Annotated in this window: 41 protein-coding genes and 2 tRNA genes (1 of these 43 running past the window's edge); 28 read left to right on the forward strand and 15 right to left on the reverse strand. The window is 74.0% G+C overall.

The features are described from left to right. The first annotated feature begins 196 nt into the window (after positions 1 to 196). The 5 genes from pelF (at position 197) to moeZ (ending at position 6,698) form a co-directional block, all read left to right on the forward strand. Positions 197 to 1,795, forward strand: a complete 1,599-nt coding sequence (pelF, locus tag ACIQUQ_RS00210) for a GT4 family glycosyltransferase PelF (protein WP_403969306.1) — start codon at positions 197 to 199, stop codon at positions 1,793 to 1,795. After that, positions 1,792 to 3,261: a hypothetical protein gene (locus tag ACIQUQ_RS00215; protein ID WP_403969309.1), complete on the forward strand. Its 1,470-nt coding sequence runs from the start codon at positions 1,792 to 1,794 to the stop codon at positions 3,259 to 3,261. The genes pelF and ACIQUQ_RS00215 overlap by 4 nt, the downstream gene beginning before the upstream one ends. A gap of 467 nt (positions 3,262 to 3,728) precedes the next feature. Then, on the forward strand, positions 3,729 to 4,715 hold the full coding sequence (locus ACIQUQ_RS00220; RefSeq protein WP_403969312.1) for an NAD-dependent epimerase/dehydratase: 987 nt from the start codon (positions 3,729 to 3,731) through the stop codon (positions 4,713 to 4,715). Further along, entirely contained in the window at positions 4,703 to 5,455 is a 753-nt protein-coding gene (locus ACIQUQ_RS00225) for a spherulation-specific family 4 protein (RefSeq protein ID WP_403969314.1), read from the forward strand. The genes ACIQUQ_RS00220 and ACIQUQ_RS00225 overlap by 13 nt, the downstream gene beginning before the upstream one ends. A 64-nt stretch (positions 5,456 to 5,519) precedes the next feature. Then, positions 5,520 to 6,698, forward strand: a complete 1,179-nt coding sequence (gene moeZ / locus ACIQUQ_RS00230; protein ID WP_403668601.1) for an adenylyltransferase/sulfurtransferase MoeZ — start codon at positions 5,520 to 5,522, stop codon at positions 6,696 to 6,698. Positions 6,699 to 6,821: 123 nt separating this feature from the next. On the opposite strand, the gene ACIQUQ_RS00235 is transcribed toward moeZ, so the two are convergent. The 7 genes from ACIQUQ_RS00235 to ACIQUQ_RS00265 form a co-directional block, all read right to left on the reverse strand. Further along, positions 6,822 to 8,336, reverse strand: a complete 1,515-nt coding sequence (locus ACIQUQ_RS00235) for an alpha/beta hydrolase (RefSeq protein ID WP_403969317.1) — start codon at positions 8,334 to 8,336, stop codon at positions 6,822 to 6,824. A gap of 153 nt (positions 8,337 to 8,489) precedes the next feature. Then, on the reverse strand, positions 8,490 to 9,869 hold the full coding sequence (gene hemG, locus ACIQUQ_RS00240) for a protoporphyrinogen oxidase (protein ID WP_403969321.1): 1,380 nt from the start codon (positions 9,867 to 9,869) through the stop codon (positions 8,490 to 8,492). 31 nt (positions 9,870 to 9,900) lie between these two features. After that, positions 9,901 to 11,139, reverse strand: a complete 1,239-nt coding sequence (locus ACIQUQ_RS00245; RefSeq protein ID WP_403969324.1) for a TIGR04053 family radical SAM/SPASM domain-containing protein — start codon at positions 11,137 to 11,139, stop codon at positions 9,901 to 9,903. After that, positions 11,136 to 11,864: a respiratory nitrate reductase subunit gamma gene (narI, locus tag ACIQUQ_RS00250; protein WP_403969326.1), complete on the reverse strand. Its 729-nt coding sequence runs from the start codon at positions 11,862 to 11,864 to the stop codon at positions 11,136 to 11,138. Before narI ends, ACIQUQ_RS00245 begins: the two co-directional genes overlap by 4 nt. Further along, a complete protein-coding gene (narJ, locus tag ACIQUQ_RS00255; protein WP_403969329.1) occupies positions 11,861 to 12,556 on the reverse strand; it encodes a nitrate reductase molybdenum cofactor assembly chaperone in 696 nt (231 codons plus the stop codon). The genes narI and narJ overlap by 4 nt, the downstream gene beginning before the upstream one ends. Continuing rightward, complete coding sequence (narH, locus tag ACIQUQ_RS00260; protein WP_403969332.1) at positions 12,556 to 14,073, reverse strand: nitrate reductase subunit beta; 1,518 nt, start codon at positions 14,071 to 14,073, stop codon at positions 12,556 to 12,558. The genes narJ and narH overlap by 1 nt, the downstream gene beginning before the upstream one ends. Before the next feature lie 5 nt (positions 14,074 to 14,078). Next, entirely contained in the window at positions 14,079 to 17,744 is a 3,666-nt protein-coding gene (locus ACIQUQ_RS00265; protein WP_403969335.1) for a nitrate reductase subunit alpha, read from the reverse strand. A 357-nt stretch (positions 17,745 to 18,101) separates the two neighbouring features. Between ACIQUQ_RS00265 and ACIQUQ_RS00270 the strand changes: the two genes are divergently transcribed. Next, positions 18,102 to 18,860, forward strand: coding sequence for a YwiC-like family protein (locus ACIQUQ_RS00270; protein WP_403969338.1), 759 nt, complete (start codon positions 18,102 to 18,104; stop codon positions 18,858 to 18,860). Between the two features lie 615 nt (positions 18,861 to 19,475). Here the strand turns inward: ACIQUQ_RS00270 and ACIQUQ_RS00275 are convergent. Then, positions 19,476 to 22,133 (reverse strand): flippase-like domain-containing protein, encoded by a 2,658-nt coding sequence (locus tag ACIQUQ_RS00275; protein WP_403969341.1) that lies wholly within the window; start codon positions 22,131 to 22,133, stop codon positions 19,476 to 19,478. A 233-nt stretch (positions 22,134 to 22,366) separates the two neighbouring features. Here ACIQUQ_RS00275 and ACIQUQ_RS00280 point away from each other — a divergent pair, with 233 nt between their 5' ends. The 5 genes from ACIQUQ_RS00280 to nudC all read left to right on the forward strand — a co-directional run bounded on the left by ACIQUQ_RS00280 (position 22,367) and on the right by nudC (position 34,897). Next, positions 22,367 to 22,756, forward strand: coding sequence for an MGMT family protein (locus ACIQUQ_RS00280; RefSeq protein WP_403969344.1), 390 nt, complete (start codon positions 22,367 to 22,369; stop codon positions 22,754 to 22,756). Positions 22,757 to 22,923: 167 nt separating this feature from the next. Next, positions 22,924 to 27,468 carry a UvrD-helicase domain-containing protein gene (locus ACIQUQ_RS00285; protein ID WP_403969346.1) on the forward strand — a complete coding sequence of 1,515 codons (4,545 nt, stop codon included), beginning with the start codon at positions 22,924 to 22,926 and terminating at the stop codon, positions 27,466 to 27,468. 563 nt (positions 27,469 to 28,031) lie between these two features. Continuing rightward, positions 28,032 to 32,375: a UvrD-helicase domain-containing protein gene (locus ACIQUQ_RS00290; RefSeq protein ID WP_403969349.1), complete on the forward strand. Its 4,344-nt coding sequence runs from the start codon at positions 28,032 to 28,034 to the stop codon at positions 32,373 to 32,375. A gap of 9 nt (positions 32,376 to 32,384) precedes the next feature. After that, complete coding sequence (locus tag ACIQUQ_RS00295; RefSeq protein WP_403969352.1) at positions 32,385 to 33,812, forward strand: dipeptidase; 1,428 nt, start codon at positions 32,385 to 32,387, stop codon at positions 33,810 to 33,812. A gap of 122 nt (positions 33,813 to 33,934) precedes the next feature. After that, positions 33,935 to 34,897, forward strand: coding sequence for an NAD(+) diphosphatase (nudC, locus tag ACIQUQ_RS00300; protein WP_403969354.1), 963 nt, complete (start codon positions 33,935 to 33,937; stop codon positions 34,895 to 34,897). Positions 34,898 to 34,985: 88 nt separating this feature from the next. Here nudC and ACIQUQ_RS00305 read toward each other — a convergent pair whose 3' ends face one another. Then, positions 34,986 to 35,240, reverse strand: a complete 255-nt coding sequence (locus ACIQUQ_RS00305; protein WP_403969357.1) for a mycoredoxin — start codon at positions 35,238 to 35,240, stop codon at positions 34,986 to 34,988. A 203-nt stretch (positions 35,241 to 35,443) separates the two neighbouring features. Between ACIQUQ_RS00305 and ACIQUQ_RS00310 the strand changes: the two genes are divergently transcribed. The 5 genes from ACIQUQ_RS00310 (at position 35,444) to ACIQUQ_RS00330 (ending at position 39,314) form a co-directional block, all read left to right on the forward strand. After that, positions 35,444 to 37,615 carry an ATP-dependent DNA helicase UvrD2 gene (locus ACIQUQ_RS00310; RefSeq protein ID WP_403969360.1) on the forward strand — a complete coding sequence of 724 codons (2,172 nt, stop codon included), beginning with the start codon at positions 35,444 to 35,446 and terminating at the stop codon, positions 37,613 to 37,615. A 114-nt stretch (positions 37,616 to 37,729) separates the two neighbouring features. Beyond that, positions 37,730 to 38,119 (forward strand): hypothetical protein, encoded by a 390-nt coding sequence (locus tag ACIQUQ_RS00315; RefSeq protein ID WP_403969362.1) that lies wholly within the window; start codon positions 37,730 to 37,732, stop codon positions 38,117 to 38,119. Between the two features lie 177 nt (positions 38,120 to 38,296). Beyond that, a complete protein-coding gene (locus ACIQUQ_RS00320) occupies positions 38,297 to 38,665 on the forward strand; it encodes a WhiB family transcriptional regulator (RefSeq protein ID WP_399945165.1) in 369 nt (122 codons plus the stop codon). Beyond that, complete coding sequence (locus ACIQUQ_RS00325) at positions 38,662 to 38,988, forward strand: hypothetical protein (RefSeq protein ID WP_399945167.1); 327 nt, start codon at positions 38,662 to 38,664, stop codon at positions 38,986 to 38,988. The genes ACIQUQ_RS00320 and ACIQUQ_RS00325 overlap by 4 nt, the downstream gene beginning before the upstream one ends. 119 nt (positions 38,989 to 39,107) lie before the next feature. Further along, complete coding sequence (locus ACIQUQ_RS00330) at positions 39,108 to 39,314, forward strand: hypothetical protein (protein WP_403662618.1); 207 nt, start codon at positions 39,108 to 39,110, stop codon at positions 39,312 to 39,314. A 31-nt stretch (positions 39,315 to 39,345) separates the two neighbouring features. Here the strand turns inward: ACIQUQ_RS00330 and ACIQUQ_RS00335 are convergent, their stop codons facing one another. Together ACIQUQ_RS00335 and ACIQUQ_RS00340 are read right to left on the reverse strand one after the other, a co-directional pair. After that, complete coding sequence (locus ACIQUQ_RS00335; protein WP_403969365.1) at positions 39,346 to 40,689, reverse strand: ABC1 kinase family protein; 1,344 nt, start codon at positions 40,687 to 40,689, stop codon at positions 39,346 to 39,348. Positions 40,690 to 40,730: 41 nt separating this feature from the next. Further along, on the reverse strand, positions 40,731 to 41,873 hold the full coding sequence (locus tag ACIQUQ_RS00340) for a TOMM precursor leader peptide-binding protein (RefSeq protein ID WP_403969368.1): 1,143 nt from the start codon (positions 41,871 to 41,873) through the stop codon (positions 40,731 to 40,733). A 50-nt stretch (positions 41,874 to 41,923) separates the two neighbouring features. On the opposite strand from ACIQUQ_RS00340, the gene ACIQUQ_RS00345 reads away from it, so the two are divergent. The 4 genes from ACIQUQ_RS00345 to ACIQUQ_RS00360 all read left to right on the forward strand — a co-directional run bounded on the left by ACIQUQ_RS00345 (position 41,924) and on the right by ACIQUQ_RS00360 (position 45,889). Beyond that, complete coding sequence (locus ACIQUQ_RS00345) at positions 41,924 to 42,583, forward strand: M48 family metallopeptidase (protein WP_403969371.1); 660 nt, start codon at positions 41,924 to 41,926, stop codon at positions 42,581 to 42,583. Between the two features lie 151 nt (positions 42,584 to 42,734). Further along, positions 42,735 to 44,453: a TerD family protein gene (locus ACIQUQ_RS00350; RefSeq protein WP_403969374.1), complete on the forward strand. Its 1,719-nt coding sequence runs from the start codon at positions 42,735 to 42,737 to the stop codon at positions 44,451 to 44,453. An 8-nt stretch (positions 44,454 to 44,461) separates the two neighbouring features. Continuing rightward, positions 44,462 to 45,139: an AIM24 family protein gene (locus ACIQUQ_RS00355; RefSeq protein ID WP_403969377.1), complete on the forward strand. Its 678-nt coding sequence runs from the start codon at positions 44,462 to 44,464 to the stop codon at positions 45,137 to 45,139. An 18-nt stretch (positions 45,140 to 45,157) separates the two neighbouring features. Further along, positions 45,158 to 45,889 (forward strand): AIM24 family protein, encoded by a 732-nt coding sequence (locus ACIQUQ_RS00360; protein WP_403969379.1) that lies wholly within the window; start codon positions 45,158 to 45,160, stop codon positions 45,887 to 45,889. Positions 45,890 to 45,980: 91 nt separating this feature from the next. Here ACIQUQ_RS00360 and ACIQUQ_RS00365 read toward each other — a convergent pair whose 3' ends face one another. Both ACIQUQ_RS00365 and ACIQUQ_RS00370 read right to left on the reverse strand, forming a co-directional pair. Further along, entirely contained in the window at positions 45,981 to 46,505 is a 525-nt protein-coding gene (locus tag ACIQUQ_RS00365) for an NUDIX hydrolase (RefSeq protein WP_403969381.1), read from the reverse strand. Beyond that, positions 46,502 to 47,902: a zinc-dependent metalloprotease gene (locus ACIQUQ_RS00370; RefSeq protein ID WP_403969384.1), complete on the reverse strand. Its 1,401-nt coding sequence runs from the start codon at positions 47,900 to 47,902 to the stop codon at positions 46,502 to 46,504. The genes ACIQUQ_RS00365 and ACIQUQ_RS00370 overlap by 4 nt, the downstream gene beginning before the upstream one ends. 204 nt (positions 47,903 to 48,106) lie before the next feature. On the opposite strand from ACIQUQ_RS00370, the gene ACIQUQ_RS00375 reads away from it, so the two are divergent. The 4 genes from ACIQUQ_RS00375 to ACIQUQ_RS00390 all read left to right on the forward strand — a co-directional run bounded on the left by ACIQUQ_RS00375 (position 48,107) and on the right by ACIQUQ_RS00390 (position 51,334). Further along, positions 48,107 to 49,228 carry an SDR family oxidoreductase gene (locus ACIQUQ_RS00375; protein ID WP_403662591.1) on the forward strand — a complete coding sequence of 374 codons (1,122 nt, stop codon included), beginning with the start codon at positions 48,107 to 48,109 and terminating at the stop codon, positions 49,226 to 49,228. A gap of 266 nt (positions 49,229 to 49,494) precedes the next feature. Continuing rightward, positions 49,495 to 49,956, forward strand: a complete 462-nt coding sequence (locus tag ACIQUQ_RS00380; protein WP_403969386.1) for a molybdenum cofactor biosynthesis protein MoaE — start codon at positions 49,495 to 49,497, stop codon at positions 49,954 to 49,956. A 91-nt stretch (positions 49,957 to 50,047) separates the two neighbouring features. Then, on the forward strand, positions 50,048 to 50,227 hold the full coding sequence (locus ACIQUQ_RS00385) for a hypothetical protein (protein ID WP_399945196.1): 180 nt from the start codon (positions 50,048 to 50,050) through the stop codon (positions 50,225 to 50,227). A gap of 21 nt (positions 50,228 to 50,248) precedes the next feature. Further along, positions 50,249 to 51,334 carry a PDZ domain-containing protein gene (locus tag ACIQUQ_RS00390; protein WP_403969388.1) on the forward strand — a complete coding sequence of 362 codons (1,086 nt, stop codon included), beginning with the start codon at positions 50,249 to 50,251 and terminating at the stop codon, positions 51,332 to 51,334. Positions 51,335 to 51,359: 25 nt separating this feature from the next. Here ACIQUQ_RS00390 and ACIQUQ_RS00395 read toward each other — a convergent pair whose 3' ends face one another. Then, entirely contained in the window at positions 51,360 to 51,929 is a 570-nt protein-coding gene (locus tag ACIQUQ_RS00395) for a PPA1309 family protein (RefSeq protein WP_403969391.1), read from the reverse strand. A 128-nt stretch (positions 51,930 to 52,057) separates the two neighbouring features. Between ACIQUQ_RS00395 and ACIQUQ_RS00400 the strand changes: the two genes are divergently transcribed. The 4 genes from ACIQUQ_RS00400 to ACIQUQ_RS00415 all read left to right on the forward strand — a co-directional run bounded on the left by ACIQUQ_RS00400 (position 52,058) and on the right by ACIQUQ_RS00415 (position 57,354). Further along, positions 52,058 to 54,913 (forward strand): UPF0182 family protein, encoded by a 2,856-nt coding sequence (locus ACIQUQ_RS00400; RefSeq protein WP_403970507.1) that lies wholly within the window; start codon positions 52,058 to 52,060, stop codon positions 54,911 to 54,913. Positions 54,914 to 54,974: 61 nt separating this feature from the next. After that, positions 54,975 to 55,048: transfer RNA gene (locus tag ACIQUQ_RS00405), tRNA-Met, on the forward strand. A 236-nt stretch (positions 55,049 to 55,284) separates the two neighbouring features. Then, positions 55,285 to 57,234 (forward strand): sel1 repeat family protein, encoded by a 1,950-nt coding sequence (locus ACIQUQ_RS00410; RefSeq protein ID WP_403969394.1) that lies wholly within the window; start codon positions 55,285 to 55,287, stop codon positions 57,232 to 57,234. A 46-nt stretch (positions 57,235 to 57,280) separates the two neighbouring features. Next, positions 57,281 to 57,354: transfer RNA gene (locus tag ACIQUQ_RS00415), tRNA-Met, on the forward strand. A gap of 167 nt (positions 57,355 to 57,521) precedes the next feature. Here ACIQUQ_RS00415 and ACIQUQ_RS00420 read toward each other — a convergent pair. Continuing rightward, positions 57,522 to 57,671 carry the 3' end of a Fur family transcriptional regulator gene (locus ACIQUQ_RS00420; protein WP_399945206.1) on the reverse strand. Its footprint extends 267 nt past the window's final position, so 150 of the gene's 417 nt are visible here — the last part of the coding sequence; its start codon lies beyond the right edge, outside the window; its stop codon occupies positions 57,522 to 57,524.

Below are 57,671 nucleotides of genomic sequence, written 5' to 3' on the forward strand. Positions count from 1 at the left end.
GGGTGCTGGGCGGTGCCCTCCTGAGTGCGACGTGGGGGGCGGTCTGCTTCAATTCACTATACACTCTCGCGTCGCGAGCCTGGGACGCCCTCACCCCCCCCCCCCCCCCGCCACCGGTGCATCCGCTTGAGTTCATCCCGCGGCGGGTCGCCCGACCCAAGGCGGCCGCCTCATACGGGAGATCGGGGGTGCACTCGTGCGGATCGGACTGCTCACGGAGGGTGGTTATCCGTATGCGACGGGTGAGTCGAGACTCTGGTGCGACCGGCTCGTACGCGGACTCCCGCAGCACGAGTTCGAGATCTACGCGCTGAGCCGCAGCGCCGAGCAGGAGCGCGCGGGACGCGTCCCGCTGCCGCCGCACGTCACCCACGTACGCACCGCCCCGCTGTGGGCCCCCGACGACGACGGCCGCAGCCACGGCCGCCGCGAACGCCGCAGGTTCGCCGGGCACTTCAGGGACCTCGTGGCCGGCGTGTGCGCCGGACGCCCGGAACCCTTCGCCCAGGGCCTGTACGGGCTGGCCGAACTCGCCCGCGAGGAGGGCGGCCTGTACGCGGCGCTGCGCTCCGAGACGGCCGTCCGCGCCCTGGAGTCCGCCTGCCGGGCCCCCGGCGCGAACCGCACCCTCCAGACCGCCCAGGTGCCCGACCTCCTCGACTTCACCGACGAGCTGGAGCGGGCGCTGCGCCCGCTGTCCCTCGACTGGTACGAGGACCTCGGCGGCGTCGACGTGTGCCACGCGGCGGCCGGCGGCGTCGCCGCCCTGTCCGGGCTCCTGGCCAAACGCTTCTTCGGCATCCCGCTGCTGGTCACCGAGTACGGCGTCCCGCTGCGCGCGCACTACCTCGACCGCGCCGGGGCGCCGCTGACCGCCGCCGTGCGCGCGCTCCTCGCCGCCTTCCACGGACGGCTGGCCGCCGAGGTCTACCGGACCAGCGACCTGCTCACCCCCGGCAACACGCACGCCAGGCGCTGGCAGGAGCGGTGCGGCGCCGACCGCGCCCGCGTGCGCACCGTGTACCCGGGGATGGAGGCGGACCGATTCGCCGCCGTCGGCGAGGCCGCCGACCAGGGCGACCCGCTCACGCTGGTGTGGGTCGGCCGGGTCGAGCCGGCCAAGGACGTGATCGCGCTGCTGCACGCCTTCGGAGAGGTGCGGAAAGCCGAACCCGAAGCACGGTTGCGGCTGTTCGCGGCCCCCTCGCGCACACCCGAGGCGGTCTCGTACCTCGCGCACTGCCGCGCGCTGGCCGCCCAGCTCTTCCCCGACGAGGCCGCGGACGCGGTGACCGTGGGCGAGAACCCGGTCAGCTTCGAGGAGATCGGCGGACCGGCCGCGCCGCAGCCGGCCGACGCCTACGCCTCGGGGCGGGTGGTGGTGCTGTCCTCGGTGGTCGAGGGCTTCCCGATCAGCCTGGTCGAGGCGATGTTCTGCGGGCGGGCCACCGTGTCCACCGATGCCGGGGCCGTCTGCGAGGTCATCGGAGGCACCGGGCTCGTGGTGCCGCCCCGCAACCCGCGCGCCCTCGCCGACGCCTGTCTGGCGCTGCTGCGGGACCCCGAGCGGGCCGCGCGGCTGGGCGCCGCCGCCCGTGCCCGCGCGCTCGAACTCTTCACGGTGGAGCAGAACGTGGCCGCCTTCCGCGCCCTGTACCTGGAACTGATCTCGCACGCACCGGCCCGCCCGGACGACGGGGAAGTGCCGTTCGGGCTGCCGGCGGAGGCGTGCGTACCGGGCCGGTGGGCCGCCGGCGCGGCCGGCCGCACCCGCACCCCGGAGGCGACGGCATGAGCGGGCAGCGGCCGGAGGCCTACCCGACGAGGGCCGAGGAGATCCTGGCGGCGGGGCGCGACACCCGGCCCGGAATTCCCGTGCAGGACGGTGCGCAGGGCGTCAACGGGCTGGTCAACGGCAGCGTCAACCCGGGGACGGGGACGGGGACGGGGACGGGCGCGGGGGCGCACGCGGGGGCCGGGCCGGTGGGCGGGTCCTCCCGGACGGTGCCGATGGCCGTGCCGGTCCCGCAGGCCGAGCCGGTGACGGTCGCGGTGCCGGTCCCCGAGCCGGTGACGGTCGCGGTGCCGGTCCCCGAGCCGGTGACGCTCGTCGTCCCGGCGCCGCCGGCCGAGCCGGTGACCGTCCCGGTGCCCGTGGCCCGTGCGGCCGCCGGGGGCGAGGGCGGCGCGGCGGGGCCGGGCGCCACGGGCCGTGGCGCCGGCACCGCGGTGCGGCGGCGCGGCGGGGCCGACCCCGTCAAGGTGCTGCTGCACCGCCACCGGGAGCTGTGCGAGCGGGCGGTCGACCCGCTGGAGATCGCCGCGGGCCTGGAGGCCCACGGGGTCACCGACCGCACCGCGGCGCGCTTCCGGCACCGGGACGTGTTCTCGCTGGCCGAAGAGCTGTACGCGCGGGTGCCGCGCGGGGCCGGGCAGGGCCGCCCGGGCACCGGGGGGACCGCCCCGGGGCAGGAGGCGCGGGGCCACGACGGGCCGTCGGCCGCCGACGCGGGCCCGGCGGCCGGGGACCCGGCCGCGCGGACCGCCGGGCGCCGGGCCATCGGGTACGGGCTCTCCCTCCTCCCGGGCGCCCTGGCGGTCGGCACCTGGGTGCAGGCCCGGGGCACCGCGGCCGTCGTGGCCGGCGGGGCCCTCGCCCTGGTCGCCCTGGTGTGCTGCCTGCGGGCCGGGCCGCTGCGCGTCACCGGCCGGACCGGAGCCACCGCCTGGCTCTGGGCCGCCGCACTCACGGCCGGGGTGGCCTGTGCCGACGCGGTGGGTACGGAAGGCGCGCCCCCCGGTGCCGCCGCCGGGACGCTGACCGCCCTCGCGCTCGCCGCCGCACCGGCGACCTGGTGCGCCGGGCTGTTCGCGACCCGGGCCCGGCGCAGACTCGCCGCCAGCCGGCTGCTGGAGGAGTTCGCCGCCGGGGTGCGCCCGCTGCTGCTCGGGGTGTGCGCCGTGTTCGCCGCGGCCCTCGCCGGACTGCTGGCCCTCACCGGAGGTGCGCTCGCCGCCGGCACGGCCCTCGGGGTGCTGCTGTTCCTGGCCCGGCTGCTCGCCGTGCACGGGTCTCCGGCCGCCGCGCGCAACGCCCTCGGTGCCGTGTGCGCCGCGGAGGCGGTACTGCTGGGTGCCGCGGCCCTCGGCCAGCCGGTTCCGTACGCCGCCACGACCGGCCTGCTGGGCGCCGCGCTGCTCGCCCTGCTGGGCCACGTGGCCGCCGCCCTCTCCCGCGCCTCGGCGCACGCCCTCCGCTAGGGGCCGCCGGTGTCCGCCGCGACCTCCGTCCCCCGCCCCGGCCACCGCGCCCCTCCGAGCCGGAGCGCCGGGCGCGCGGACCGCCCCGCCCCGGGGGCCCGACGTACGTACCGGCTCCCCGGGCAGCGGGACGCCGGGCGCCGGGCACCCGTACCGCCCGCGGGCGAGCAGCCGCGTACGGCACCGCACCGGCCCGCCCCTGCCGGCCGCCCGCCACGGCCGAGAGACGGAACGGGCCCGCACCACCCCGCCGGTCCCGGCCGCGCGGTACGCGCAGACGTCCCACGGGGCGGCAGCGGCGGCACGGCACCCCTCGGGGGGCGCGGCCGACGGATCGCCCCGCAGGGAGCGGCGGAGCCGACGCCGCCGCTCCACCCCGCACGAATCCACCGCAACACCCCCGAAGGAGAACGAGAGATGACCCCCCAATCACCCGCCACGCCCCGTCGGCACGCAGGAGGCGCGCGATGAGGGTGCTGCTGATCGGAGCCAACGGATACCTCGGCCGCTACGTGGCCGACCGGCTGCTCGCCGACCCGGCCGTCCAGCTCACCGCGCTCGGCCGCGGAGACGACGCCGACGTGCGGTTCGACCTCGCCACGGGCAGCCCCGGCGCGCTCACCCGGTTCCTCGACGCCGTCCACCCCGGCGTCGTGATCAACTGCGCCGGCACCACGCGCGGCGGCGCCCGCGAGCTGACCCGCCACAACACCGTGGCCGTCGCCACCATCTGCGAGTCGCTGCGCCGCAGCGGCTGCGGCGCCCGGCTCGTCCAGCTCGGCTGCGCCGCCGAGTACGGGCCCAGCCAGCCCGGCTCCTCCACCGCCGAGGACGCCGTCCCCAGACCCGGCGGCCCCTACGGGGTCAGCAAACTCGCCGCCACCGAGCTCGTCCTCGGCTCCGGGCTCGACGCCGTCGTGCTCCGCGTGTTCTCGCCCGTCGGGCCCGGCACGCCCGCCGGGTCGCCCCTGGGCCGCCTCGCCGAGGCCATGCGCCGGGCCATGCAGTCCGGCGACGGCGAGCTGAAGCTCGGGGGCCTCGGGGTCCAGCGCGACTTCGTCGACGTGCGCGACGTGGCCCGCGCCGTCCATGCCGCCTCCCTCTCCGCCGCGCAGGGGGTCGTCAACATCGGCACCGGCCGTGCCGTCCGGCTCCGCGACGCGGCGGCCGTGCTCGCCCGGGTCGCCGGGTACGGCGGCGCGCTGCACGAGATCGACGGGCCCCCGCACGGCCGCCCCATGGGCCTGGCCACCATCGGCGCCCAGCGCTCGGAGTCCTCCGCGGAGCAGCTGTCCGCCGGACCGCCCAGCGGCTCGTTCCCCTACCCGGACGGCTGCGGCGCCTGGCAGCAGGCCGACGTGCGCACCGCCCGCGACCGCCTCGGCTGGCGTCCCCGGATCAACCTGGAGGAGTCGCTGGCCGACATCTGGATGGAGGCCGCGTGTCGCATCTGACGACCCCGGGCGCCCGCCTCGCCGCCACCGGGGCGGGCCGGCTCGGATTCGGCATCCCCGGGTACGCGCACCCGCTCGTCGCCCCCGTGGAGTGGGCCGAGCTCAGCCGGCCCGGCACGCCCCTGCACTGGGCCGTCCTCAACGTCTCGGACGGGCCCGGCAGCCGGCCCGACCCGCACTGCCTGGAGGCCGTGGCCCGCCTCAGGGACGCGGGCGGCACCGTGATCGGCCATCTCGCGATGCGGGACGGGACACGCTCCTTCGGGGAGCTGGTCTCCGATGCCCACGCCTTCCGGGACTGGTACCAGGTCGACGGGTTCTACCTCGGGCGGACCCCCGCCGGCCGGGCCGAGCTGCCCGCCGTGCGCCGGGTCGCGGAGACCCTCCGTACGCTGGGCGAGGGGCTCCGGATCGTCTTCGGGCACGGCACCCACCCGTACGCCGGGTACGCCGAGGCCGCGGACCAGCTGGTCACGTTCTCCGGGCGGTGGGCGGACTACCGCTGGTCACAGGTGGCCGAGTGGACGGCCGAGTACCCGCCCGAGCGGTTCTGCCACCTCGTGCACGGCGTCCCCCGGACCCACCTGGAGGAGGCCATGCGCATCGCGCGCTGGCAGGGAGCCGGCACGATCTGGTTCACCGACCGCTCCGACCGGCACGGCACGGCCGACCCCTGGGCCGCGATGCCCGCGTACTGGGACGAAATCGTCTCGCGTATCGGACAGGGTGTCTCGGAATGAAGAAGGGCGTGGCAGTGTTACGGGGAGAACAACCGTTTCAGACTTACCGATCTACGGAGTCCCCGTGTCGCTGCCACCCCTGGTCGAGCCAGCTGCTGAGCTCACCGTTGACGAGGTCCGTCGGTACTCCCGCCACCTGATCATCCCGGACGTCGGGATGGACGGCCAGAAGCGCCTGAAGAACGCCAAGGTGCTCTGCGTGGGTGCGGGGGGCCTCGGCTCGCCCGCACTCATGTACCTGGCCGCGGCCGGCGTGGGCACGCTGGGCATCGTCGAGTTCGACGAGGTCGACGAGTCGAACCTGCAGCGCCAGATCATCCACAGCCAGGCGGACATCGGCCGTTCCAAGGCCGAATCGGCGCGGGACTCGGTGCTCGGCATCAACCCGTACGTGAACGTGGTCCTTCACGAAGAGCGGCTCGAGGCCGAGAACGTGATGGACATCTTCAGCCAGTACGACCTGATCGTCGACGGCACGGACAATTTCGCCACGCGCTACCTCGTCAACGACGCGTGCGTGCTGCTGAACAAGCCGTACGTCTGGGGCTCCATCTACCGCTTCGACGGCCAGGCCTCGGTGTTCTGGTCCGAGCACGGCCCCTGCTACCGCTGCCTCTACCCGGAGCCCCCGCCGCCGGGCATGGTCCCCTCCTGCGCCGAGGGCGGCGTGCTGGGCGTGCTCTGCGCGTCCATCGGCTCCATCCAGGTCACCGAGGCGATCAAGGTCCTGACCGGCACGGGCGAGCCCCTCGTCGGCCGCCTGATGATCTACGACGCCCTGGAGATGCAGTACCGCCAGGTGAAGGTCCGCAAGGACCCCGACTGCGCGGTCTGCGGCCCGAACGCGACCGTCACCGAGCTCATCGACTACGAGGCCTTCTGCGGCGTCGTGTCCGAGGAGGCCCAGGAGGCGGCGCTCGGCTCCACGATCACTCCGAAGCAGCTCAAGGAGTGGATCGACGCGGACGAGAAGATCGAGATCATCGACGTCCGCGAGCAGAACGAGTACGAGATCGTCTCGATCCCGGGCGCGAAGCTGATCCCCAAGGGCGAGTTCCTGATGGGCAACGCCCTCCAGGACCTGCCGCAGGACCGGAAGATCGTCCTGCACTGCAAGACGGGTGTCCGCAGTGCGGAGGTCCTCGCGGTGCTGAAGTCCGCGGGCTTCGGGGACGCGGTCCACGTCGGCGGCGGCGTGATCGGCTGGGTCAACCAGATCGAGCCGGAGAAGCCGATCTACTGACCGGGTCTGCCGGCCGGGCTCACTGACCGGGCCCGGCGACGGCGACTCCCGCCGAGGGGCCCGTACCGCTGTGCGCAGCGGTACGGGCCCCTCGGCGTTCCCGTGTTGTCGTGGCCCGCGGCCTCAGGCCGGGCAGGTGGTGTTCGACTTCGGCACCTTCCCGTCCAGCAGGTAGCCGTCCACGGCCCCCTGCACACAGCGGTCGCCGCTGTTGTACGCGCCGTGCCCCTCGCCGTCGTACGTCAGCTCCACGCCCACCCCGGGCCCGAGCTCCTGGGCCATCCGCCGGGCCCCCTCGTACGGTGTCGCCGGGTCGCCGGTGTTGCCGATGACCAGGATCGGGGCGGCGCCGGGAGCGCTCACGTCGGGCGTCTGCCAGGTTCCGGCGACCGGCCAGGAGCTGCAGGCCATCATGGCCCAGCCCAGGTAGTCGCCGAACACGGCGGAGGCCGCGTGGAACTCGGGCAGCTTCGCCCTGGTCTGCTCGATCGTGTACCGGTCCTTGGAGTCGACGCAGTTGATGGCCGTGTTGGCCGCGCCGATGTTGCTGTAGGTGCCGTCCTGGCTGCGGCCGTTCATCGCGTCGGAGAGGGCCAGGAGCAGCTGGCCCTGGCCGCCCTCCGCCTCGTCGAGACCCTGTTCGAGCAGCGGCCAGTACTCCTTCGAGTACAGGGCCTGGGCGATGCCGCCGGTGGCCTGCGTCTCGGTCAGCTTCCGGTCGCCGATGCCGGGGATGGGCTCGACGGCCAGGGACCGCTGGAGCTTGACGATGTTGTCCTCGATCTCCTTGGCGGTGCTGCCCTGGAGCCGGCACTCGTCACCCCGGTCCACGCAGTCCTGGGCGAAGTTGTCGAGGGCCAGCTGGAAGCCCTTCGCCTGCCCCAGCGAGCTCTGCTCCGAGTCCTTGGTCGGGTCGACGACCGCGTCGAACACCGCCCGCCCGACCTTCTCCGGGAACAGGTGGGCGTACACCCCGCCCAGCTCCGTCCCGTACGAGATGCCGAAGTAGTGCAGCTTGTCGTCGCCGAGGGCCTCGCGCAGCCGGTCCATGTCGCGGGCCGCGTCGAGGGTCCCGACGTGCGGCAGGACGCTGCCGGAGTTGCGCTCGCAGGCGTTGGAGTACGTCTTGATGCCGTCGACGAACTCCTTCTCGGCGGCCGGTCCCACCGGCGTGGCGTCGGAGGCGTAGTACGCGTCCAGCTGCCGGTCGTCCTGGCAGCGCACCGCCGCGCTCCGGCCGACGCCGCGCGGGTCGAAGCTCACCAGGTCGTACCGCTCCCGCAGGCGCTGGAAGTCCTTGGCCGCGCTGGGCAGGACGGCCACGCCCGACCCGCCGGGCCCGCCGAAGTTGAAGACCAGCGAGCCGATGCGCTTGGACGGGTCGGTCGCCTTGGAGCGGATGACGGCCAGCTCGATGGTCTCGCCGTCCGGGTCGTCGTAGTCCAGCGGCACGTCGAGCGCCGAACACTCCCAGTCCTTCCCCGGTGCCTCGCCGCCGCCCTCCGCGGGGGAGGGGGCGGGACAGCTCTCCCACTTCAGGTCCTTGGCGCCGCCACTGTCGTCGGAGCAGCCGGCCAGTGGCAGGAGTGCCGCGGCGGCGGCGATCGCGGCGGTGCGAAGGCGGGCGGAAGTCGGCATAAGCCACATCCTGCGTGCCCCCCGCCCGCTCCGCCCGACGAGTGACCCATGCGAGTGCCCCGGCCCCCGGCGACCGGCCGTGCCCCGCCGCCGCGCGGTGCCCCGGCGCCCCGGTGCGGGCGCCCCCGCCGCGTGGCCGTGAGCGGACGGTGGTCAGGCGGCGGTCAGGAGGTCGCGGGCGGCCTGGCGGCCCGTCGCCACGCAGGCTGCCACGCCCACCCCCTCGTACGCGGCGCCGCAGAGGGTCAGGGCGGGGAGCTTGCCGGCGGTCTCGCGGATGCGGGCCACGCGTTCCCGGTGGCCGACGCCGTACTGGGGCAGGCCCCGGTCCCAGCGCGTGACGCGGGTGGCCACCGGCTCGCCCATCGGGCCCACCGCCCGGTGCAGCTCCGCGATGGCCCGCCGCACCAGCACCCGGTCCGGGCTGTCGAGCAGCCCCTCCTCGCCGATCCGGCCGACGGAAGCGCGCAGCACGAACACGTCCGGCGCCGCCCGGGCCAGCCACGCCCATTTGTTGGAGAGGAACGAGGCGGCCTTGAGGGTGTGGCCGTCCACGGGCGGCACCAGGAAGCCGTTGCCCTGCGGCAGGAAGTGCGCCCGGGCCCGGGAGAAGGCCATGGTGATGACGGCGGTCGAGGCGTGCGGGATCGCGGAGAGCTCCGCGTCCGCCAGGGGCGAGTGCGGGCGCAGGAGTTCGGCCGCGGCGAAGGCCGGCAGGGCCAGCACGATCCCGTCCGCCTCCATGGTCAGCGGGCCGTCGTCGGTGACGGCCTGGACGCGCCACCGCCCCGCCGGTGTCAGGGCGAGCGAGCGGGCCGTCGTACCGGTGAGGATCCGCGCCCCGCAGGCCGCCGCGACCGCCGCCGGGAAGCGGCCGGTGCCGCCGGCCACGCCCTGGACGGCGACCGGGGCCGGGCGGGGCGCGCCCGCGGCCCGCATCCGGCGCAGGGCCGGCACCAGGGCCTCGCCCTGCTCCGCGAGGGCGGCGACGCGCGGCATGGCGGCCCGCAGCGAGAGCCGGTCGGCGCGGCCGGCGTACACCCCGCCCAGCAGCGGCTCGACCATCCGGTCCACCACCTCCCGGCCGAAGCGGGCGGCGAGGTGGTGGGCGACCGAGACGTCCTCCGTCAGCGGCTCGGCCGGCAGGGTCTCCTCGGCCGCGGCCCGGGCCACGCCCTCCGGGGAGAGCAGCCCGGTGGCGGCCAGGGCCTCGGGGTCGGTCGGTACGCCCATCACGTGCCCGGCGGGCAGCGGGCGCAGCGCGCCGTGGGTCCAGATCGTGGTCGGCGCCTGGGCGGGGTCGCACAGGGCGTCGCCCAGGCCCACCGCCGCCGCCAGTTCGACGGCCTCCGGCCGCAGCGCCATCAGGGACTCGGCGCCCTCGTCGACCGCGATGCCCGCGATCGTGCCGGTGCGCAGCTTTCCGCCCACCCGGGCCGCGCTCTCCAGGACGGTCACGTCCGCCTGCCCGCGCAGCTGCCAGGCCGCGGCCAGACCGCTGATTCCACCACCGACGACGATCACTGAACGCATGCTCTGCTCCTGGTGAGTTCCCCCTTCGACCCTACGGGCGAGGAGTGCCCTGATTACTCATGCTTTCGGCCAGTTCCTCCTGGTACGGGAAGCTGCCCGGCCGGTACGCGCAGTACGGGTCCTCCGCGAGGACGTCCCGGGTGGACCCGTACGCCCGCGACCGCGACCCCCCGCACACGGACCTGAACTCGCAGGCCCCGCACCTCCCGCCCAGCAGCGCGGGGTCCCGCAGCTTCGTGAACAGCGCCGACCCGCGGTAGACCTCGGTCAGCGGACGGTTCTTCACGTTGCCCGCCGACACGGGCAGGAAGCCCGACGGGTGCACCTCGCCGGTGTGGGAGACGAAGACGAAGCCGCGGCCCGAGGAGACGTCCATCGGCGGGCGCCGCACGGCCCGCCGCCCGCCCTCGAACAGCCCCAGCTCCGCGGCGCGGGCGGACAGCCGCCCGTACAGGGGGCCGAGGGCCGGCCGCTCGCCGTGCCGGTCGAGGAGAGCACGCTGGAGCGCGATCCGGCGGAAGTGGTGGCCCTCGGTGGTCTTGGTGGCCAGCACGGATCCGCAGTCGTACAGGAAGTGCAGCGCGTCCTCGACCTCCTCGGCGGAGAGCGCCGAGAGCTGCTCGCCGCGGCCCGTGGGGACCAGCACGAAGCCGGACCAGAGCATCGCGCCCTCCCGCCGCACGAGCGCCGCGATGTCGGCCAGGTCGGGCAGGCTCCGCCGGGTCAGAGTGGTGTTGACCTGCACCTTCAGGCCCAGCTCGCGGGCGGTGCGCCAGCCGTCCAGGGTCCAGTCGTACACCCCGGGCACGCCGCGGAAGGCGTCGTGCCGCCCGGCCGTCGAGCCGTCCAGGGAGAGGGAGAGGGCCACCGCGCCCGCGTCGCGCACGGCCACCAGGTTCTCCCGGGTGAGCGTGGGCGTGCCGGAGGGGGAGACCGCGACGCGCAGGCCGAGGGAGGTGCCGTACGCGACCAGCTCGGCCAGGTCGGCCCGCTGGAAGGGGTCGCCGCCGGTGATCACGAAGAGTGGGGCGGGCCGGCCGAAGGCGGCGACCTGGTCCATCACCCGCCGGGCGTCCGTCCCGTCCAGCTCCCGCGGGTCGCGCCGGGTCTGCGCCTCGGCCCGGCAGTGCAGGCAGGCCAGCGGGCAGGCCCGGGTGGCCTCCCAGATCACGATGAAGGGGCGCTCGGCGACGGCGTGCCGGGGCTGCCGCACGATCCGCCGCGCGTTCCCGTACGGGCCGCCGGGTCCGCCCGTCGCGCCGCCGGTCACGAGACCCGCTCCCAGCCCCGCCTGTCCTCGCGGTTCGCCGGCTGCCCGGGCTTCCGGGAGCGGTAGACCACGTACGGCCGGAACAGGTACTTCACCGGGACGCTGAACATGTGCACCAGCCGCGAGTACGGGATCAGCGCGAACAGGGTGAAACCGAACAGGATGTGCAGCTTGAAGGCCAGCGGGGCGCCCGCCATCAGGTGGTGGTCCGGCTGGAAGGTGAACAGGCCGCGGAACCAGGGGGAGATGCCCTCCCGGTAGTTGTACCCGTCCGTCGCGCCGGTGGAGTTGAGCACCGTGGCCGTCAGGCCCAGCACCATCGCCCCGAGCAGGAAGGTGTACATCAGGTGGTCGCTCTTCAGGGTGGCCCGGCGCACGGCCGGCACCCGGAACCGCCGGAAGACCAGGATTCCGATGCCCGCGGCGGCGGCCACCCCCGCGACCGCGCCGGTGGACACCGCCAGCAGGTGGTACGCGTGGTCGCTCAGCCCCACCGCGTCCGTCCAGCTCCGCGGGATCAGCAGGCCCACCACGTGCCCGAGCACCACGAACAGCATGCCGAAGTGGAACAGCGGCGAGCCGATCCGCAGCAGCCGGGACTCGTGCAGCTGCGACGAGCGGGTGGTCCAGCCGAACTGGTCGTAGCGGGCGCGCCAGACCGTACCCGCGATCAGCAGCGCGACGGAGACGTACGGGAGCACGCCCCACAGCAGCAGGTCGGTCATGCGATGGTCCTCTCCGGGGCGGCGGGCGCGGACGTGGGCCAGGGCAGGTCCACCGGAGGCTCCATGCCGGGCCCGAAGGGCTCCAGCGGCGTTCCCGCGCCCACCAGCTCCTGCGGCGGCCCGTTCCTGGCCAGGGCCTTCGCCTCCGCCCTGGTCTCGGGGGAGGGGCCGGGCAGGGTGGCGCAGACCGCTTCGAGCAGCCGGGTGTACGGCGTGTCCGCGGCGGACAGCGCCAGGCGCAGCAGCTCCAGGCCGGCCCGGTGCTCTTGGAGCAGCTCGGTGCCCGCCTCCGGGTGCCGGGCGGCGAACTCCAGGGCCACCGGCAGGAAGTCGGGCAGCTCCTCGCCCGTGAACTCCAGCCCGTGGTCGCGGTAGATCCGCTTGATCCGCACCAGCGACAGCCCGCGCCGCCGGGTGTCGCCGTCGGTCCACCAGGTCAGGTAGAGGCAGCGGCGGTTGCGGGTGTCGAAGGTCGAGGTGTACTCCGCGCACATCCGCAGCGGCTCGGTGGCCCGTGCGTGGTCGAGGAACGCGCCGATCAGCCGGGCCGGTTCGGCGGGCGCCCCGGTGAGGGCCGCACGGAGCGCGGGGAGCGCGCCGTACAGGTCGGAGTCGGGGTACCGCAGGCAGTGGCCGGCGACGAGTCGTACGAGCGCATCGGGGGTCAGGGTCTCCGCGGGCGGGGTGGACATCAACGCCTCCGGGTGGGGCTGAGGTTGAGCATCACACGGGGAGTGCCGGACTCCCCGACGGGACACCCGGCCTCCAGGGGGTGGGAATCGGCGAGCGCGTCGGCGTCGGCGCGGGCGGCCGTGGGGATCACGAACCGGTCCTCCTGCTTGGCGACGGCCAGCAGCCGGAACATGTCCTCCATCTCGGCCCCGGTCAGGCCGACCGCCTTCGCGACGGTCTCGTCCCGCTCCTCGCCGAGGTTGATCCGCCGCATGTACGCGCGCATCGCGGCCATCCGGCGCAGCACGGCCTCGACCGGGTACGTGTCGCCCGCGGTCAGCACCTCGGCCAGGTACTCGACGGGGATGCGCAGGGCGTCGATCGCGCCGAAGAGGTTGCCCGCGTCCTCGCCGTCGCGGCCGGTGGCGGCCACCGCCTCGACGACCGGGGAGAGCGGGGGCACGTACCAGACCATCGGCATGGTCCGGTACTCCGGGTGCAGGGGCAGGGCCACCTGATAGGTCGCGATCAGGTCGTAGACGGGCGAGCGGCGGGCGGCGTCGAGCCACTCCTCGGTGAGTCCGGCGGCCCGGGCGGCCTCGGCCACGGCGGGGTCGTGCGGGTCGAGGAAGCACTCGACCTGGGCCGGGTAGAGGTCGTGCTCGTCCTCCACGGCCGCGGCCCCGGCGACCTTGTCGGCGTCGTAGAGCATCACGCCGAGGTAGCGCATCCGGCCGACGCAGGTCTCGGAACAGACGGTCGGCATGCCGACCTCGATGCGCGGGAAGCAGAAGGTGCACTTCTCGGCCTTGCCGGTGGCGTGGTTGAAGTAGACCTTCTTGTACGGGCAGCCGGTGACGCACATCCGCCAGCCGCGGCAGCGGTCCTGGTCGACCAGGACGATGCCGTCCTCCTCGCGCTTGTACATCGCGCCGGACGGGCAGGAGGAGACGCACGCCGGGTTGAGGCAGTGCTCGCAGATCCGCGGCAGGTAGAACATGAAGCTCTGCTCGAACTCGAAGCGGATCTTCTCGCCCACCTCGTCGCGGAGCTTCTCCACGACCGGGTCCTTCGGGGCGTGCTCCGGGCCGCCGCCGAGGTTGTCGTCCCAGTTCGGGCCCCACTCGATGGTGTCGAGCGGCTCGCCGGTGGTCTGCGACACCGGGCGGGCCACCGGCAGGTCGTCGCCGGCCGGGGCCTCGGTGAGGTTCTTGTACTCGTACGTCCAGGGCTGGTAGTAGTCGCCGATCTCCGGCAGGTCCGGGTTGGCGAAGATCTTGCCCAGCTTGGCGAGGCGGCCGCCCGCCTTCAGCCGCAGCCTGCCCGAACGGGTGCGCTCCCAGCCGCCCTTCCAGCGCTCCTGGTCCTCCCAGCGGCGGGGGTAGCCCTGGCCGGGGAGGGTCTCGACGTTGTTGAACCAGACGTATTCGGTGCCCTGGCGGTTGGTCCACGCCTGCTTGCAGGTGACCGAGCAGGTGTGGCAGCCGATGCACTTGTCGAGGTTCATGACCATCGCGATCTGTGCCATGACGCGCATCTGGATCAGAACTCCACCTTCTGCGAGCGGCGGCGGACGACCGTCACCTCGTCGCGCTGGTTGCCGGTCGGGCCGAGGTAGTTGAAGGCCCAGGTCAGCTGGGCGTAACCGCCCACGAGGTGCGTGGGCTTGAGCATCACGCGGGTGAGGGAGTTGTGGATGCCGCCGCGGCGGCCCGTCTTCTCCGTCTTCGGGACGCCGACCGTGCGCTCCTGTGCGTGGTTCATGTAGACCGTGCCGGGCGGCATCTTGTGGGAGACGATCGCGCGGGCGGTGACCACGCCGTTGCGGTTGACCGCCTCGATCCAGTCGTTGTCCCGCACCCCGATGGCCTCCGCGTCCTGCGGGGACATCCACACCGTCTGGCCGCCGCGGCCCAGGGTCATCATGTAGAGGTTGTCCTGGTACTGGCTGTGGATGGCCCACTTGTTGTGCGGGGTCAGGTACCGGACGGCGACGGTCTTCTCGTCGACCTGCCCGAGCTGCGGCTCGCCGTACAGCCGGTGCATGTTCAGCGGCGGCTTGTAGACCGGCAGCGACTCGCCCACCTCGTGCAGCCAGTCGTGGTCGAGGAAGAAGTGCTGGCGGCCGGTGAGGGTGTGCCAGGGCTTGAGGTGCTCGGTGTTGACCGTGAAGGCCGTGTACCGGCGGCCGCCGGACTCCGAGCCCGACCACTCCGGCGAGGTGATCACCGGGACCGGGCGGGCCTGGGTGTCGGCGAAGGTGATCCGCTTGCCCTCGGCCTCCGCGGCCAGGTGGGCCATGTGCGTGCCCACCTTCTTCTCCAGCGTCTCGAAGCCCTGCGTGGCCAGCCGGCCGTTGCTGGTGCCCGAGAGGGAGAGGATCGCCTCGCAGGCCCGCTGCGCGGTGTCCAGGCGCGGCCGGCCGTCCGCGACGCCGCCGCGCACCGTGCCGTTCTTCGCGCCCAGGTAGCCGACCTCCTCGGCCACGTCGAAGGTGATCGCCTTCGTGGTGACGCCGAGGGTGTCGACCAGCGGGCCGAGCGCGGCGAACTTCTCGCCCACCGCCCCGTAGTCCCGCTCCACGACCGTCAGGTTGTACATGGTCCGGCCGGGTACGGGCACGCACTCGCCCTTCGACCAGTCCAGGGCCACCCCGCCGGGCTGGGCCATCTCGCCGCCCGGGGTGTCGTGCTGGAGGGCGGTGGCGACCAGGTCCTTGCGTACGCCCAGGTGCCCGGCGGCCAGTTCGCCGAACCGGCGGGCGAGGCCGAGGAAGGCGTCGTAGTCGGAACGCGCCTGCCAGGGCGGGTCCACGGCCGGCGTGAAGGCGTGCAGGAAGGGGTGCATGTCCGTGGAGGACAGGTCGTGCTTCTCGTACCAGGTGGCCGCCGGGAAGACCACATCCGAGAGCAGCGTCGTGGACGTCATCCGGAAGTCCATGGTCATCAGCAGGTCGAGCTTGCCCTCCACGTCCGCCTCGTGCCAGGTGACGTCCCTGGGCGTGCAGCGGGGCCCGTCCTCGGGGAGGTTGGAGTGGGTGCCCAGCAGGTGCTTGAGGAAGTACTCGTTGCCCTTGGAGCTGGAGCCGAGCAGGTTGGCCCGCCACACGTTGAGCACGCGCGGCCAGTTGCGCGGGGCGTCCGGGTCCTCGCCGGCGAAGCCGAGGGTTCCCGCCTCCAGCTCCCGCACGGCGTCGGCCACGGGGTCCGCCGAGGCGCCCAGCTCCAGCGGGTTGCGGTCGAAGGTCGGGTACGAGGGCATCCAGCCCATGCGCGAGGACGCGGCCAGGCAGTCCGCACCGGTCATCCCGGCGAAGCGGCCGTCGCCCAGCGGCGAGGCCAGGGCCTCGGCGGGCAGGGTGTCGTACCGCCACTGGTCGGTGTGCAGGTAGAACCAGGCGGCGCCGATCATCTGCCGCGGGGGGCGCGACCAGTCGGAGGCGGCGGCCAGCGTGGCCCAGCCGGTGACCGGGCGGCACTTCTCCTGGCCGACGTAGTGGCCCCAGCCGCCGCCGTTGCGCCCCTGGCAGCCGGTCAGGGTGAGCAGGGCGAGGAAGGCGCGGTAGATGGTCTCGGAGTGGAACCAGTGGTTGGTGCCGGCGCCCATCAGGATCATGCAGCGGCCCCGGGACTTCTCGGCCGTCTCCGCGAACTCCCTGGCCACCCGGGCCGCCTGGGCCGCCGGTACCGAGGTCAGCGTCTCCTGCCAGGCGGGGGTGCCGGGCCGGCTCGCGTCCTCGTACGAGGACGGCCAGTCGCCCGGCAGGCCCGGGCGGGCCACGCCGTACTGGGCGAGCATCAGGTCGTACACGGTGGTCACCAGGCGGCCGGCCAGGCGGCGCACGGGGACGCCGCGGACGACGGTGCCGGCCGCGTCGTCCTCGAAGCGGGGGAGGACGACCTCGGCGGTGCCGTTCTCGCCGATGAGGCTGAGGCGGGGGACGGTGTCGCCGAGGTCGAGGTTCCACTCGGGCTCCTCGCTCTCGCCCCAGCGGTGGCCGAGGGTGCCGTTCGGCACGACCGGCTCGCCCGTGGCGTCGTCGACGAGCACCGTCTTCCACTGCGCGTTGCCGGTCTCGTGCCCGAGGTCGGCGGCGGTGACGAACTTGCCGGGGACCAGGCCGTGTTCGGTCTCCCTGAGCGAGACCAGGAACGGCAGGTCGGTGTACTTCCGCACGTAGTCGGTGAAGAACGGCGTCTGCCGGTCGACGAAGAACTCCTTGAGGATGACGTGCCCCATCGCCATCGCGAGGGCGCCGTCCGTGCCCGGGTGGGGGTGCATCCACTCGTCGGCGAACTTGGTGTTGTCCGCGTAGTCGGGGGAGACGGTGACGACCTTCTGGCCGCGGTAGCGGGCCTCGGTCATCCAGTGGGCGTCGGGGGTGCGGGTGACGGGGACGTTGGAGCCCCACATCATCAGGTAGGCCGCGTCCCACCAGTCGCCGGATTCCGGTACGTCGGTCTGGTCGCCGAACACCTGGGGGGAGGCGACCGGCAGGTCCGCGTACCAGTCGTAGAAGCTCAGCATCGGCGCGCCGATGAGCGAGTGGAAGCGGGCGCCGGCGGCGTGCGAGGCCATCGACATGGCCGGGATGGGGGAGAAGCCGGCGACGCGGTCGGGGCCGTGCTCCTTGATCGTGTGGACGTGTGCGGCGGCGACGATCTCGGTCGCCTCCTCCCAGGTGGCGCGCACCAGGCCGCCCTTGCCGCGCGCCTGCTGGTACGTGCGGCGGCGCCCGGGGTCGGCCTGGATGTCCGCCCACGCCAGCACGGGGTCCTTCAGGCGCGCCTTGGCCTCGCGGTACATCTCCAGCAGGACGCCCCGCACGTACGGGTAGCGCACGCGGGTGGGGGAGTACGTGTACCAGGAGAACGCGGCGCCGCGGGGGCAGCCGCGCGGCTCGTACTCCGGGCGGTCCGGGCCCACGGAGGGGTAGTCGGTGGCCTGGGTCTCCCAGGTGATGATCCCGTCCTTCACGTAGACCTTCCACCGGCAGGACCCCGTGCAGTTCACCCCGTGCGTCGAGTACACGACCTTGTCGTGGCTCCAGCGGTCCCGGTAGAAGGCCTCGGCGGCCCGGCCGCCCGTCTTGTGGACGGTGCGGAGGTCGTCGGAGATCTCGGCGCGGGAGAAGAAACTGCCCGCCCTGATCAGAGATTCCGCGGCGCCCTGATGCCCGCCCTGATGCCCCTGGTTCTCCTGCAACACACGGTCCTCCAGCGATGCCCGGGCGGTGCCCGGTGGGGCCGAGGAAACGGCCCTTTTCGACGTTACGCCGGGGAAATCGGGGCGCCCCGGGGACGAAGGTCCCGATGCGGGGTGACCTCTTTCCGGACTTTGGGGGACCGCTCGGGTGCATGCTGGTTTGGGCCCAACTTTTGGGTCGGGCGCGGAAATTACGCGTTGGAATTCCAATTCGGTGCAGGGCGGGGGCAGGGCGGCGCCGGTTGGATGCCGAATAGGTGCCGAGTGGGTGCGGGTTGGGCGCCGATTGGGTGCGGGTTGGGCGCCGATTGGGTGCCGATTGGGTGCCCATGGGGTGCGGATTACCGGAAAGGTCGTGCGGTGGTGGCGGGGCGTGGCGGAGGCAAGCGGCGGTGGCTGCCGGACCAGCACGGGGCCTGGGCGATGCTCGCCGTGCCCTTCGCGGTGGGTACGTTCCTCTCCCCGGACCCCGGTCCGGCGCACCTCGCGCTGTTCGCCGCCTGGCTGCTGGGATACGTCGCCGTGTACCACGGCCAGCAGTGGCTGCGGCTGCGCCGGAACTCCCGCAACCCCAGGGCCGCCGGCCGGCACGCGCTGCCGGGCCTGGTCTTCGGCGGAGCCTTCGCGGTGTGCGCGCTGCCGCTCGCGGTGGCGTACCCGTGGCTCCTCGCGGCCGCCCTGGCCGCTGCGCCGTTCGTCGCGGTGAACACGTACCACGCCTGGCGGAACCGCGAGCGGGCACTGGTGAACGGCCTGGCCGCGGTGGTGCCGGCCTGCGGGATGCTGCTGGTCGCGCTGCGCCTGGGCGGGGGCGCCGTGGCGCCCGACGGGTGGCGGGCGGCACTGGCCTGCCTGCTGTACTTCGCGGGCACGGTGCCGTACGTGAAGACGATGATCCGGGAGCGGAACTCCCGTACGTACCACCGCGCCTCGGTCGGCTACCACGCTGCCGCCGTGGCCGCCGCGGCCTGCCTCTCGCCCTGGCTGGCCCTGCCCTTCGCCCTCTACCTCGCCCGAGCGGCGGCCCTGCCGGGCCGCGGGATCAGGGTGCCGGTCGTCGGCGCCCTGGAACTGGGCTGCTCCCTCGTCCTCCTGGCGAGCCTGCTCCTGGTCTTCTGACGGCTACGGCGGGAAGGCCCGGGCGGGGGCGGGGGGCGGGGCTGTCCGCCGGGGGCCGCCGCGGCCGGGTGGCCTGGGCCCGCAGTGGGGTGGCTGGCCGGGGGACGCAGTGGGGTGGCTGGCCGGGGGACGCAGTGGGGTGGGTTCCTTGGTGGCCCCAGCTGCTTGCCGGGACCAGCGTGCGCCGAAGCTTCCGGGTGCCGCTCTGTCCCGCCAGGCCGCCGGAGCTCGCTTCGGGGGTGGGTCGTGTGGTGTGTGGGTCCCCTCGGTGCTTGACCCGTCGTGGCCTGCAGGCCTCCCCCAGCTACCGCTGGGAGGTGCCCCCAGCGGCAGGCCCACCCCTGGGGCTTTGGGGCTTCGCCCTGGCCTTCGGCCACCCCAGGCCCGGGCCTGCCTCCGGACCAGCCTGCCACGACGCCTCAAGCACCTTCCCCACACACCACACGACCCACCAGGCCCTGCCAAGGGGAGTGCGGGGGAGTGGCGGGCGGAGGTACTGCCACGACGCGTCAGGCACCTTCCCCACATACCACCGACCCACCAGGGCAGCCACGGAAGTGGCGGGCGGGAGGTGGGGTGCGGGAGGCGGCGGCCTTCGACAGCCCCGCCGGGTGGCTAGAGGGCTTCCTTGCGCGTGAGGTAGTTGAACGACAGCCAGCCCGGGAGGACCGGGAGCCAGAAGGTCATCAGGCGGAACAGCAGGACCGAGGAGAGGGCGATCTCCTTGTCCACGCCCACCGCGACCAGGCCGAGGGTCAGGGTCGTCTCCACCGCGCCCAGGCCGCCCGGGGTCGGGGCGGCCGAGCCCAGCGCGTTGCCGGCCAGGAAGACCACCGCGATGCTCGCGTAGCTGACCGACTCCGCGCCCCCGAACGCCCGCAGCGAGGCATCCAGGCACATCACGAAGCAGCCGGTCAGCAGCAGCATGCCGCCGATGCCGGTGAACAGCTTCTGCGGCCGCTGGAGCACGTCCAGCATGCGCGGGACCACGCCCGCGAACAGCGCCCGCACCCGCGTCACCACGAACTTCCGCAGGAACGGCACCGCCGTCACCACCAGCACCAGGACCGCGACCGTCAGCAGGCCGGCGATCACGGTCCGGGACGGGGTCATCTCCGGGGTCTTCTCGGTGCCGGTGAGGTAGCCGAAGGCCAGCAGCAGCAGGATGTGGCTGCCCAGTCCGAACAGCTGCGACGCGCCCACGCTCGCCACCGCCAGGCCCGGCCGTACGCCGGAGCGCTGGAGGAAGCGCGTGTTCAGCGCCACGCCGCCCACGGCCGCGGGCGCCACCAGCTTCACGAACGAGCCCGCCACCTGCGCGAGCACGGTCTTCAGGAACGGCACCCGCTCGGGCACGAAGCCCAGCAGGCTCATCGCCGCCGCCAGGTAGCTGAGCGCGGAGAACGCCAGCGCCACCGCCACCCAGCCCCACTGCGCGTCCGCCACGGTCTTGGCCGGGTTGATGTGCGTCAGCTGAGAGAGCAGGAAGTACGCGGCGAACGCGCCCGCGATGAAGCTCACCAGCGTGCGCGGCCTGATCCGCTCCAGCCGGGCCGGCTCGACCGGCGCCTGCGGACGGATCAGCAGCACCTGCCCGCGGATCTGGCTGAGCAGGTCCTCCTCCCGGGCCTCGTCCAGCGCCACGTCCAGCGCCCGCTTCTCGGCCTTCTTCTCGGCCTTGTCGGCCTTGGCCGCGGAGACCTTCGCGCCGACCTTGATCCGCTCGCCGGCGGCGGCCTCCACCGGGTTCCCGGCCTTCGCCGCCTCGTGCTCGCGCTCCTTGGCCTCCTTGGCCGCCTTCGACGCCGCCAGCACCGCCTCGCGCTCGCGCTGCGCCCGCTCCCGGCCCAGCCGCCGCAGCGTCGCCCGCGTCGAGCGGGTCAGCGCGATCGGCTGGAGCAGCGGCAGACAGTCCGCCACCGCGTCGCCGCCGAGCACCGCCACCGCGGCCGCCACCGAGCGCTCCGCCCCGACGCGCAGGCCGAGCGTGGTCAGCAGCTGCGCGATGTCCATCCGCAGCACCAGGTCGCCCGCCGCGATCTCACCGCCCCGCAGGTCGGTCAGCACGATGCTGCCGGAACGATCCACCAGCAGCGCGTCACCCGCCAGCCGGCGGTGCGCGATCCGGCGTGACTGCAGCGCACGCACCTGCTGCCAGGCGTTGCGGATCAGCTCGTCCGAGATCTCCTCGTCCGGCAGCGCGTCCAGCGACCGGCCGCCGATGTGCTCGTACACGAGCATGACCGCGTCGGGGCCCAGCTCGGAGGTGGCGATGAGCTTGGGCGCGTTCGCCCCGGCCGCGATGGCCGCGTACGCCAGCAGCGCCTCCTGCTCCAGTGCCTGCCGCAGGGACTGGAGGCTGCGGCGGGTGGTGATCCCGCGGAGCGTCAGCCGCCGCCAGACCCGGTAGAAGAAGCCCTGCGCCTGCTGCTCGCGGTCCACGACGGTCACGTCGAGCGGCCCGCCGTCCTCCAGCGTGACGAGGTACCGCCGGCCCCGGTCGTTGTGCTCCGGCAGCTCCGGCTCCTCCTCCGCCCGCATGGCGCGCACCGGCTGGAAGCCGACGCGGCGCAGTCCGGCGAGGAGGGTCTGGCCGGTGGGGCGGACGTTCGGCGAGCCGACGGCGTAGAGCGTGCCGTACGCCACGGTCCAGCCGATCAGCACGGTCAGGATGATCGAGAAGGGGGTGGTGTACCCGCCGACCAGCATCGCCAGCGCATCGAGCAGCAGCACCACCCACAGCGCCACGCGCCAGCGCGGCCGCCGGGTCATCCCGACCGCCGTCATGTAGGCGATGACCGGCGCGAGGTAGCCGTGCACGGGGTCGGTGAAGGTCCCGCCGGCGCCCTGCGGCATCGTCAGCGCGTCCTTGATGGTGTCGGACGCGGCCCGTGCCACCCACAGGTCGGTGGCCAGCGTGACGCCGTGCGCGAGCACGGCCGCGAGCACGCCGTCGGCGATGCGCAGCCCGTCGCGCTTGATCAGCCGCTCGATGGCGAAGGCCACCGGCACCAGCAGCACCGCGATGCTCGACACCAGCCCCGCGATCTTGATCAGCAGGTCGGGCGCCTGGCCGGTGCCCTCGCGGATGTCCGACTCCAGGCCCACGGTCGTGCCGTGCGCGAAGGCGGCGATCGCCAGGACCACGACGATCCCGAGCGTGCCGACGAGCAGCCGCACCAGGTCCGAGGGGCGGTGGACGCGCGCGGCGAGCAGCGGCTCGTCACCCTCAAGCGGGTCGACGAACCCCTCGTCGGGGCCCTGCGCGCTCACGCCCTGCTCCCTCGGTGTGTCGTCCGACGCGTCTTCTCGCGACTCTTTACGGATCTCTTCTTGGATCTCTTCTTGTTCTCGTATCACCAGTCACCGCCCGGAAGATGGTGGCACGGACCGGCTGACCGGGCAGGCATCAGGGTGCGTGCCGGGCATCCGGAGGGCCGTGGTCCGGCTCCGGGGGCCCGCTCGCGCCCTCGCCGCCGCCCCGGCTGTCGGTGTGCTGCGGCACCATGGGCCGGATGAGCGCGGAGCTGTCTGACGGAGACCTGCCCGAGTACCCGGAGTACGCGGAGCGGGTGCTGGACCTGGCCGAGCGGATTCCGCCCGGCCAGGTGATGACCTACGGCGATGTCGCCGAGTGGCTGGAGGAGGGCGGCCCGCGCCAGGTGGGCCGCGTCATGGCACTGTACGGCTCCGCGGTGCCCTGGTGGAGGGTGGTGCGGGCCGACGGCGTGCTGCTGCCCGGGAGCGAGCTGCGGGCGCTGGCGCACTACCGGGACGAGGGCACCCCGCTGCGGGAGGCGGGCCGGAGCGCCGAGGGGCACGTGCCGCGGCTCGACATGAGACGGGCGCGGTGGGACGGGCAGGCGGGGGGCCCGGCGCGGGATGCTCACAAGTGACAGCTTCCGCCATGGGGCGCCCGCGCGGGTGTTCGTACGTCCGTACGGGGGATGAGCGGACCGGCGTGAGCGCGATGCGCTTCGCCGCCCGTTTGGCGTAGCGTCTTCTCTTCGAGCGCGCGCGCTCGCACCACCCCGAACACCCCGAACCAGGACCGGCGACCCACGTGAGCTCCTCCCCTTCCAGCCGACGTACGCGGACTCCCGACGCGTACCGGCTGGTGCGCACCGGGCCGGAACACGTGGATACACCTGTTCTGGACGCAGCGCAGCGTGCGGTGGTTGATCACAGGGGCGGGCCGCTGCTGGTGCTGGCCGGGCCGGGCACCGGCAAGTCGACCACGCTGGTCGAGGCCGTCGCGGCGCGCGTGGAGGAGGGCACGGACCCGGCGCGGATCCTGGTGCTGACCTTCAGCCGCAAGGCCGCCGTCGAGCTCCGCGACCGCGTGGCGCTCCGGCTGGGCGGCGCGCGGGCGCCGCAGGCCACCACCTTCCACTCCTTCTGCTACGCGCTGGTCCGGGCCCACCAGGACGCCGACCTGTTCTCCGAGCCGCTGCGGCTGCTGTCGGGTCCCGAGCAGGACCTGACCGTGCGCGAGCTGCTGGCCGGCCAGAAGGACCTGGGCTCCATCTCCTGGCCGTCCGACCTGCGGGCGGCGCTCACCACGCGCGGCTTCGCGGACGAGGTACGGGCCGTGCTCGCCCGCAGCCGGGAGCTGGGCCTGTCGCCGGACGCGCTGGGCGCGTTCGCGGCCCGGCTCGGGCGGCCGGACTGGGCCGCCGCGGCCCGCTTCCTGGACGAGTACCTCGACGTACTGGACGCCCAGGGGGCCCTGGACTACGCCGAGCTGGTGCACCGGGCGGTGCTGCTGGCCGAGCGTGCGGAAGCGGGCCTCTGGGGGCGCTGGGACGCCGTCTTCGTCGACGAGTACCAGGACACCGACCCGTCGCAGATCCGGCTGCTGAAGGCGCTGGGCGGCGGGCGGGGCCTGGTCGCCTTCGGCGATCCCGACCAGTCGATCTACGCCTTCCGCGGCGCGGACCTGAACGGCATCCTCGGCTTCCGGGAGGACTTCCCGGGTGCCGCGGTCCGGGTCCTGGACACCTCGCGGCGGTCCCGGGCGGCGCTGCTGGCCGCCACCCGGCTGCTCACCCGGCGGATGCCGGTCCCACGGCTGCCGGCCGCCGCGGTGCAGGCCCACCGGGCGCTGGAGGCGGTGCGGCCGGGCGGCTCGGTGGAGGTCTTCACGTACCCGTCGCCGGGTGCGGAACTGGACAACATCGCCGACCTGCTGCGCCGGGCCCACCTGGAGGACGGCGTGCCGTGGCAGGACATGGCCGTCCTGGTCCGCGCGGGCGGCCGCCTCCCCGCGATGCGCCGTGCCCTGACGTCGGCGGGCGTCCCGGTCGAAACCCCGGCGTCGGACACCCCCCTCCGCCACGAACCGGCAGTGCACCCCCTCCTGACGGCCCTCCGGGTAACGGCCACGGCAGCGACCCGACCGGCGGCGGGCGGGGCGGTGGCGGGCGGGGCGGAGGCGGGCGGGGCGGAGGCGGCCGGGCTGGCGGCGGCTGGGGCGGAGGCGGCTGGGCCGGCGGCGGTCGGGCCGGAGGCGGCTCGGCCGGAGCCGCTGCTTCCGGCTGCGGGTGCGGCTGCGGCTATGGGCGAGCAGTCCGTCCGGGCGCCGGGCGGCGATGCGTTTTCGGCTGGCGGTGCGTCGCTGGCTGCCGATGGGTCCCTGGGCGCCGATGCGTCGCCGGCAGCGTCGCCGGCGGGCGAAGGCCGCGAGATGCGGCCGTCGGCCGCGCCCGCCGCGGTGTCCCGGGGTGCCGACCCGGCCCAGGCCGCCGAGCAGGCTCCGGAGGTGCCGGGTTCCTCTGAGCCGTCCGCGACCACCACCGCCGCGGTTGCGGCCGCCGCTGGACAGGCCGTGCCCGCCGTGGAGCCGGCTGCTCCTGCCGCGGCCGCGGCCGCCGCTGAGCCGGGCGCTGCTGCTGTCGGCTTGGCCGCGGCTGACTTGGCCACGCCCGCTGCTGCGCCGTCCGCGACCACCACCGCCGCGGTTGCGGCCGCCGCCGGGCAGGCCGTGTCCGCCGTGGAGCCGGCTGCTCCTGCCGCGGCCGCGGCTGAGCCGGGCGCTGCTGCTGTCGAACCGGCCGCGACTGACTCGGCTACGCCCGCTGCTGCGCCGTCCGCGGTCGCCGCCGCCGCGGTTGCGGCCGCCGGGCAGGCCGCCCCCGCCGTGGAGCCGGCTGCTCCTGCCGCGGTCGCGGTTGAGCCGGGCGCTGCTGCTGTCGAACCGGCCGCCGCTGACTCGGCCACGCCCGCTGCTGCGCCGTCTGCGGTCGCCGGCGCACGGGTCCAGGCCGCTGGCCCGGCCCCGATCGCGCCGCCCGGCGTCGAGCCGGTGCCGCTGCCGGTGGACCCCACGACCACGTCAGCCGCTACGGGGGCCCCGCAGCCGGCGCCCCTTGTCGCGCCGGAGGCGTCGGGTGCGGCCGACGGCGGTTCTGAGCTCGCTCCGGACTTTGGGGCGGGCGGGCGGGACGTGGCCCCGGCGCGCAGCGCCGGGTCCGGTGCGGGCGGCGCCTCGGCGTACGCGGCGGCGTCCGCCGGCTCCGGCGTTGTTTCCGTGCACGTCGACGGGCCGGAGGCATTGGGTGCCGGGGGCGAGGCCGAGGACTCGGAGCCTGCTCCGGAATTCGGGGTGGGCGGGCGGGACAGTGACCCGGGGCGCAACTCCGGGGACGGGACGGGCGGCGAGCCCGGGAGCGGGACGGGCGGTGAGCCCGGGAGCGGGACGGGCGGCGGGACCACCGCAGCCGCGCACGCGGAAGGGTGGGTCGGGGTCGAGGCGGCCCTCACCCTCCTCACCTCGCCCCTCGCAGGGATGGACGCCGCCGACCTCCGCCGCCTCGGCCGCGCCCTGCGTGACGAGGAACGCGCCGCCGGCATCCGCGTACCCGCGCCCAGCGACGTACTCCTGGCCCGCGCCCTCGCCGAGCCCGAGCGGCTCACCGCCCACGACCCCGCGTACGCCCGCGGCGCCCAGACCCTCGGCATGCTGCTCCGCAAGACCCGCGAGCTCCTCGAAGGCGGCGGCACTGCCGAGGAGGCCCTCTGGGAGCTCTGGAACGGCACCACCTGGCCCACCCGCCTCGAACGCTCCGCGCGCCGCGGCGGCCCCGGCGGCCGCAACGCCGACCGCGACCTCGACGCCGTGTGCGCGCTCTTCGAGACCGCCGCCCGTGCCGAGGAGCGCACCGGCGGCCGTGGCGCGCTCAACTTCCTCGAAGAGGTCGAGGCCCAGGACATCGCCGCCGACACCCTCGGCGGGCGCGCCGCCCGCCCCGACGCCGTCCGCCTGATGACCGCCCACCGTTCCAAGGGCCTCGAATGGGGTCTCGTCGTGGTCGCCGGGGTCCAGGAAGGCCTCTGGCCCGACCTCCGCCGCCGCGGCTCCCTCCTGGAGGCCGACCGCATCGGCCGCGACGGCCTCGCCGAGCCCCTCACCCCCGGTGCCCTGCTCGCCGAGGAGCGCCGTCTCTTCTACGTCGCCGCCACCCGCGCCCGCGACCGGCTGGTCGTCACCGCCGTCAAGGCACCCGCGGACGACGGCGACCAGCCCTCCCGCTTCCTCACCGAGCTCGGCGTGGAGCCCAAGGACGTCACCGGCCGCCCCCGCCGTCCCCTGGCGGTGTCCGCGCTCGTCGCGGAACTCCGCGCCACCACCGTCGACCCCGACGCCTCACCCGCCCTCCGCGAGGCCGCCGCCCAGCGGCTGGCCAGGCTCGCCGCGCTCGCCGACGACGACGGCCAGCCGCTGGTCCCGGCCGCCCACCCGCACCGCTGGTGGGGCCTGTACGAGCCGACGCGCACCAGCGTCCCGCTGCGCGACCGCGACCGCCCGGTGTCGCTCTCCGGCAGTGCCCTGGACCAGCTCGCCAACACCTGCTCCCTCCAGTGGTTCCTCGGCCGCGAGGTCAAGGCCGACGCCCCCGCCACGGCGGCCCAGGGGTTCGGCAACGTGGTCCACGTCCTGGCCGACGAGGTCGCCTCCGGCCGCACGCCGGCCGACCTGGCCGTGCTGATGGAACGGCTCGACTCGGTCTGGGACGCCCTCGCCTTCGACGCGCCCTGGAAGTCGCGCCAGGAGAAGGAGAACGCCCGCGCCGCGCTGGAGCGCTTCCTGCGCTGGCACGTCTCCGACCGCGGCGGCCGCACCGCCGTCGCCACGGAGCACGAGTTCGACGTCACGCTGGAAGCAGGCGAGTACCAGGTCCGGATCAAGGGCTCCATGGACCGCGTCGAGTCCGATCCGGAGGGGCGGGCGTACGTCGTCGACTTCAAGACCGGCAAGAACGCCCCCACCCGGGACGAGGTCGCCCGGCACCCGCAGCTCGCCGTGTACCAGCTGGCGGTCCGCGAGGGCGCGGTCGACGAGGCCTTCGCCGGGGTACGGCCCGCCGCCGGCGGCGCCGAACTGGTGCAGCTCCGCCAGGGCGCGGCCAAGAAGGACGGCGGCGAAGACGCCCCGAAGGTGCAGGCCCAGGAGCCGCTGGCCGGCGAGTGGGTCGGTGAGCTGCTGGCGGGGGCCGCGGGGCGGGTGCTCGACGAGCGGTTCACTCCGGCTGCCGGGCGGCACTGCACGTACTGCTCGTTCCGCAGCTCCTGCAGTGCGCGGCCGGAGGGGCGGCACGTGGTGGAGTGAGGGGGCGGGGTGAGCTGGTGCTTCCGGGTGCCGCTCTGTCCCGCCGGGCCGCCGGAGCTCGCTTTGGGGGTGGGTCGCGTGGTGCGTGGGTCCCCTCGGTGCTTGACCCGTCGTGGCCTGCAGGCCCTGCGGCAGGCCCACCCCTGGGGCAAGGGGGCTTCGCCCCTGGCCTTCGGCCACCCCAGGCCCGGGCCTGCCTCCGGACCAGCCTGCCACGACGCCTCAAGCACCTCCCCCACACACCACACGACCCACCAGGGCGGCCAAGGGGAGTGCGGGGGAGTGGGGTGCGGCACGCCGGGGTCGGGTGCCGGTATCGCCCCGCCGGGTAGCTGCAGCGCTTCGCCCCTGGCCTTCGGCCACCCCCGGCCCGGGCCTGCCTCCGGTCCAGCCTGCCACGACGCGTCAAGCACCTTCCCCACACACCACACGACCCACCAGGCCCTGCCAAGGAACCCAGAGGTGGGGTGAGGTGTAGGGCGGGGTGGGGGACACGTGCGGTACCGGGGGTGTGGGGAACGGAACGTCCGGGATGTCGGTGGACCCGGCTAGCCTCTTTTCTCGTGTCCGCACGCATCACCGATCCCGAGCAGCTCAAAGAGCTCCTCGGCATCCCCTTCACCCCGGAGCAGACGGCCTGCATCACCGCGCCGCCCGCCCCGCAGGTCATCGTGGCCGGAGCCGGGTCGGGGAAGACCACGGTCATGGCTGCGCGCGTGGTGTGGCTGGTGGGCACCGGGCAGGTCGCGCCCGAGCAGGTGCTCGGGCTGACCTTCACCAACAAGGCCGCCGGCGAGCTCGCCGAGCGTGTGCGTGCCGCGCTCGTCAGGGCCGGGGTGACCGACCCCGATCCGTTGCCCGGGGATCCGGACGGGGTGGCGGGGGAGCCGAGGATCTCCACGTACCACGCCTTCGCCGGGCAGCTGCTGACCGACCACGGGATGCGCATCGGGCTGGAGCCCAGTGCGCGGCTGCTCGCCGACGCCACCCGGTTCCAGCTGGCCGCCCGCGTGCTGCGTGAGGCGCCCGGGCCGTACCCGGCGCTCACCCGCTCGCTGCCCGACCTGGTCGGAGACGTGCTGGCGCTGGACTCGGAGCTGTCCGAGCACCTGGTGGAGCCGGACCGGCTGCGCGCGTACGACACCGGGCTGCTCGCCGGCCTCGCCGGGGTGAAGCTCGGGAACGAGGAGCTGCGCAAGGTCCCCGCGGCGGCCGCGGCCCGGCTGGAGCTGCTGGAGCTGACCGAGCGGTACCGCGCGGCCAAGCGTTCCCGCGACCTGCTCGACTTCAGCGACCAGATCGCCCTCTCCGCACGGCTCGCCACCACCCGGCCCGAGGTGGGTGCGCTGCTGCGCGAGGAGTTCCGGATCGTGCTGCTGGACGAGTACCAGGACACGTCCGTCGCGCAGCGGCTGCTGCTGTCCGGGCTGTTCGGAGGGGGTACGGGGCACGCCGTCACCGCCGTCGGCGACCCCTGCCAGGCGATCTACGGCTGGCGCGGGGCCTCCGTGGCGAACCTGGACGACTTCCCCGAGCACTTCCCGTACGCCGACGGCAGCCCGGCCACCCGGTACTCGCTCAGCGAGAACCGCCGCAGCGGCGGCCGCCTGCTCGACCTCGCCAACGGCCTGGCCGCCCCGCTGCGCGCGATGCACGAGGGCGTCGAGGCGCTGCGCCCCGCCCCGGGCGCGGAGCGGGACGGCTACGCCCGGTGTGCGCTGCTGCCCACGCACGCCGAGGAGCTGGACTGGCTGGCGGACCGCCTTGCGCACCTGGTGCGCACCGGCACCGCGCCGGGGGAGATCGCGGTTCTGTGCCGGTCCGCCGCCGACTTCCCGGCCATCCAGGGCGCGCTGGTCGCGCGGGACGTGCCGGTCGAGGTCGTCGGCCTGTCCGGGCTGCTGCACCTGCCCGAGGTCGCCGACCTGGTCGCCATGTGCGAGGTGCTCCAGGACCCGGGGGCCAACGCCTCGCTCGTCCGCCTGCTCATCGGCCCGCGCTGGCGGATCGGCGCGCGTGACCTGGCGCTGCTCGGGCGGCGCGCCCGGCTCCTGGTGGCGCGGGAGCGGGGGGAGGCCGAGGCGGACCGGCTGGCGGAGGCCGTCGAGGGCGTCGACCCCTCGGAGATCATCTCGCTGGCCGACGCGCTCGACGCGTTCCTCGACGGCGGCGTGGAGGACGGCCTGCCGTTCTCCGCCGACGCCCGGGTGCGGTTCGCCCGCTTCGCGGCGGAGCTGCGCGACCTGCGGCGCGGGCTGGCCGACCCGCTGATGGACGTGCTGCACCGGGTGCTGTCCGCCACCGGGCTGGACGTGGAGCTGTCGGCGTCGCCGCACGCGCTGGCCGCCCGGCGGCGCGAGACCCTGTCCAATTTCCTGGACGTGGCCGCCGGTTTCGCCGCCCTCGACGGCCAGACCTCGCTGCTGGCCTTCCTGTCCTTCCTGCGCACCGCAGCCGAGTACGAGAAGGGCCTGGACAACTCGCTGCCCGGCGGCGAGAACACGGTCAAGGTGCTGACCGCCCACAAGTCCAAGGGCCTGGAGTGGGACGTGGTGGCGGTGCCGTCGCTGGTCACCGGGGCCTTCCCCTCGGACCGGCCGCGCGAGTCGTGGACGGCGCAGCCGCAGGTGCTGCCGCACGCCCTGCGCGGGGACGCGGCGACGCTGCCGGACGTCGGGGGCTGGACCTCGGCCGCGATGAAGGCGTACAAGGCCGAGATGAAGGACCACACGGAGCTGGAGGAGCTGCGCCTCGGCTACGTCACCTTCACCCGGCCGCGCTCCCTGCTGCTGGCCTCCGGGCACTGGTGGGGGCCCTCGCAGAAGCGGCTGCGGGGCCCGTCGGCGTTCCTGGAGGCGCTGTACGCGCACTGCGCGACGGGGCACGGGGAGATCGAGGTCTGGGCGGAGCGGCCGGGCGAGGACGAGTCGAACCCGGCCCTCGACACCCCCGCCCACGACCGGTCCTGGCCGCTGCCACTGGACCGCGCGTCCCTCCGCCGCCGCCGCGCGGCCGCCGACCTGGTCCTGGCCCACCTGGAGGCCTCCGGCCCGGGCGCGGGTGCGGGTTCCGGTGGCACGGGTCCCGGCGGACGTGGGTCCCGCGTGCGCCCGGCCGTGAGCGCCCCTGCCGCTGTCCCGGGGGACGAGCTCTGGGACGACTCCTGGGACCGTCCGGCGGGAGTGCCCTCCGAGGAGCCCCGGGACGAGCGGCCCGCTGATGCCCGCACGGGCGGCCCCGGTGCCGGCCGGCACGCCGGCCCGCCCGCCGCGGACGCCGGGGAGTACCTCTGGCCGCCGCACTGCGACGACCCCTTCCCTGACGACTGGTATGGCCCGGACGCCCCGCCCCCGCCGGACGGCACGGCGTACGCCGCCCAGGACGGGCCGCCGCCCAGCCGCGCTGTCCCCGCCGCGGGGGCGGCCCGTGGCGTACGCGCCACCGTGGATGCGGATGCGGAGGATGCGGACCGGGACCGCCCGGCCGGCCTCCGTCCCTCCGGGGACGCAGACCGCCGAGAGGACCTGTGGGCGGGCGAGGACGTCCGTACCGGCCTGCCGGCCGCGGACGACGCGGCGGCACCGCAGGGCGGCCCCGGTGCGTCCGCCGAAGGCGCCACCCCCGCCCTCCCGGACACCTCCGCCCACGAGTGGTCCGAGGAGGCCCCTTGGGCGGCCGAAGCCCGGTGGAGCGACGACGACCCCTGGGCCGGTGAGGACCCCTGGGCCCCCGCCCCCGGCGGCGGAGCGACGACGGGCTCGCGCTCGCCCGCAGACCACGCGTACCCCCGGTCAGGCGAGCCCCTGCGGGCGGACGGCATGCAGGGGGACCGGTCGGCCGACGCGAACGAGGCGGACCCCGCCTCCGGTGCCGGGGGCGTCTCCGGCGACGCCTGGGCCGGAGGGGACGCGCGGGCAGGCGCTCCGCAGGAGGACGATTCCGCCGGTCGCGTGCCGCATCCGGCAGGCGCGGACGGGAGGGACGCCGGCAAGGCTCGGGCGGAGACGGCCCACGCCTCCCGTGCCGCGGGCGTCTCCGGAGACCCCTGGGCCGGTGAGGACCCCTGGGCCGGGGAGGTCGTGCGGGAGGACGTGGGGGACGCCGGGCGCACGGGCGGCTCCGGGCTGCCCGTGCCCCGGACCCCTGGCGCCGCCGCCGGGCACGGACGTGCCGGCAGCACCCCGCGGGCGCCCCGGCTCTCGCCGGAAGAGGCCCGGCTCGCCGCGTCCTGGGACCGGGACCTGGAGGCGCTCGCCGGAGAGCTGCGCCGGGCGCGGGCCGCCGTGCGCGACGTGCCGCTCCCGCAGGCGCTCACCGCGTCGCAGCTCCAGCGGCTCGCCGCCGACGAGGAGGGCTTCGTACGCGAGCTCGCCCGCCCCATGCCCAAGCCCCCGCAGCCCGCAGCCCGCCGCGGCACCCGCTTCCACGCCTGGGTGGAGTCCCGCTTCGACGAGCTGGAGCTCCCCCTCCTCGACCCCGAGGAGCTGCCCGGCACGGACGCGGAGATCGCCGACGAGCGCGACCTGGAGCTGCTCAAGGCCAGCTTCGAGCGGAGCGAGTACGCGGCCCGCACCCCGTACCGCATGGAGGTGCCCGTCCAGGTCACCCTTGCGGGCCGGGTGGTCCGGGGCCGGATCGACGCCGTCTACCGCACGGACGACGGCGGCTTCGAGATCGTCGACTGGAAGACCGGCCACGGCACGAACGCCGACCCCCTCCAGCTGGCCATCTACCGCCTGGCCTGGGCGGAGGCCCACGGCATCGACCCGGAGCGGGTCGCCGCCGCGTTCCTGCACGTCCGCAGCGGCCGGGTGATCCGCCCCTCCCGGCTGCCCGGCCGGGCCCGCCTTGAGCGGATCCTCCAAGGCAAATCGGGCGCGGGAAGGGGGCCCCGGACGGGCGGCTAGGCTCGGGGTATGAGCCTCACCCCGGACAGCGCCGTCCGCACGTACGTCGACACGCACCGCGCCGCCTTCCTCGACGACCTCGCCGAGTGGCTGCGCATCCCCTCCGTCTCGGCCCAGCCGGACCACGACGGGGACGTGCGGCGCAGCGCCGACTGGCTGGCCGCCAAGCTCCGCGAGACCGGCTTCCCGGTCGCGGAGGTCTGGCCCACGCCCGGCGCCCCGGCGGTGTTCGCCGAGTGGCCCAGCGGCGACCCGGAGGCGCCGACCGTGCTGGTCTACGGCCACCACGACGTCCAGCCCGCGGCCCGCGAGGACGGCTGGCACACCGACCCCTTCGAGCCCGTGATCGTCGAGACGGCCGGGGGCGGCGCCCGCATGTACGCGCGCGGCGCGGCCGACGACAAGGGCCAGGTCTTCTTCCACACCCTCGGCGTCCGCGCGCACCTGGCCGCCACCGGCCGCACCGCGCCCGCGGTCAACCTCAAGCTGCTGGTGGAGGGCGAGGAGGAGTCCGGTTCCCCGAACTTCCGCGACCTCGTCGAGGAGCGCGCCGCCCGGCTGGCCGCGGACGTGGTGATCGTCTCCGACACCGGCATGTGGTCGGAGACCACCCCTACGGTGTGCACCGGCATGCGCGGCGTCGCGGACTGCGAGATCGAGCTCTTCGGCCCCGAGCAGGACATCCACTCCGGTTCCTTCGGCGGCGCCGTGCCCAACCCGGCCACCGTCGCCGCCCGCCTGGTGGCCGCGCTGCACGACCAGGACGAGCGGGTCACCATCCCCGGCTTCTACGACGGCATCGCCGAGCTCTCGCCCGCCGAGCGCGAGCTGATCGCCGAGCTGCCCTTCGACGAGGCCGAGTGGCTGCGCACCGCCAAGTCCCACGGGACCCTCGGCGAGGCCGGGTACTCGACGCTGGAGCGGGTCTGGGCCCGCCCGACCGCCGAGCTCAACGGCATCGGCGGCGGCTACCAGGGCCCCGGCGGCAAGACGATCATCCCCAAGGGCGCGCAGCTGAAGCTGTCGTTCCGCCTGGTCTCCGGCCAGGACCCGTACGTGATCGAGGCGGCCGTGAAGGACTGGGTCGCGGCGCAGATCCCGGCCGGCATCCGCCACGAGATCGTCTTCGGCGCCCCGACCCGCCCCTGCCTGACGCCGCTGGACCACCCGGCGCTGCAGTCGGTGACCCGGGCCATGGGCCGGGCCTTCGGCGAGAAGATCCGGTACACCCGCGAGGGCGGCTCGGGCCCGGCCGCCGACCTGCAGGACGTGCTGGGAGCCCCCGTGCTGTTCCTCGGGATCTCCGTACCGTCCGACGGCTGGCACGCCCCCAACGAGAAGATCGAGCTGGACCTGCTGCTCAAGGGCGTGGAGGCCAGCGCGTACCTGTGGGGCGACCTGGCGGAGAACTGGACCGGGGGCGCAGCCCACCGGTAACCGGGGAGGGCGGCCCCTGTCCGAGCCCGCCCCGGCCGGCCGCCCCTCACGGCCGGCCGTCACCGACGATCACGTGCGCCGCACCGCACCACACACGCACCGTTCACCACACAACGGGGGAGTTGGAAGCACCTGTGAGCACCTCGACCGAGAACCTGGGTCTGACGGCGGGCCGTCCCGTCTCGCTGACCGCGCCGAGTGGCATCGACCGGGCCGCCCACCACCGCCTGGACGAGGCCTGGCTGGCGGCTGCCTGGAGCCACCCGACCACCCGAGTCTTCGTGGTCTCCGGCGGCCAGGTGCTGATCGACGACACCCCGGACGGCGGCACCGGGATCGTGATGACCCCGGCCTTCGACGCGCCCCTGACCGAGACCCACCGCTACTTCCTGGGCACCGACGAGGACGGCGTCAGCTACTTCGCCCTCCAGAAGGACTCGCTGCCGGGCCGGATGGACCAGTCCGCGCGCCCCGCGGGGCTGCGCGAGGCGGGCCTGCTGCTGTCGCCCCGCGACGCCGGGCTGATGGTGCACGCGGTGGCGCTGGAGAACTGGCAGCGGCTGCACCGCTTCTGCTCGCGCTGCGGCGAGCGCACCGTGGTGGCCGCGGCCGGGCACGTCCGCCGCTGCCCGGCCTGCGGGGCCGAGCACTACCCGCGCACCGATCCCGCGGTGATCATGCTGGTCACCGACGACCAGGACCGCGCGCTGCTGGGCCGCCAGGTGCACTGGCCCGAGGGCCGGTTCTCCACGCTCGCCGGATTCGTGGAGCCGGGCGAGTCCATCGAGCAGTCGGTGGTCCGCGAGGTGTGGGAGGAGGCCGGCGTCACCGTCGGCGAGGTCGAGTACGTCGCCAGCCAGCCCTGGCCGTTCCCGTCCAGCCTGATGCTGGGCTTCCGGGCCCGGGCCACCAGCTCCGAGATCAACGTGGACGGCGAGGAGATCCAGGAGGCCCGCTGGTTCTCCCGCGAGGAGCTGCGCCTGGCCTTCGAGTCCGGTGAGGTCGTGCCCCTGTCGGGGATCTCGATCGCCGCCCGGCTGGTCGAGCTCTGGTACGGCGAACCGCTGCCGAAGCCGCTGGGCTGACCCGGCAGCCCCGGCACGCGGGTGCGGGGCGCCCGCAACGCACGGAGCCCCCGCCTCGGCGGGGGCTCGGCGTCGCGCGGTGCGGGCCTCAGACGGCGAGGGCCTGCTGCACCTGGGCCAGGCTCGGGTTCGTCATGACCCGCTCGCTGCCGGAGGAGGAGACCACCAGGACGGTGGGGACGGTCTGGTTGCCGTCGTTCGCCTTCTCGACGAACGCGGCCGAGTCCGGGTCCTGCTCGATGTTGATCTCGGTGTAGGCGATGCCTTCCCGGTCCAGCTGGCTCTTCAGCCGGCGGCAGTAGCCGCACCAGGTGGTGCTGTACATCGTCACGGAACCCTGCATGGTGGGTGCGCTCCTCTGGGGACGTGGTCACGAGCGGACCGGCGGGGCCCTGGCGGCCACGTCGGTCCGACCATTCGAACGTACGGCGGCCCCCGGTCATTCCCGGCGCCTGCCCAGTGGCATCAGTCATATTCGTACGACAGACCCCCCACCCCTGTGGACAACCGCCGCGTCCGCCTCGCGGGACCTGGCAGCATGGCTGTGTGACAGCAGCAACGCATTCCCCCTCCTTCCCCTCCGAAGCGGAGTCGGCCGACGCGGTGCTCCTGGGCCTGGACCCGGAGCAGCGCGAGGTGGCGACCACGCTGCGGGGGCCGGTGTGCGTGCTGGCCGGTGCGGGCACGGGCAAGACCCGGGCCATCACCCACCGGATCGCGTACGGCGTGCGGTCCGGCGTGCTCCAGCCCGCCAGCGTGCTGGCCGTCACGTTCACCAACCGCGCGGCCGGCGAGATGCGCGGCCGGCTGCGCGCGCTCGGCGCCGGCGGGGTCCAGGCCCGCACGTTCCACTCGGCCGCCCTGCGCCAGCTCCAGTACTTCTGGCCGCGCGCCGTGGGCGGGGAGCTGCCCCGGCTCGTCGAGCGCAAGATCCAGCTGGTCGCCGAGGCCGGGGCCCGCTGCCGCGTCCGCCTCGACCGGAACGAGCTGCGGGACGTCACGGGCGAGATCGAGTGGGCCAAGGTCACCCAGACCGTCCCCGGCGACTATCCGGCCGCGGCCCACAAGGCCGGCCGCGAGGCCCCCCGGGACGCCGCGGAGATCGCCCAGATCTACTCGGCCTACGAACAGCTGAAGCGCGACCGCGTCATGATCGACTTCGAGGACGTGCTGCTCCTCACGGTCGGCATCCTCCAGGACCGGCACGACATCGCGGAGACCATCCGCGCCCAGTACCAGCACTTCGTGGTCGACGAGTACCAGGACGTCAGCCCGCTCCAGCAGCGGCTCCTCGAACTCTGGCTCGGCGACCGCGACGACCTCTGCGTGGTCGGCGACGCCAGCCAGACCATCTACTCCTTCACCGGAGCCACGCCCGACCACCTGCTCGACTTCCGGAACCGCCACCCGCAGGCCACCGTGGTCAAGCTGGTCCGCGACTACCGCTCCACCCCCCAGGTGGTCCACCTGGCGAACGGCCTGCTCGGCCAGGCCCGCGGGCGGGCCGCCGACCACCGGCTGGAGCTGGTCTCCCAGCGCGAGCCGGGCCCCGAGCCGGTCTATGCGGAATACGCCGACGAGCCGGCGGAGGCCGAGGGCGTGGCCCGCCGGATCCGCGACCTCATCAAGAGCGGCGTGCCCGCCGGCGAGATCGCCGTGCTCTTCCGGATCAACGCCCAGTCCGAGGTCTACGAGCAGGCCCTGGCCGACGCCGGTGTGCCCTACCAGCTCCGCGGCGCCGAACGCTTCTTCGAGCGCCAGGAAGTGCGCCGGGCCATCGCCGAGCTGCGCAGCGCCGCCCGCTTCGGGGCGAACGACCCGCTGCTGGACGACGTGGTCGAGCTCCCCGCGCAGGTCCGCGCGGTGCTCAGCGCGAACGGCTGGACACCGCAGCCCCCCGCCGGCTCCGGTGCCGTCCGGGACCAGTGGGAGTCGCTGGCCGCCCTGGTCCGGCTGGCCGAGGACTTCGCCCGCGCCCGGCGCGAGGTCACCCTGGCCGATCTCGTGGTGGAGCTCGACGAGCGGGCCGCCGCCCAGCACGCCCCGACCGTGCAGGGCGTCACGCTCGCCTCGCTGCACGCGGCCAAGGGTCTGGAGTGGGACGCCGTCTTCCTCGTCGGGCTCACCGACGGCATGCTGCCGATCACATACGCGAAGAGCGACGACCAGATCGAGGAGGAGCGGCGCCTGCTCTACGTCGGCGTCACCCGCGCCCGCCTCCACCTCACGCTGTCCTGGGCGCTCGCCCGGTCCCCGGGCGGCCGGGCCTCCCGCCGCCCCAGCCGCTTCCTGAACGGCCTGCGCCCCGGCTCCCTGGGCGGGGGCCCCCGCAGCACCGGCGGGGCCGGCGGCATCGAGCGGGGCGCCCGCAGGCGGCACCGCGGTCCCGTGCTGTGCCGGGTGTGCGGCAAGACGCTCAACGACGCGGGTGAGATGAAGCTCATGCGCTGCGAGGACTGCCCTTCCGACATGGACGAGGGGCTCTACGAGCGCCTCCGCGACTGGCGCGCGGAGCAGGCGAAGAGCCTGGGGCAGCCCGCGTACTGCGTCTTCACGGACAAGACCCTGATGGCGATCGCCGAGGCCGCGCCCTCCGACGGGGGAGAGCTCGCGATGATCTCAGGGGTGGGTGGCCGCAAGCTTGAGCGGTTCGGAGCCGACGTCCTGGCCATCTGCGCAGGTCAGGAGCCCGGGGAGGCGGACGGGGGCGACGCGTAGAAACTCGTCGGAAAAATAGTTTGCACATGCCCCGCAGCTCCCCATAGGTTCTTAGCAACGGAAACGGTGGCTTCTCTGAGGCCCCCGCTCCGTGCTGTACTTATCCGAATACGCATGGGACAGGCCCCCGGGCCACCGTCCCCGAGACGCCGAGAGGAGGCGAGACCAGTGACCAGCTTCATGACCTTCACCAAAATGACCGATCGCTCGGTCGCCGCTTCCTGCCTGCTCGGCTCCACCCAGCTCGTCTCGTTCATTCCCGCTGCTCAGGGCACCGGTCTGTCCGCTGCCTTCGTCGGCGGTCCCGCCGCCCTCGCGACCCTTCCGGTCCGTGAGCGCAATGAGCGGAGCGAGCGACCGACCCAGGCACCGGCAGCAGTAGCAGTGGCTCAGGCAGATGCCTATGCCTTTGCGGCCACCGGTGCCGGATCCCTGAAGCAGACGACGCAGCACCACACGATGTGGGCCTTCCGTGGGCACGAACCCTGGAGTGATCCAGCCTGATCTCCTGATCAGGCAGGCGCCTTCAGGGCCGCGGAACCCCACCCGGGATCCGCGGCCCTTCTGTTTGTCCCCGAACGGGGACGACGGAGCGAAGGGGCCTCGGGACTGGCAGCAACACCCGGTACCAGCCGAACCCCGGCCAACAGGCCGAACAGAACAGACGAGGAAGAAACCACCGTGCAACTCGAAGCGCACGCCCCGTCCGTACCGCCCTCCCAGATGATCTCCCCGCCCGCAGTCCCGGAGGACTCCGCCTTGACTCCGCTCACCGCGCTCACCGCGCTCGACGACGCCATCGAGAACCTCGGCGTGCCCGTTCCGTGCCGTACCTACGACCCGGAGGTCTTCTTCGCCGAGTCCCCGGCCGACGTCGAGTACGCCAAGTCGCTCTGCCGCACCTGCCCGCTGGTCGAGGCCTGCCTCGCCGGCGCGAAGGAGCGCCGCGAGCCCTGGGGCGTCTGGGGCGGAGAGCTCTTCGTCCAGGGTGTGGTCGTCGCCCGCAAGCGGCCCCGTGGCCGCCCGCGCAAGAACCCGGTCGCGGCATGACCGGCATCGGCACCATCGACCGTCCCCTCACGCACGAACCTCCGAAGCAGGCCCCGATGACCCCCCACACCTCCGAGCAGCCGTCCGGCTCCGCCACCACTGACTTCAACACTCCCGGCGCGCACATCTCGCGTCAGAACAGGACCCGCGAAATGCAACTCATCCCAGAAGCCCTGGCCCGTGCCCATATGCACGAACGCCTGCGTGAGGTCGAGGCGGAACGTCAGGCCGTGCGCCTGATCGCCGCCCGCCGCATGCAGCGGCGCGCCGAGCGCGTCTCCATGCGCGCCCGCCGCGCGCTGGCCATGGCGGTCATGCACTGATCCGGCGGCCCGAAGGCTGACCCAGCCCGATCCGCCTCCCGTGGGGACCGGTCCGAACGGACCGGTCCCCACGGTGCGTTGCGGACCCCGTCAACACGTCCCGGCGATATCGTCTGGAGGTGGACCAGCAGACTCCCCACCCCCCACCGCCGGGTCCCGCGAACGGGGCCGTCGTGTGCGCGCGCTGTGGCAAACAGGCCCCCGAGGGCCCCCCGGTCACCTGGACCTGCTCCGTGGAGAACGGCAGCAGACAGTTCTTCTGCGACGACTGTGCCCGGGCCAACATCCGGGCCATCGAGGGGAGACTCGACTCGTCCTGGTGGTGACCCCGGGCCGGGCAGCCCCCCTGCCGGCGGCTCAGTCCCCGTGGACCGGTTCCTCCGCGAGGAATCCCGGCAGCCAGGTCTGCAGTTCCTCCCGCAGCCGCACCGTCGCGCCCAGCTGGCAGAGCACCCCGATGGTGCTCAGCGTCACCCGGTGGATCAGCAGGTAGGCGGGCGGCAGGTTGAGCTGCTTGCCCAACTGGTGTGCGGGGGAGCGGGGATCGGCGATCCGTGCCGCCTGCCCGCGTATCCAGCCCCGGGTGAAGGTGAACTCGTCGACGTCCGCCGGCTCGATGATGGGCCGCAGGTACTCCAGTACCGCGTCCGGATCCAGCTCGATCGAACTCCGCACGAACCCCGCGGCGCACAACTCCTCGTAGACCGCCTCGGCATCGCCCTCCAGCGCCACCCGCAGCGAGCGGCCGATCGTCGCCGGCAGTCCGCCCGGCAGCCGGTCGACGGTGCCGAAGTCCAGCACGCCCAGCCGCAGGACACCGTCGGCACCTTCCAGCAGGCGGAAGTTCCCCGGATGCGGGTCGGCGTGCAGCAGCCCCGTCCGAGCCGGGCCCGAGAACAGGAAGCGCGCCAGCAGCTGACCGGCCGCGTCCCGCTGTTCCTGCGTGCCGTCGGAGATCACCTCCGACAGGGGTATCCCTTCCATCCATTCGCTCACCAGCACCTGTTCGCCCTGGTGCACCACGTCCGGCACCACCACGTCGGGGTCGTCGGCGAACACGTCGGCGTGCGACCGCTGGGCCTCCGCCTCCAGTTCGTAGTCGAGCTCCTCCTCGATCCGGTCCCGCATCTCGGTGATCAGCGGCTTGAGGTCCATGCCCGGGATCAGCGGCCCCAGCAGCCGGGCGAACCGGCCCAGTTGCGTCAGGTCCGACAGCAGCGCCTCACCGGCACCGGGATACTGGACCTTGACCGCGACCTCCCGCCCGTCGTGCCACACCGCCCGGTGCACCTGCCCGATCGACGCCGCAGCGGCCGGCTTGTCCTCGAACTCCAGGAACAGGTCCCGCCAGTTGTCGCCCAGCCGCTCGGCCAGCACCTGGTGCACCGTCCCGGCCGGCAGCGGCGGGGCCGCCTCCTGGAGCTTGGTCAGCGCCGCGCGGTACGGGCCGGCCACCTCCTCCGGCAGTGCGGACTCGAAGACGGACAGAGCCTGCCCGAACTTCATCGCGCCGCCCTTCAGCTCGCCGAGTACGCGGAACAACTGCTCGGCGGTGCGCTGTTGCAGCTCACGCGCCACGATCTCCGCGGACTTCCCGCCGATCCGTTTGCCCAGGCCCCAGGTGGCCCGCCCCGCGATGCCCAAGGGCAGCGCGGCCAGCTTGACGGTACGGGTGACCGCCTTCCGGGGAAGATCAGACATGCGCCCCTCCAGTTCCCACACAGCCGCGCCGCGGACGGCGGTTACCGGGCCATTGTGTCCTGCGGCTCTCGCCCGACGCTGGTGCGCTCCCCCTCTCCGCTCCGGGCCGCCCCGCACGGGCAGTCGGGGTGCGCGGGCACGGGATCCCGCCGCCAGTCCAGCTCGGGCACCGCGGCCTCCCAGCGCGCTCCGGCGGACGCGGGCAGCCGGCCGTCGAGGAACGCCAGGGCATGGGCCGCGGCCAGCCCGGCCACCGCGGTGGCCACCCCGAGGTCGCACGAGGGACCAGCCCGTCCCCGCCCCGAACGCCACTGCGTCACCAGCCGCGGCCACGCCGGGTCGCGCGCCACCCGGTCCCGCTCCAGGCACCCCGAACAGGCGGTCTCCCCGGGAAGCACCAGCGGCCCCACCACCCCCGTCCCCTCCAGTACCCCCGCGAACAGGTGCGGGGTGCCCGAGCCGACCCAGTCGGCCGTCTCCGCCGGGTCCGGCGCGTACACGGCGAGCCCCTGCCGCGGCGCGACCACCACCAGGGACAGCCCCGGCTCCGCAGCTCCCGCACCGCCCGCGGGCCCGCTCCTCGGCGGCGGCGCAGGAGCCGCGGCCCGCACCAGCTGCCGCACCGCGTCGTCCCGCCGCATCCCCACCGAGTCCGGCGGCAGACCGCCGGGCGCCACGTCACCCGGCTCCACGACGCCCCCGTCCACCCCCTCGACCCGGCCGACCCCGGCACCCGCGAGCACCGCCGCGACCAGCGCGCCCACCCGGCCCAGCCCCCGCACCTGGACCCGCACGGCCCGCCGGGCCGCGAGCCCCCGCAGCGCGCCGCCCGGCTCCCGCCGCACCAGTGACAGGGAGCCCAGGTCCGGGCGTAACCGCTCGACCATGTCCATCCGGCGCCGCATCGCCTCCGCGGCCGGGCCGCCGGCGGTCGAGTCGTCCAGCAGCCCCGCCCCGGCGAGGCGCCGCACCAGCAGGTCGGCGTGCCCCTCGGGCAGCCCGAGCGCCGCGGCCCCCTCGCGGAGCGCCGGCAGCGCACGCGTGCCGTCGAGCAGGTCCAGGAATCCGCCCGCGGCGTTGTCCAGCGGACCGAACACCACCGCGTGCGCGGGCGTCACCCCGAATTGCACCGTCTGAAGATCGCGCCAGGCACGCGCCAATGCAGGTTTCACCTTCGGATACATCACATGCCTCACTTCCGTGGATGCCGGGACCGTCCCGCACACCAGCGAGAATGCCCATCCCCGGAACCCCTGCCGGGGGTTGTCCACAGGCAGCAGGAATTAAGGCTATTAATCGTTCAAACCCGGCAGGGGGAGGACTTCGGCCACGGCCACCCGGTACGGTCTTGGGCGTGTCCGCCGATCCACCGCACAGCGCCGTCGAAGTCCGCCGGAGCGCGCGCCGCCGCAGGACCGTCTCCGCCTACCGGGAAGGCGACCGCACGGTCGTCCTCATCCCTGCCCGGATGTCCGAGGCCGAGGAGCAGCGCTGGGTCGGCCTGATGCTCGACAAACTGGCCGCGCAGGAGAGCAGGCGGACGCTCGGCGACGCCGAGCTGACCGAGCGCGCCGCGCGCCTGTCCGACCAGTACTACGACGGCCGCGCCCGCCCCGCCTCGGTCCGCTGGGTCACCAACCAGAACACCCGCTGGGGCTCCTGCACCCCCGCCGAGGGCAGCATCCGCCTGTCCCACCGCCTCCAGGGCATGCCCGAGTACGTGGTCGACTACGTCCTGCTGCACGAGCTGGCCCACCTGCTGGTCCCGGGCCACGGTCCCCGCTTCTGGCGGCTGCTGGAGGCGTACCCCCGTACCGAGCGGGCCCGCGGCTACCTGGAGGGCGTGGTCGCCGCCGACCGCCTCCCGCACCTCCCCGCGCCCCGCGAGACCTGAGCCGGCACCCCGCCCCGGTGACCGGTCCGCGCCCCCGGTGACGGGCCGTGAAATGTACCGGCTGCGTACCGGCTTGGCTGGATCTCGAAGATTGCCGTTAGCCTGACTCGCTGAACGCATTCACATTTCGGGATGGGGGACGGTCGTACGCATGGCCAGGGAATTCCAACGCGGCCACAAGGCCAAGATCAGTGACCTCACGGCGGGGACGGACCTCTATGTCGGGGTCCAGATCTCGGGCCCCGGGCTGACGTTCGACATCAGCTGCTTCGGACTCGACGCCGACGAGCGGCTGTCGGACGACCGCTACTTCGTCTTCTTCAACCAGCCGAAGTCCCCGGAGGAGGCCATCCAGCAGCTGGGCCCCCAGTCCGGCGACACGGAGTCCTTCCGCGTCACGCTGGACCGGATCCCCGCCTCGATCCACAAGCTGAGCTTCACCGCCACCATCGACGGCGCCGGACAGATGTCGCAGGTCGGCCCCGGTTACATCCGGGTCGTCGCGGGCGGTGAAGAGGTCGTCAGGTACGCCTTCACGGGCGCGGAGTTCAGCACCGAGCGCGCCGTGATGCTGGGCGACTTCTACCTCAAGGACGTCTGGCGGTTCGCGGCGGTCGGCCAGGGCTTCGACGGAGGCCTCGCGGCCCTGCTGCAGAACTTCGGCGGCGAGGTCGCCGAGGAGCCCGGGGCGCAGCCCGCGGCACCCGCGGCCGCCCCCGGCTTCGCCCCGCCGCCGGCCCCCGCGGCACCCGCCCCGGTCCCCGCCCCCGCCCCGGCCTTCGGCACCCCCACCCCGCAGACGGCCGGCTTCGGCGCGCCGCCCGCGCCCCCGGCCCCCACGGCCCCCTTCACCCCCGCGGCGCCGCCCGCGCCCGCCGCCCCGGCGGCCCCCACCGCGCCCCCGGCGCCGGCCGCCCCCTTCGGCGCGCCGCCCGCGCCCCCCGCCGCGGTACCGGCCCCCTTCGCCCCGGCGGCCCCCGCGGCACCCGCGGCCACCACCCCGCCCGGCTACCCGGCGGCCACGACCCCGCCCGGCTACCCCGCGGCCACCACCCCGCCCGGCTACCCCGCGGCCACCACCCCGCCCGGCTACCCGGCCGCCACCACCCCGCCCGGCTTCCCCGGCACCACCCCGCCCGGCACCACGCCCCCCGGCATCCCCGGCCAGCAGCCCTTCGGCGGCGGCCAGCAGCTGGCGCCCGTACCCCCGGAGGCCGGCCTGCGCGTCGTCCTCACCAAGTACGCCGAGGCGGCCGCGGGGGACCGCTGGACCGAGCAGAACCCCCAGCAGGTCCGCGCCACCCTCGCCAAGGGCCACGCCATCCTCGCCAAGCAGGGCAGCATGGTGGCCTACCAGGGCGACATCGACTTCGCCCACAAGGGCTCGGGCCTGCTCGGCAAGCTCACCGGCCAGCTCACGGGCCAGGGCATGTCCCTCATGCGCTGCTCCGGCGAGGGCGAGGTCTTCCTCGCCGACGAGGCCAGCCGCGTCTTCGTGATCCGCCTGGAGAACGAGCAGATCTACACCAGCGCCCACGGCGTCCTCGCCTTCGACGAGAGCCTCGACACCGAGGTGCGCCGCATCGAGGGCGCCGGCCTGCCCGGCGGCGGCTTCTTCGCCATGGCCTTCTCCGGCACCGGGGCCGTCGTCGTCAAGACCCGCGGCACGCCGGTGGTCCTCCCCGTCGGCCAGGCCACGTACGTCGACGGCAACGCGGTGATCGCCTGGTCCGCCGGCGCCCAGGCCGTCACCACCACCGCGCTGCGCCTGCGCCGCTCCGGCTACGCCAGCGCCCAGTCGGAGGCGGTCAACCTCCAGTTCCGGGGCGCCCCCGGCAACTTCGTCGTCGTCCAGCCCTTCGAGGCGTGAGGCAGGCCATGGATACGTACACACTCAACGCCCACAGCGCCGCGCCCACCGGGGTCCGGATGGCCGTCCACAGCGCGAAGACCCTCAAGGTCACGATGGTCACCGGCCAGGACCTCATCGCCAAGGCCGGCTCGATGATCGCGTACAACGGCTACGTCCAGTTCGACGCCGCCCCCGCGACGCTGCGCCGCTCCGCCGAGGAGATGGTCACCGGAGAGGGCGGCCGGCTCATGCTCTGCCGCGGCGACGGCGACCTCTACCTCGCCGACTACGGCGCGGACGTCGTCGTCCTGCACCTCAACAACGAGGCCCTCTCGGTCAACGGCGCCACCCTCCTGGCCTGCGACGCCTCCCTCCAGCTCGCCATCGAGCCGGTCAAGGGCATCGCCAAGCTCTCCGGCTCCGGCCTGACCAACCTGGTCGTCCGCGGCACCGGCTGGGTGGCCCTGGTCAGCCGCGGCATCCCCACCGTCCTCGACTGCGCCGAGCGGGAGACGTACGTCGACCCGGACGCGCTCGTCGCCTGGACCACCGGCCTCGACCTGAAGGCCAAGCGCACCGTCAAGGCGAGCGCCCTGATCGGCCGGGGCAGCGGCGAGGCCCTCCAGATCGGCTTCAAGGGCCAGGGCTTCGTGGTCGTCCAGCCCAGCGAGGACACCGGCGACCGTTTCAAGATCCGGGGCTGAGAGGAGCACCGAGCCATCATGCACAGCACACTCTTCGCACACGTCCCGGTCCAGTCGACCGGGCGCTACACCTTGCAGAACTCCCAGCTGCTCAAGGCCGAGATCGGCCAGGGCCCCGGATCCGTCCTCGCCCGCCAGGGCGCCATGGTCGCCTTCGAGGGCCAGGTGGACTTCCAGAGCCAGTACAAGAACCGCAGCTGGCGCAACGTCGAGCGGATGACGCACGAGCGCCTGGAACTGATGAAGTGCAAGGGCAACGGACAGGTCTACCTGGCCAACTTCGCCCAGCACATCCACGTCATGGACGTCGGCGGCGGCATCACCGTCGACAGCGCCTCGGTCCTCGCCTTCGACTCCACCCTGGGCGTGGGCATCGTCGCCGTGGACAGCGCGGTCGGCGTCGCCTCGGCCGGCGCCTACAACCTGGAGCTGACCGGCAGCGGCCAGGTCGCCCTGCTCACCTCGGGCGAGCCGCTGGTCCTGGAGGTCACGCCGAACAGCAACATCTGCGCGGACGCGGACGCCGTCATCGCCTGGTCGACCACGCTGCGCACCCAGATGCAGGCCCCCACCTCCACGTCCTCGGTCTGGCGCCGCCGCGGCGCCACGGGCGAGGGCTGGGAGATGCAGTTCCAGGGCCAGGGGTACGTCCTGGTCCAGCCGAGCGAGCTGATGCCCCCGCTGCACCTGCGCGGCGGCGCCTTCGGCTTCGGGCTGCGCGGCAACTCCATGGGCGGCAGCCGCGCCTGACGTGCCCTGCCCGGCACCCGCCGGTACGCGACGGGGGCGGCCCCACACCGTGGGACCGCCCCCGTCGTACGGGCACCGGGTACGGGCGCCGTCAGAGCCGGGCGCGCGTCGCCTCCAGCAGCCGTACGACCGACTCGTCGGCCACCCCGGCCACCTCGTCGTACCGGAACCAGCGCAGGTCCAGCGACTCGTCGCTGATCTCCGCCACGGCCTCGGCCGGGGCCAGCGCCGCGTACTGGACGTCCAGGTGCCAGTTGCACGGCGCGGGGATCGGATGCCGGTCCAGCCGCACCGGACCGCCCGGCAGCAGGGCCAGGCCGTGCGCGATGCCGGACTCCTCCCGGGCCTCGCGCAGCGCCGCGTCCGCCAGCGTGGCGTCCCCGGGCTCGCAGTGGCCGCCCATCTGGAGCCACATGCCCAGCTTCTTGTGCAGGGTCAGCAGCACCCGGCCGCCGGCCGGGTCGATCACCAGGGCGCTGCCCGTGACGTGACCGGCGGTGCAGGGCTTGTAGACCCCGTCCGGGTGCGCCGCGAGGTGCTCCAGGTAGACGTCACGCAGCTCGGGCTGGCCCTCGTACCCCTTCAGGACGAGGACCGCGTCGTCGTGCAGGCTCACTTCTCGTCGTCGCCCTTGCCCTCGCCCTTGCCGTCCTGCTCCCCGCGCCGCTCGGCGGCCTCGCCGAGCATCTTGTCGATCTCGGAGAAGTCCAGCTGCTCGCGGTGGACGAAGCCGTCCGGGTCGTCCAGGTCGGTCGCGGTCGGCAGCATGTCCGGGTGCTCCCACAGCCCGTCCCGGCCGTCCACCCCGCGCGCGTCGGTGAGGGAGGCCCACAGGCGGGAGGCGTCGCGCAGCCGCCGCGGACGAAGCTCCAGACCGATCAGCGTGGCGAAGGTCTGCTCCGCGGGACCGCCCGAGGCGCGGCGCCGGCGCAGCGTCTCGCGCAGCGCGTCCGCCGAGGTCAGCCGGGGCTTGGCCGCCTCGTGGACCACGGCGTCCACCCAGCCCTCGACCAGCGCGAGCGCCGTCTCCAGGCGGGCCAGCGCAGCCTTCTGCTCGGGGGTGTCCTGCGGCTGGAACATGCCGCCCTGGAGCGCCTCCTGCAGCTGCTCGGGGTTGCCCGGGTCGAGCTGGCCGACCACGTCCTCCAGCTTCGAGGTGTCGACCTTGATCCCGCGCGCGTACCCCTCGACCGCGCCGAACAGGTGCGAGCGCAGCCACGGCACGTGCGCGAACAGGCGCTGGTGGGCGGCCTCGCGCAGCGCCAGGTAGAGCCGGACCTCGTCCGACGGCACCCCGAGGTCCTTGCCGAAGGTCTCGATGTTGAGCGGCAGCAGCGCGGCCCGCCCGGCCGGGCCGAGCGGCAGCCCGATGTCGGTGGAGCCGACCACCTCGCCCGCCAGCGTGCCCACGGCCTGGCCGATCTGCTGGCCGAACATGGCCCCGCCCATGGAACGCATCATGCCGAGCAGCGGGCCGGCCATGGCCTGCATCTCCTCCGGCAGGACGCTGCCCATGGCCGCACCGACGCGCTCGGCCACCGGGTCGACGAGCTCCTTCCACACCGGCAGGGTCGCCTCGACCCACTCGGCGCGGCTCCAGGCCACGGCCGTGCCCGCGCCCGAGGGCAGCGAGGTCACGCCGTCCAGCCACAGGTCCGCCAGCCGCACGGCCTCCTCGACGGCCGCCCGCTCGGCGGGGCCCACGCTAGCGTCCTTCACGCCGTCCGAGGTGCCCTGGGCGACGGTCTGGCGAGCGATGTCCTTGGCCATGTCCCAGTTCACGGGACCGCCCTCGTAGCTCAGCATCTGGCCGAGCTGCTGGAAGGCCGCCCCCAGATCGGCCGGGTTGACCGACCCGAACATCGCGGCGAACGGGTTGTCCGCACCGCCCGGCAGCCCGGCCCCGCCGAACCCGAACGGATTCTGGCCGCCCTGGCCGCCCTTCTTCTTGCCCTCGTCGCCGTTCTCCGGCTCCTCCGGCGGAAGGCCGAATCCGAATGGGGTGTCACTCACGGGTTTCCTCGGCTCGTCAGGCCGCCGGCGGGAACCGACGGCAATGGTCCGACAACAATGGTCCGACAACACCACCAGCGTAGACACCACACCCGGTTCCGGGCTCGGTGCTCCGCCGGCTCCGGGGCTGCGGCAGGATGGACATCACCTGGTACGTACGCGTCACGACGCGCCCGTACTGAAGACAACCGCTGGAGACGCCCGGTGAGTTCCCCAGATCCACAGCTCCGAGCAGCGCACGACGACGAGGTTCGCCCTAGGCGAAACGGCGGCGTACGCGGTCCCGTGGTGGCCGTGACCGGCGCCGCCTCGGGCGTGGGCGCCGCGCTCGTGCGCCGCCTCGCCGAGTCCGACGAGGTCAGGCAGGTCGTCGCGATCGACGAGCGGCGGGGCGACTGCGCCGCCGCCCAGTGGCACGTCCTCGACGTCCGCGACCCGGCCATCGCCGACAAGCTCCGCGGCGCCGACGTCGTCGTCCACCTCGCGCTGGACCTCGACCTGGAGACCGACCCGGCCGCCCGTACGGCGTACAACGTGCGCGGCACCCAGACCGTGCTCACCGCCTCCGCCGCGGCCGGGGTGCGCCGGGTCGTGCTGTGCACCTCCGCGATGGTCTACGGCGCGCTGCCCGACAACGACATCCCGCTCTCCGAGGACGCCGAGCTGCGCGCCACCGCGGAGGCCACCGGCGTCGGCGACCTGCTGGAGATCGAGCGCCTGGGCCGCCGCGCCCCGCGCGCCCACCCGGGCCTGAACGTCTCGGTGGTCCGCCCCGCGGTGCTGGTCGGCGGCACGGACACGGCGCTCACCCGCTACTTCGAGTCCCCGCGGCTCCTGGTGGTCGCCGGATCCCGTCCCACCTGGCAGTTCTGCCACGTCGAGGACCTGGTCAGCGCCCTGGAGTACGCGGCCCTGGAGAAGGTCGAGGGCGAGCTGGCGGTGGGCTGCGAGGGCTGGCTGGAACAGGAGGAGGTCGAGGAGCTCAGCGGCATCCGCCGGATGGAGCTGCCCTCCGCCGTGGCCCTGGGCGCCGCCGCCCGGCTGCACCGCATCGGCCTCACCCCGTCCCCGGCCGGGGACCTCGCGTACACGATGCACCCCTGGGTGGTGAGCGTGAGCCGGCTGCACGACGCGGGCTGGCGCCCCCGGTGGACCAACGAGGAGGTCCTCGCGGAGCTGCTCCAGGAGGTGGCCGGGCGCCACACCGTCGCCGGCCGGCGGCTCGGCCGCAAGGACGCCACCGCCGCGGGCGCAGCGGGCGCGACCGTCGCGCTGCTGGGCGCGGCCGCCGTCGTACGCCGGGCCCGGAAGCGCCGCGGGATCTGACCGTACGGACCCGGGTCCCGCCCGGGCAGCGGCTGCCCGCATCGGCCGGCCGGCCGGCCGGCCGCGCCTCCGGCCCGGCTTCCGGCCCGGGCCCGACCCGGCCTCCGGCCCGGGCCCGACCCGGCTTCCGGCCCGGGCCCTACCCGGCCTCCGACCCGGCTTCCGACCTGGTCCCCCGGCCTGTAGGAGGCTCCATATCCCGGGCCCCGCGCACCGGTCGAATCGTCCCTTGGGCGATCTCCCGGCCGTAGGGCACGATGGACGGTATGGCACCGCACTTCGACCACCCCGGCGAGCAGGCCGCAGCGGACCCGATCCGGCTGCTCGAGATCCGTGAGACCCCGCTCTCGCTCGACGAGGTCTTCAAGGCCGTGGGCGACGACGCCACGGGCGGCACGACGCTCTTCGTCGGCACGGTGCGCAACCACGACGGCGGGGCCGACGTCGACTCCCTCGGGTACTCCTGCCACCCGAGCGCACAGGCCGAGATGCGCCGCATCGCCGAGCGCGTCGTGGCCGAGTACCCGGTCCGCGCCCTGGCCGCCGTCCACCGGGTGGGCGATCTGACCGTGGGCGATCTCGCGGTGATCGTCGCCGTGTCCTGCCCGCACCGCGGCGAGGCCTTCGAGGCGTGCCGGAAGCTGATCGACGACCTCAAGCACGAGGTCCCGATCTGGAAGCACCAGCGCTTCTCCGACGGCACCGAGGAATGGGTCGGCGCCTGCTGACGCCCCGTCGATTTGCGTAACCCCGCCCCGAGGACCAGCGTTGGATCCCACAACACACACCGCGTGTCGGTCCATGGGAGGGAGGCCCGGAATGGCGTCGCTGGCCTGGTTGCTGATTCCGCTGTTCGCCGCCGTCGGAGCTGCGATATGGGCGAGCTGGGCCGCCCGGGACCGCACCTCCGGTGACATATCGGAGCTGGCGGGGTACGCCCGGTTCCGCGAGGCGATGGACCGGGCCGACAAGGCGCACTCCGGTTCGGACGCCTTCTGACACGTCCCGTACTGTCGTTCCATGCCACGCCGCACCGCGACGATGCTCGCCTCGACCCTCGTGCTGTTCGCGTTCCTCTGTGCGGGGATCTTCATCAAGGTCCCGTACTCGGAGATGAGCCCCGGCCCCACGGTGAACACGCTCGGCGAGTCCCACGGCGAGGCCGTCCTGCAGATCTCCGGCCGCAAGACGTACCCGACCACCGGGCACCTCAACATGACGACGGTCCGCGTCACCGGCGCCGACTACGACATGAACCTGGTCGAGGCCGTGTACGGCTGGCTCTCCGGCGGCAACATCGTCGTCCCGCACGAGAACCTCTACCCCGACGGCAAGACGGAAGAGGAGTCGACGCAGGAGAACGCCGAGGAGTTCAGCCAGTCCCAGGAGAGCGCCAAGGTGGCCGCGCTCAAGGAGCTGGGCATCCCGGTCAGCGCCCGCGTCGTGGTGGCCTCCGTGGTGAAGGGCAGCCCCTCGGAGGGCCGGCTGCACGCCGGCGACGTGGTCAAGTCCGTCGACGGCACCCAGGTGAAGGCCCCCGGGGACGTCGCCGACCTCGTCACCAGGCACAAGCCGGGTGAGAAGGTCGTCTTCGACGTCATCCCCGCCAAGGAGGCGGCGGCCGCCGAGAAGGCCCACCGTGAGCCCAAGGGCGGCGAGAAGGTCGTGATCACCGCCGGGAAGGCCCCCGACGACGGTCACGCGATCGTCGGCATCCGGGCCGGGACCGACCACACCTTCCCGTTCACCGTCGACATCAAGCTCGCCGACGTCGGCGGCCCGAGCGCGGGGCTGATGTTCGCCCTGGGCATCGTCGACAAGCTCACCCCGGAGAACCTCACCGGCGGCAACTTCGTCGCGGGCACCGGCACCATCGACGACGACGGCAAGGTCGGCCCGATCGGTGGCATCCAGATGAAGACCATCGGCGCGCGCGAGGCGGGCGCTCGGTACTTCCTCACTCCCGCCGACAACTGCTCCTCCGCCGCGAAGAACACCCCGGACGGCCTGACCCTGGTCAAGGTCGGCACGATCGACGACGCGGTGCAGGCCTTGAAGAAGATCGGCAAGGGGGACACGGCCGGGCTGCCGCAGTGCACGCCCTGACCGCGTCCCGCGCTCGCTGAGGGCGTTACGCCTCGAAGGTCGAGGCCAGCGCCTCGGCCAGGCCCGGCACCAGGTCCGCGCCGGTCAGCACCTCGCTGGTGGAGTCCTTCTCGCGCAGCCGCACGGCCGACTCGCGGGCCCCGTCGCGCAGCACGGCCACGGTCATCCGGACCTCCTGCCGCTCCGGGTGCCGGGCCACCCACTCGGCCAGCCGCTTCCCGTCCAGGTCCTGCGGTACGGCGGCCTCCGCGGACGGCGGCAGCATCAGCCGCTCCACCGTCAGCGCGCAGCCCGCGACGGCGTCCGGCCACGCGATGGTGCCCAGGAACTCGTCCAGGGCGGTTCCGTCCGGCAGCTCGTCCTGCAGGACCGGGGTCAGGGTGGCGGCGCCGCTGTCGGTCCGGTCGAGACCGAGCTGCTCGGCCAGCTGCGGCTCCTGGGCGCGCAGCTTCGCGGTGTCGACGAGGGCGAACAGCCGGGTCGGCTGGTCCCAGCCGAGGCCGGCCGCGTACTCGTCGATTTCGAGGACGGCACGGGTCAGCGGGCTGGCCGCCATCGGGGTGCCGGAGGGGGAAACGTTGGACATGGGCAACATCCTGCCTCCTTTCCGCCCGATACCGGGAACTGACCGAAGCCTCAGTAAGTTGCACGAGTGGGCTCTACGATCGGGTGCCCGCTCTACAGACACACAGCGACTTCGAGGTGCGCACCTTGGCTTTCCAGATGCCGGACCGCGGCGGAGGCCCGTCCGGGCCACGGATCAGAGTCGGCCGCCCGTCCCGGCGTGCCCGGACCCTGCTGATGACCTTGGGCGTCCTGGCCGTCCTGGCCATGGCGTTCATCATGTTCGCGGGCTTCTGGACCGACTGGCTGTGGTTCAGGTCCGTGCACTACTCCTCCGTCTTCACCACCACCCTGTGGACGAAGACCGGGCTCTTCGCCGTGTTCGGCCTGCTGATGGCCGGTGCCGTCGGGTTCAACATCTGGCTGGCCCACCGGCTGCGGCCGCCGCTGAGCGCGATGTCGCTGGAGCAGCAGAGCCTCGACCGCTACCGCATGGGCATCGCCCCGTACAAGAAGTGGCTGCTGACCGGGATCGCCGCGCTCGTCGGGCTGATCGCGGGCGCGTCCGCCGCCGGCCAGTGGCGCACCTGGCTGATGTACGTCAACGGCGTCCCCTTCGGCAAGAAGGACCCGCAGTTCGGTCTTGACGTGTCCTTCTACGCGTTCGACCTGCCCTGGTACCGCTTCCTCCTCGGCTTCGGCTTCGCCGCCATCGTGCTGTCGCTGATTGCCGCCGTCGTCGTGCACTACCTGTACGGCGGGCTGCGCCTGACCAGCCCCGGCGCCCGGGCCACCGCCGCGGCCACCGGCCACCTGTCGGTGCTGCTCGGCCTCTTCGTCTCGCTCAAGGCGGTCGCGTACTGGCTCGACCGGTACGGCCTCGCGGTGAAGTCCAGCGACTTCAAGGCGGCCGACAACTGGACCGGCCTCCGGTACGTCGACGCCAACGCCTACCTGCCGGCCAAGACCATCCTCTTCTGCATCGCCGCGATCTGCGCCGCGCTGTTCTTCGCGACGCTGTGGCGCCGTACCTGGCAGCTGCCGGTGATCGGCTTCGGCCTGATGGTGCTCTCCGCGATCCTGATCGGCGGCCTCTACCCGGCCATCGTCCAGAAGTTCCAGGTCCAGCCGAACGAGCAGGCCAAGGAATCTCCGTACGTCCAGAAGAACATCAAGGCCACGCAGGAGGCCTACGGGATCGAGAAGACGCAGGTCACCGAGTACCCGGGCACGGCGAACACCACGGACAAGAACAAGCTCCGGCAGGACGCCGACACCACGGCCAGCATCCGCCTGCTCGACCCGAACATCGTCTCGCCGGCCTTCCAGCAGCTCCAGCAGAACAAGGGCTACTACGGCTTCCCGTCCACCCTCGCCGTCGACCGGTACAAGGGCCAGGACACCGTGATCGGCCTGCGCGAGCTGAACCTCCAGGGCATCCCGAAGAACAACTGGATCAACGACCACTTCCGGTACACCCACGGCTACGGCGCCGTCGCCGCCAAGGGCACCGAGGTCACCCCGGACGGCAAGCCCGTCTTCACGGAGGCCGGCCTGCCCTCGAAGGGCGAGCTGGGCAAGTACGAGCAGCGTATCTACTACGGCGAGGAGACCAAGCAGTACTCCATCGTCGGCGGCCCGCAGCTCGAGCTCGACTACTCCGACGACAAGCGCGAGGTCGAGACCCGGTACGAGGGCAAGAGCGGCGTCAACCTCGACAACCCGCTCAACCGCGCTGCGTACGCGCTGACCTTCAGCGAGCCGCAGATCCTCTACTCGGGCGCCATCGGCGACGGCTCGCGGATCCTGTACCACCGGACGCCCAAGGAGCGCGTCGAGGCGGTCGCCCCCTGGCTGACGATCGACGGCGCCGCCTACCCGGCGGTGATCGACGGCCGCATCCAGTGGATCGTGGACGCGTACACCACCACCAACGGCTACCCGTACGCCTCCCGCACCACCCTCGGCGACACCACCGCGGACTCCCTGACCAACTCCCAGCGCGCGGTCGTCGCGCAGGAGAACCAGGTCAACTACATCCGCAACTCGGTGAAGGCCACCGTCGACGCGTACGACGGTACGGTCAAGCTCTACCAGTGGGACACGCAGGACCCGGTCCTCAAGACCTGGATGAAGGCGTTCCCCGGCACGGTCGAGGCCCGCAAGGAGATCCCGCAGAGCCTGATGCAGCACCTGCGCTACCCCCAGGACCTGTTCAAGGTCCAGCGCGAGCTGCTCACCCGCTACCACGTGAAGGACCCGCAGACCTTCCTCAGCGGCAGCGAGGTGTGGGCGGTGCCGAAGGACCCGACCACCAAGGAGGGCACGGCGGTCCCGCCGTACTACCTCTCCATGAAGATGCCGGGCCGCAACGCGCAGGACTTCTCCCTCACCACCACGTTCACGCCCAACGGCCGTGACAACCTGGCCGCGTTCATGGCGGTCAACGCCGACCCGGCGACGACCGACTACGGCAGCATCAGGGTGCTGAAGCTGCCCACGGCCAACCCGGTCGACGGACCGAAGCTGGTGCAGTCGCGGTTCAACTCCAAGCCGGAGATCGCCCAGGAGATCAACATCCTGAGCCGGGGCGACTCGCAGGTGGAGTACGGCAACCTGCTCACCGTGCCGCTCGACGGCGGGATGCTCTACGTCGAGCCGGTGTACGTCCGGGGCGGCGGGCTCAAGTACCCGCTGCTGAAGAAGGTCCTGGTGACCTACGGCGAGCAGACGGCCTTCGAGGACACGCTGGAGAAGGCGCTGAACGTGGTCTTCGGGGCGGAGCCCCCGACCACCAAGCCGCCGGCCGACGGCACGGTCCAGCCGCCGGACACGGTCCCGCAGAACCCGACGGTGAAGCAGGCCCTGGCCGACGCGAGCAAGGCGCTCGAAGACGCCGACAAGGCGCTGAAGGCGGGCGACTGGGCGGCGTACGGCAAGGCCCAGGACGAGCTGGAGGCGGCGCTGAAACGGGCGACCGAGGCCGAGGCCAAGGCGCCCCAGCCCAAGCAGTAGCCGTGCCGCCCCGTTAACCGGGAAGTCTCCGCCCCGCGTCGTGATACGGTGGTTTCACCGACGCGGGGTGGAGCAGCTCGGTAGCTCGCTGGGCTCATAACCCAGAGGTCGCAGGTTCAAATCCTGTCCCCGCTACTAGCGCGAAGGCCCGGATCCTCAGGATCCGGGCCTTCGTCGTACCTCCGGGAGCGCCCGCCGACGGACCCGAGTGGCCTTCGTCATATGCCGGTTTCGGTATGTGTCCCCCATGCGGGGGGAGTTGGGGCGGGTCCGTGTTTGACTTATCTCTCTGTGGGCATGTCGACAAAACGCTGTAGTGACCTCACTGGCTGCGACATACCAGGTGTACGCGGGTTGCAGGTGATGCGACGATGGGATTTATGGGGGACAGGTCAACTCTGCTGGAGACAGGGCGGTTTGTGCGGGCGGATTCCGACGAAGCGAAGGTGACGGGGACGGCGGACCACCGGCCCGACGCCGACGCGGCGGCTGACGCCGCCGACGGCACCGCGCGCTCGGGCGCCGGCGCGCCCGCGCCCGCCCCGGCCGACCCTGCGCCGGCCGGGCCCGACTCCGCGCTGGCCGACGCCGTCAACGAGGCGGTCGAGGACGTGGAGCTTGAGGCCCGCTACCGCCCCTCCGCCGACGCCGGGGACCCCGGCGCCATGAGCGTGCTCGGCGCGCTGCTGCTGCGCCGCGGCGACCTCGACGGCGCCGAGCGCTACCTCCGCGGCGCCACCGCCGAGGGCGACCGGGCCGCGGCCAACAACCTGGGTGTCCTGCTGCTCCAGCGCGGCTACCCCGACGAGGCCGCCGGCTGGTGGCGCGTGGCCGCCGTCGCGGGCTCCGCCCCCGCCGCCCACGCGCTGGGCCGCCACTACCGCGAGCGCGGGGACGAGCCGGCGGCCGAGTACTGGCTGCGGCAGGCCGCCGAGTCCGGGCACGCCCTGGGCGCGTACGCGCTCGCCGACCTGCTGGAGCACCGCGGGGACGAGGGCGCAGAGAAGTGGCTGCGGGCCGCCGCCGAGCAGGGCCACCGCGAGGCGGCGTACCGGCTGGCCAGGCGGCTGCGCGCGAAGCCCGTCAAGGGTGCGGCCAAGGGCGCCGAGAAGCACCCGGGCGAGGCCGAGCAGTGGTTCCGGCAGGCCGCTGCCCGCGGGCACCGCCGGGCCGCCCTGCACCTGGGCAGCCTGCTGGAGGCCCGGGGCGAGCTGAAGGAGGCGGGGCGCTGGTACCTGTCCTCCGCCAAGCAGGGCGAGGCCCGGGCGGCCTGCGCCCTGGGCTTCCTGCTGCGCGACGCCGGGGACGAGGAGGGCGCGGCGACCTGGTGGCTGCGGGCCGCGGAGGACGGCGACGGGAACGCGGCGAACGCCCTGGGCGCCCTGCACGCCGCCCGCGGGGAGACCCAGACGGCCGAGCGGTGGTACCGCGCCGCCATGGACGCGGGCGACCACAACGGCGCGTACAACCTCGGGCTGCTCTGCGCCGCCCAGGACCGGGTGCCGCAGGCCGAGCAGTGGTACCGCCGGGCCGCGTACGCCGGGCACCGCGAGGCCGCGAACGCGCTGGCGATCCTGCTGCTCCAGGCCGGGGACGCGGCCGGGGCCGAACCCTGGTTCTCCAAGGCCGCCGAGGCGGGCAGCGTGGACGCCGCCTTCAACCTCGGCATCCTCTTCGCCAGCCGTGACGAGGACCGCTCCGCCCTGAAGTGGTACGAGCGGGCCGCGGCCGCGGGCCACACCGACGCGGCCCTCCAGGTCGGCATCGCGCTGGTCAGGGACGGCGAGGAGCGGGCCGCGGAGCGCCACCTGCGCTGCGCGGCCGGCGGCGGCAGCGCCGAGGCCGCCTTCCGCCTGGCCTCGCTGCTGGAGTCCCTCCAGCCGCCCCCGGAGCCTCCCGGGCTGGGTGCGGGCCCGCCCGCGAAGACCGAGAGCGAGGAGTGGTACGAGCGCGCCGCCGAGCAGGGGCACCGGCGCGCCCAGGTCCGGGTCGGCATGCTGGCCGCGGGGCGGGGCGAGCTGGGCGCCGCCGCCCGCTGGTACCGCGAGGCCGCCGAGGCGGGCAGCCGCAACGGCGCGTTCAACCTGGGGCTGCTGCTGGCCCGCGAGGGCAGCGAGCCGGAGGCCGCCCTGTGGTGGACCCGCGCCGCGGTGGCCGGGCACGGCCGTGCCGCGCTCCGGCTCGCGCTGCTGGCGGCCCGGCACGGCGATCTGAACGAGGGGCGCAAGTGGTGCGCCCGGGCGATGGAGCTGGGTCCCTCCGAGGTGGCCGCGCGCGCCGAGCGCCTGCGCGAGGCCCTCGACGAGGAGCTCACCGCGTAAGGATTTGCCCTGCTCGGCGACCTTGACGTAGTGTGGGGTTCACCGACGCGGGGTGGAGCAGCTCGGTAGCTCGCTGGGCTCATAACCCAGAGGTCGCAGGTTCAAATCCTGTCCCCGCTACTAGCACGAAGGCCCGGATCCTCAGGATCCGGGCCTTCGTCGTGTTCCCGGCCTTCGCGGTGCTGCCGTTCCGGCGCCCGCTGCCGGTCCGCGTGACCTGACATACCCGCGTACGAGGATGCCCCCCGGTGGATCACCGGGGGGCATGCTGGCGTCGGAGGGGCCGATCAGGCCGAGGCGCAGCCCGGGCAGAGGCCGCGGTAGGTGACCTCCACGTCCGAGACCACGAAGCCGAAGCGCTCCGAGTCGGGGAGGTCGGCCAGCGGGTTGCCGGCGGGGTGCACGTCGCGGATGGCGCCGCAGCGGGCGCAGACCAG

It is taken from the genome of Streptomyces sp. NPDC101118 (assembly GCF_044759445.1).
In the GTDB taxonomy this organism is placed as follows: Bacteria; Actinomycetota; Actinomycetes; order Streptomycetales; family Streptomycetaceae; genus Streptomyces.

What these genes read in the sequence shown, in the direction of transcription:
- ACIQUQ_RS00215 (WP_403969309.1), top strand. Translation starts at nt 1,792, where the DNA reads ATGAGCGGGCAGCGGCCGGAGGCCTACCCGACGAGGGCCGAGGAGATC.
- ACIQUQ_RS00220 (WP_403969312.1), top strand. Translation starts at nt 3,729, where the DNA reads ATGAGGGTGCTGCTGATCGGAGCCAACGGATACCTCGGCCGCTACGTG.
- ACIQUQ_RS00235 (WP_403969317.1), bottom strand. Translation starts at nt 8,336, where the DNA reads ATGCCGACTTCCGCCCGCCTTCGCACCGCCGCGATCGCCGCCGCCGCG.
- hemG (WP_403969321.1), bottom strand. Translation starts at nt 9,869, where the DNA reads ATGCGTTCAGTGATCGTCGTCGGTGGTGGAATCAGCGGTCTGGCCGCG.
- narI (WP_403969326.1), bottom strand. Translation starts at nt 11,864, where the DNA reads ATGACCGACCTGCTGCTGTGGGGCGTGCTCCCGTACGTCTCCGTCGCG.
- narJ (WP_403969329.1), bottom strand. Translation starts at nt 12,556, where the DNA reads ATGTCCACCCCGCCCGCGGAGACCCTGACCCCCGATGCGCTCGTACGA.
- narH (WP_403969332.1), bottom strand. Translation starts at nt 14,073, where the DNA reads ATGCGCGTCATGGCACAGATCGCGATGGTCATGAACCTCGACAAGTGC.
- ACIQUQ_RS00280 (WP_403969344.1), top strand. Translation starts at nt 22,367, where the DNA reads ATGGGCCGGATGAGCGCGGAGCTGTCTGACGGAGACCTGCCCGAGTAC.
- ACIQUQ_RS00295 (WP_403969352.1), top strand. Translation starts at nt 32,385, where the DNA reads ATGAGCCTCACCCCGGACAGCGCCGTCCGCACGTACGTCGACACGCAC.
- ACIQUQ_RS00305 (WP_403969357.1), bottom strand. Translation starts at nt 35,240, where the DNA reads ATGCAGGGTTCCGTGACGATGTACAGCACCACCTGGTGCGGCTACTGC.
- ACIQUQ_RS00315 (WP_403969362.1), top strand. Translation starts at nt 37,730, where the DNA reads ATGGGACAGGCCCCCGGGCCACCGTCCCCGAGACGCCGAGAGGAGGCG.
- ACIQUQ_RS00325 (WP_399945167.1), top strand. Translation starts at nt 38,662, where the DNA reads ATGACCGGCATCGGCACCATCGACCGTCCCCTCACGCACGAACCTCCG.
- ACIQUQ_RS00335 (WP_403969365.1), bottom strand. Translation starts at nt 40,689, where the DNA reads ATGTCTGATCTTCCCCGGAAGGCGGTCACCCGTACCGTCAAGCTGGCC.
- ACIQUQ_RS00340 (WP_403969368.1), bottom strand. Translation starts at nt 41,873, where the DNA reads ATGTATCCGAAGGTGAAACCTGCATTGGCGCGTGCCTGGCGCGATCTT.
- ACIQUQ_RS00345 (WP_403969371.1), top strand. Translation starts at nt 41,924, where the DNA reads ATGCCCATCCCCGGAACCCCTGCCGGGGGTTGTCCACAGGCAGCAGGA.
- ACIQUQ_RS00350 (WP_403969374.1), top strand. Translation starts at nt 42,735, where the DNA reads ATGGCCAGGGAATTCCAACGCGGCCACAAGGCCAAGATCAGTGACCTC.
- ACIQUQ_RS00355 (WP_403969377.1), top strand. Translation starts at nt 44,462, where the DNA reads ATGGATACGTACACACTCAACGCCCACAGCGCCGCGCCCACCGGGGTC.
- ACIQUQ_RS00360 (WP_403969379.1), top strand. Translation starts at nt 45,158, where the DNA reads ATGCACAGCACACTCTTCGCACACGTCCCGGTCCAGTCGACCGGGCGC.
- ACIQUQ_RS00380 (WP_403969386.1), top strand. Translation starts at nt 49,495, where the DNA reads ATGGCACCGCACTTCGACCACCCCGGCGAGCAGGCCGCAGCGGACCCG.
- ACIQUQ_RS00385 (WP_399945196.1), top strand. Translation starts at nt 50,048, where the DNA reads ATGGCGTCGCTGGCCTGGTTGCTGATTCCGCTGTTCGCCGCCGTCGGA.
- ACIQUQ_RS00390 (WP_403969388.1), top strand. Translation starts at nt 50,249, where the DNA reads ATGCCACGCCGCACCGCGACGATGCTCGCCTCGACCCTCGTGCTGTTC.
- ACIQUQ_RS00395 (WP_403969391.1), bottom strand. Translation starts at nt 51,929, where the DNA reads ATGTTGCCCATGTCCAACGTTTCCCCCTCCGGCACCCCGATGGCGGCC.
- ACIQUQ_RS00400 (WP_403970507.1), top strand. Translation starts at nt 52,058, where the DNA reads ATGCCGGACCGCGGCGGAGGCCCGTCCGGGCCACGGATCAGAGTCGGC.
- ACIQUQ_RS00410 (WP_403969394.1), top strand. Translation starts at nt 55,285, where the DNA reads ATGGGATTTATGGGGGACAGGTCAACTCTGCTGGAGACAGGGCGGTTT.